The sequence below is a fragment of the Haliea salexigens DSM 19537 genome (genome assembly GCF_000423125.1).
Lineage (GTDB): Bacteria > Pseudomonadota > Gammaproteobacteria > Pseudomonadales > Halieaceae > Haliea > Haliea salexigens.
This window is the reverse complement of the sequence record NZ_AUHJ01000006.1, coordinates 1-57,671: the sequence shown is the minus strand read 5'-3', so window position 1 is coordinate 57,671 and position 57,671 is coordinate 1. Positions and strand designations below refer to the sequence as shown.

At 60.9% G+C, this 57,671-nt stretch carries 43 protein-coding genes (1 of these 43 running past the window's edge); 25 read left to right on the top strand and 18 right to left on the bottom strand.

Features of this window, described 5'->3' with window-relative positions:
- Positions 1–624 carry the final stretch of a KAP family P-loop NTPase fold protein gene (locus G533_RS0108410; RefSeq protein ID WP_158413403.1) on the top strand. Its footprint begins 723 nt before the window's first position, so 624 of the gene's 1,347 nt are visible here — the last part of the coding sequence; its start codon lies beyond the left edge, outside the window; its stop codon occupies positions 622–624.
- Positions 625–669: 45 nt separating this feature from the next.
- Complete coding sequence (locus G533_RS25335; RefSeq protein WP_027949576.1) at positions 670–1,524, top strand: DUF429 domain-containing protein; 855 nt, start codon at positions 670–672, stop codon at positions 1,522–1,524.
- 7 nt (positions 1,525–1,531) lie between these two features.
- Here the strand turns inward: G533_RS25335 and G533_RS25235 are convergent, their stop codons facing one another.
- Positions 1,532–1,660 carry a hypothetical protein gene (locus tag G533_RS25235; RefSeq protein WP_276202568.1) on the bottom strand — a complete coding sequence of 43 codons (129 nt, stop codon included), beginning with the start codon at positions 1,658–1,660 and terminating at the stop codon, positions 1,532–1,534.
- A gap of 359 nt (positions 1,661–2,019) precedes the next feature.
- A complete protein-coding gene (locus G533_RS0108395) occupies positions 2,020–4,623 on the bottom strand; it encodes a hypothetical protein (protein WP_027949575.1) in 2,604 nt (867 codons plus the stop codon).
- 396 nt (positions 4,624–5,019) lie between these two features.
- Between G533_RS0108395 and G533_RS0108390 the strand changes: the two genes are divergently transcribed.
- Positions 5,020–5,460 carry a nuclear transport factor 2 family protein gene (locus G533_RS0108390; protein WP_027949574.1) on the top strand — a complete coding sequence of 147 codons (441 nt, stop codon included), beginning with the start codon at positions 5,020–5,022 and terminating at the stop codon, positions 5,458–5,460.
- 103 nt (positions 5,461–5,563) lie between these two features.
- The gene (locus G533_RS0108385) at positions 5,564–6,097 is read left to right on the top strand and encodes a hypothetical protein (protein WP_051230122.1); all 534 of its coding nucleotides are present in this window, start codon (positions 5,564–5,566) and stop codon (positions 6,095–6,097) included.
- A 56-nt stretch (positions 6,098–6,153) separates the two neighbouring features.
- On the opposite strand, the gene G533_RS23440 is transcribed toward G533_RS0108385, so the two are convergent.
- A complete protein-coding gene (locus G533_RS23440; protein ID WP_051230121.1) occupies positions 6,154–7,272 on the bottom strand; it encodes a glucosaminidase domain-containing protein in 1,119 nt (372 codons plus the stop codon).
- Positions 7,273–7,423: 151 nt separating this feature from the next.
- Between G533_RS23440 and G533_RS0108375 the strand changes: the two genes are divergently transcribed.
- The 4 genes from G533_RS0108375 to G533_RS0108360 all read left to right on the top strand — a co-directional run bounded on the left by G533_RS0108375 (position 7,424) and on the right by G533_RS0108360 (position 10,995).
- On the top strand, positions 7,424–7,969 hold the full coding sequence (locus G533_RS0108375; RefSeq protein ID WP_035527229.1) for a retropepsin-like aspartic protease family protein: 546 nt from the start codon (positions 7,424–7,426) through the stop codon (positions 7,967–7,969).
- Between the two features lie 164 nt (positions 7,970–8,133).
- Positions 8,134–9,765: a DUF4267 domain-containing protein gene (locus G533_RS0108370; protein ID WP_027949571.1), complete on the top strand. Its 1,632-nt coding sequence runs from the start codon at positions 8,134–8,136 to the stop codon at positions 9,763–9,765.
- A 31-nt stretch (positions 9,766–9,796) separates the two neighbouring features.
- The gene (locus G533_RS0108365; protein ID WP_144079830.1) at positions 9,797–10,537 is read left to right on the top strand and encodes an ion transporter; all 741 of its coding nucleotides are present in this window, start codon (positions 9,797–9,799) and stop codon (positions 10,535–10,537) included.
- A gap of 86 nt (positions 10,538–10,623) precedes the next feature.
- Positions 10,624–10,995 (top strand): hypothetical protein, encoded by a 372-nt coding sequence (locus tag G533_RS0108360; RefSeq protein WP_027949569.1) that lies wholly within the window; start codon positions 10,624–10,626, stop codon positions 10,993–10,995.
- A 65-nt stretch (positions 10,996–11,060) separates the two neighbouring features.
- Here the strand turns inward: G533_RS0108360 and G533_RS23435 are convergent, their stop codons facing one another.
- The 3 genes from G533_RS23435 to G533_RS0108345 all read right to left on the bottom strand — a co-directional run bounded on the left by G533_RS23435 (position 11,061) and on the right by G533_RS0108345 (position 13,051).
- Positions 11,061–11,552 (bottom strand): DUF2165 family protein, encoded by a 492-nt coding sequence (locus tag G533_RS23435; RefSeq protein WP_051230120.1) that lies wholly within the window; start codon positions 11,550–11,552, stop codon positions 11,061–11,063.
- A 150-nt stretch (positions 11,553–11,702) separates the two neighbouring features.
- Positions 11,703–12,458: an SDR family NAD(P)-dependent oxidoreductase gene (locus tag G533_RS0108350; protein WP_027949568.1), complete on the bottom strand. Its 756-nt coding sequence runs from the start codon at positions 12,456–12,458 to the stop codon at positions 11,703–11,705.
- A 20-nt stretch (positions 12,459–12,478) separates the two neighbouring features.
- Positions 12,479–13,051: a lysophospholipid acyltransferase family protein gene (locus G533_RS0108345; RefSeq protein WP_027949567.1), complete on the bottom strand. Its 573-nt coding sequence runs from the start codon at positions 13,049–13,051 to the stop codon at positions 12,479–12,481.
- Between the two features lie 205 nt (positions 13,052–13,256).
- Here G533_RS0108345 and G533_RS0108340 point away from each other — a divergent pair, with 205 nt between their 5' ends.
- From G533_RS0108340 to G533_RS0108320, 5 genes are all read left to right on the top strand, one after another.
- Positions 13,257–15,572: a DUF6351 family protein gene (locus G533_RS0108340; RefSeq protein WP_051230119.1), complete on the top strand. Its 2,316-nt coding sequence runs from the start codon at positions 13,257–13,259 to the stop codon at positions 15,570–15,572.
- 168 nt (positions 15,573–15,740) lie between these two features.
- Positions 15,741–17,519, top strand: coding sequence for a cation:proton antiporter (locus tag G533_RS0108335; RefSeq protein WP_027949565.1), 1,779 nt, complete (start codon positions 15,741–15,743; stop codon positions 17,517–17,519).
- A 195-nt stretch (positions 17,520–17,714) separates the two neighbouring features.
- The gene (locus G533_RS0108330) at positions 17,715–20,057 is read left to right on the top strand and encodes a TonB-dependent receptor (RefSeq protein ID WP_027949564.1); all 2,343 of its coding nucleotides are present in this window, start codon (positions 17,715–17,717) and stop codon (positions 20,055–20,057) included.
- Positions 20,058–20,069: 12 nt separating this feature from the next.
- On the top strand, positions 20,070–20,750 hold the full coding sequence (locus tag G533_RS0108325; protein WP_027949563.1) for a Fe2+-dependent dioxygenase: 681 nt from the start codon (positions 20,070–20,072) through the stop codon (positions 20,748–20,750).
- An 18-nt stretch (positions 20,751–20,768) separates the two neighbouring features.
- A complete protein-coding gene (locus tag G533_RS0108320) occupies positions 20,769–21,626 on the top strand; it encodes an SDR family oxidoreductase (RefSeq protein ID WP_051230118.1) in 858 nt (285 codons plus the stop codon).
- Between the two features lie 103 nt (positions 21,627–21,729).
- On the opposite strand, the gene G533_RS0108315 is transcribed toward G533_RS0108320, so the two are convergent.
- Positions 21,730–23,787: a TonB-dependent receptor family protein gene (locus tag G533_RS0108315; protein WP_027949561.1), complete on the bottom strand. Its 2,058-nt coding sequence runs from the start codon at positions 23,785–23,787 to the stop codon at positions 21,730–21,732.
- Positions 23,788–23,803: 16 nt separating this feature from the next.
- Entirely contained in the window at positions 23,804–24,016 is a 213-nt protein-coding gene (locus tag G533_RS21150; protein WP_084638889.1) for a (2Fe-2S)-binding protein, read from the bottom strand.
- Between the two features lie 191 nt (positions 24,017–24,207).
- Here G533_RS21150 and bfr point away from each other — a divergent pair, with 191 nt between their 5' ends.
- The gene (gene bfr / locus G533_RS0108305; protein ID WP_027949560.1) at positions 24,208–24,672 is read left to right on the top strand and encodes a bacterioferritin; all 465 of its coding nucleotides are present in this window, start codon (positions 24,208–24,210) and stop codon (positions 24,670–24,672) included.
- 61 nt (positions 24,673–24,733) lie between these two features.
- On the opposite strand, the gene G533_RS0108300 is transcribed toward bfr, so the two are convergent.
- Together G533_RS0108300 and G533_RS0108295 are read right to left on the bottom strand one after the other, a co-directional pair.
- Positions 24,734–27,112: a parallel beta-helix domain-containing protein gene (locus tag G533_RS0108300; protein ID WP_027949559.1), complete on the bottom strand. Its 2,379-nt coding sequence runs from the start codon at positions 27,110–27,112 to the stop codon at positions 24,734–24,736.
- A 74-nt stretch (positions 27,113–27,186) separates the two neighbouring features.
- Positions 27,187–27,615 carry an FKBP-type peptidyl-prolyl cis-trans isomerase gene (locus G533_RS0108295; RefSeq protein WP_027949558.1) on the bottom strand — a complete coding sequence of 143 codons (429 nt, stop codon included), beginning with the start codon at positions 27,613–27,615 and terminating at the stop codon, positions 27,187–27,189.
- A gap of 249 nt (positions 27,616–27,864) precedes the next feature.
- On the opposite strand from G533_RS0108295, the gene G533_RS0108290 reads away from it, so the two are divergent.
- Positions 27,865–28,833, top strand: a complete 969-nt coding sequence (locus tag G533_RS0108290) for a calcium/sodium antiporter (protein ID WP_027949557.1) — start codon at positions 27,865–27,867, stop codon at positions 28,831–28,833.
- Here G533_RS0108290 and G533_RS21145 read toward each other — a convergent pair.
- Positions 28,816–32,121 carry a bifunctional diguanylate cyclase/phosphodiesterase gene (locus tag G533_RS21145; RefSeq protein WP_051230115.1) on the bottom strand — a complete coding sequence of 1,102 codons (3,306 nt, stop codon included), beginning with the start codon at positions 32,119–32,121 and terminating at the stop codon, positions 28,816–28,818. The genes G533_RS0108290 and G533_RS21145 overlap by 18 nt on opposite strands.
- 338 nt (positions 32,122–32,459) lie before the next feature.
- On the opposite strand from G533_RS21145, the gene G533_RS0108280 reads away from it, so the two are divergent.
- Complete coding sequence (locus G533_RS0108280) at positions 32,460–34,889, top strand: TonB-dependent receptor (RefSeq protein ID WP_084638887.1); 2,430 nt, start codon at positions 32,460–32,462, stop codon at positions 34,887–34,889.
- Between the two features lie 228 nt (positions 34,890–35,117).
- Complete coding sequence (locus G533_RS0108275) at positions 35,118–36,950, top strand: PhoX family protein (protein WP_027949555.1); 1,833 nt, start codon at positions 35,118–35,120, stop codon at positions 36,948–36,950.
- A 53-nt stretch (positions 36,951–37,003) separates the two neighbouring features.
- On the opposite strand, the gene G533_RS0108270 is transcribed toward G533_RS0108275, so the two are convergent.
- Positions 37,004–39,301: a M1 family metallopeptidase gene (locus G533_RS0108270; RefSeq protein WP_158413402.1), complete on the bottom strand. Its 2,298-nt coding sequence runs from the start codon at positions 39,299–39,301 to the stop codon at positions 37,004–37,006.
- Positions 39,302–39,469: 168 nt separating this feature from the next.
- Here G533_RS0108270 and G533_RS0108265 point away from each other — a divergent pair, with 168 nt between their 5' ends.
- Genes G533_RS0108265 through G533_RS0108250 form a run of 4 tightly spaced genes read left to right on the top strand, consistent with a single transcriptional unit; the run spans position 39,470 to position 45,636 of the window.
- Positions 39,470–41,641: an ABC transporter substrate-binding protein gene (locus G533_RS0108265; protein ID WP_027949553.1), complete on the top strand. Its 2,172-nt coding sequence runs from the start codon at positions 39,470–39,472 to the stop codon at positions 41,639–41,641.
- Positions 41,642–41,654: 13 nt separating this feature from the next.
- A complete protein-coding gene (locus G533_RS0108260; protein WP_027949552.1) occupies positions 41,655–42,632 on the top strand; it encodes an ABC transporter permease in 978 nt (325 codons plus the stop codon).
- A 14-nt stretch (positions 42,633–42,646) separates the two neighbouring features.
- Positions 42,647–44,017 (top strand): ABC transporter permease, encoded by a 1,371-nt coding sequence (locus tag G533_RS0108255; RefSeq protein ID WP_027949551.1) that lies wholly within the window; start codon positions 42,647–42,649, stop codon positions 44,015–44,017.
- A complete protein-coding gene (locus tag G533_RS0108250) occupies positions 44,014–45,636 on the top strand; it encodes an ABC transporter ATP-binding protein (RefSeq protein WP_051230114.1) in 1,623 nt (540 codons plus the stop codon). Before G533_RS0108255 ends, G533_RS0108250 begins: the two co-directional genes overlap by 4 nt.
- Before the next feature lie 26 nt (positions 45,637–45,662).
- Here G533_RS0108250 and gdhA read toward each other — a convergent pair whose 3' ends face one another.
- The 4 genes from gdhA to G533_RS0108230 are packed head-to-tail and all read right to left on the bottom strand — an operon-like array spanning position 45,663 to position 50,302.
- The gene (gene gdhA, locus G533_RS0108245) at positions 45,663–47,021 is read right to left on the bottom strand and encodes an NADP-specific glutamate dehydrogenase (RefSeq protein WP_027949549.1); all 1,359 of its coding nucleotides are present in this window, start codon (positions 47,019–47,021) and stop codon (positions 45,663–45,665) included.
- 36 nt (positions 47,022–47,057) lie between these two features.
- Complete coding sequence (locus tag G533_RS0108240) at positions 47,058–47,729, bottom strand: 2OG-Fe(II) oxygenase (RefSeq protein WP_027949548.1); 672 nt, start codon at positions 47,727–47,729, stop codon at positions 47,058–47,060.
- The gene (locus G533_RS0108235) at positions 47,726–49,180 is read right to left on the bottom strand and encodes a RimK family ATP-grasp domain-containing protein (RefSeq protein WP_027949547.1); all 1,455 of its coding nucleotides are present in this window, start codon (positions 49,178–49,180) and stop codon (positions 47,726–47,728) included. The genes G533_RS0108240 and G533_RS0108235 overlap by 4 nt, the downstream gene beginning before the upstream one ends.
- 12 nt (positions 49,181–49,192) lie before the next feature.
- Positions 49,193–50,302, bottom strand: coding sequence for an NADH:flavin oxidoreductase (locus G533_RS0108230; RefSeq protein ID WP_027949546.1), 1,110 nt, complete (start codon positions 50,300–50,302; stop codon positions 49,193–49,195).
- Positions 50,303–50,505: 203 nt separating this feature from the next.
- On the opposite strand from G533_RS0108230, the gene G533_RS0108225 reads away from it, so the two are divergent.
- Both G533_RS0108225 and G533_RS25330 read left to right on the top strand, forming a co-directional pair.
- Positions 50,506–51,840, top strand: coding sequence for a DASH family cryptochrome (locus tag G533_RS0108225; RefSeq protein WP_027949545.1), 1,335 nt, complete (start codon positions 50,506–50,508; stop codon positions 51,838–51,840).
- Positions 51,827–52,015: a DUF2256 domain-containing protein gene (locus tag G533_RS25330; protein WP_084638886.1), complete on the top strand. Its 189-nt coding sequence runs from the start codon at positions 51,827–51,829 to the stop codon at positions 52,013–52,015. The genes G533_RS0108225 and G533_RS25330 overlap by 14 nt, the downstream gene beginning before the upstream one ends.
- Here the strand turns inward: G533_RS25330 and G533_RS0108220 are convergent.
- Both G533_RS0108220 and G533_RS0108215 read right to left on the bottom strand, forming a co-directional pair.
- Positions 51,960–53,498, bottom strand: a complete 1,539-nt coding sequence (locus tag G533_RS0108220; protein ID WP_027949544.1) for a cryptochrome/photolyase family protein — start codon at positions 53,496–53,498, stop codon at positions 51,960–51,962. The genes G533_RS25330 and G533_RS0108220 overlap by 56 nt on opposite strands.
- 56 nt (positions 53,499–53,554) lie before the next feature.
- Positions 53,555–55,999, bottom strand: coding sequence for a penicillin acylase family protein (locus tag G533_RS0108215; RefSeq protein ID WP_084638885.1), 2,445 nt, complete (start codon positions 55,997–55,999; stop codon positions 53,555–53,557).
- 135 nt (positions 56,000–56,134) lie between these two features.
- On the opposite strand from G533_RS0108215, the gene nagA reads away from it, so the two are divergent.
- Both nagA and tnpA read left to right on the top strand, forming a co-directional pair.
- Positions 56,135–57,310, top strand: coding sequence for an N-acetylglucosamine-6-phosphate deacetylase (gene nagA / locus G533_RS0108210; RefSeq protein ID WP_035527224.1), 1,176 nt, complete (start codon positions 56,135–56,137; stop codon positions 57,308–57,310).
- 123 nt (positions 57,311–57,433) lie between these two features.
- Positions 57,434–57,671, top strand: a 238-nt coding sequence (gene tnpA, locus G533_RS0108205; protein WP_027949541.1) for an IS66 family insertion sequence element accessory protein TnpA, incomplete at its 3' end; no start/stop codon positions are given.

Here is a 57,671-nt window from a genome sequence, read left to right as displayed (position 1 = left end):
GAGTACTATCGAAAGTTTGTGCATCGCGAAGTGGAGCTGCCACCGATATCAGAAGCCAGCTACATAAGACTCGCGGAGCGATATGTAAACTTTTACTTGGAGAGAGAAGGTGCAAGATTTTGCTTTCTCGGGCTGGATCACCAGTCTGTCGGTTACATATCAGGACTCATAGGGGCTCTAAAACTGACACCCCGGCAGATCCAAGAAGTTTTCCGTACGCTAGGTCATCTATTTGATACCACCGAAGAAAATAGAGGACGTCTCTACTGGTGCCTAGGGGTTGGGTCAATCGCAATGGCAGTATTTAAAATTGGCGCCCCAGACAAATTTCATGCTCTGGGGGGCGAGCGACTGGATGCCGGGGAGGCACTGCAGTTTATAAAGAATTCTATCGGCCAAAGCTATCCAGAGTGGTGGTTTGCAATTTTTCTAACTGGTGGAGGCTTATATGCAAACGAAGGAGAGGTACCTGAAGATGTGATGAAGCGCGCAGGATTGACTGATGATCAAAGTCATTCCTCACACGGAGATCTGAGTCATTTCAGGAGCGGCTGGGGCCGGCGGAGCTCAGGTAGATTTAAGGAGATCTATGAAAAAATACAACAAGTGTCTCAATGGAGCTAGATAACGGTGCGATGAATAAAAAATTCTGGGTTGTGGGGATAGCGTATGGCTACGCTACTTGTTGGATTTGATTCCGCGTGGACGGTCCACAACACCGGTGCCTTAGTTGGGATCCTCCGCTCAGATGATGGAGAGATTCAGGAGTTAGGTTTACCGCTGGCGGTGAATTACCGTGAAGCTGAGCACGCGATCATCGAGTGGCAGGCACATCATGCACCCGCCAATACAATTGTGATGCTAGACCAGCCCACGATCGTGAGTAACGCTGCCGGTCAAAGGCCCGTTGAGAATTTAGTAGGATCACCGGTAGGTCGTCGGTACGGCGGCATGCAGCCGGCAAGCCGAGCGAGGAGGGACATGTTTGGGGCGGATGCACCCGTATGGTCATTTCTGGCACGGTTTGGCGGGCCAGCGAATCCCCTCGGATCTTTCACAGGGACGAGGGTTCTTGAGACCTACCCAGTCCTGACAATGATCGCTCTTGGCTGGACTCTGAATGACTCACGCCCTACAGGTCGACTGCCCAAGTACAATCCTAACCGGAGGAAGACGTTTTCTATCTCAGATTGGAGGAAGGTCTGCCAGCTTGTATCGGACGCCTTTAGAGAGCATGGAGTTCCTAGGCTCGTCGATTGGCTTGATGAGTGTGCTCTCAGCAGCACGGTACGGAAACCCGACCAGGACCGCCTAGATGCCTGTCTCTGCTTGCTTGTCGCTTTGCACCTTGTTGAAAATCAGGTGTGCCTGATGATAGGCGACCTGGATACGGGCTTTATAGTAGTGCCTTACGGGGACCATCTCTCCGAGGAGCTGAAGACGCGCTGCGAGCAAACGGGTCGCGAGCCATCGGAATGGTTGCGGTCATTTCGTCTTACGGCGGGCACAGGCCCAAACGCTTGAATTGCGCTTAGAAGGGCATGGTGACCCAGTGAGCCACCAAGAGCGCGACGAAGCACGTTGCGCCGGTCAACATGACCCTGTCGTAGCATTTGATAGCCAACTTCACTGGAGGGTGGCTCAGGATCTTGATCAACATGATTCGGCATCGCCTTTTTGGGTTGGGATGCCAGATACCATACCAAGCATGCTGAGCATTTTCTGAAGTGGTTATGTGATGGCAGACCCCCTTTGTCTGGCGAGCCACTGCTGATGCTGCTATCGTTGGTTCCAGCTGAGTGTGAGCATCTCAAAGGTCAATTGAACCCGAGCCAGAAAGACAAGTGACGGTATATTTGGCGGTACAAGGCGTGGGATAACCTATAATAAATTCTATTAAATCATGTTGTTATATTTAATATTCAACTCCCGCCGCCTCCACCAACTTCAAAGGGGTCGCCTGAAAAGGCCACCCCTTTTCTGATTTGTGCTGACGGAAAAGGCGAAGGGTACACCCCATTAGCGCTCAGCCCAGCCCCCGTTTTCTGCCATGAAGGCATCCATTTCCCCGACGAGAAAGTCGATCCGATCCGGTGGGTAGCCGTTGTCAATCAAACCCCGGATGTATTCGTCCCTGGTGGGACGCACCGGATCGCCTGACGAGGACGACTGCGTACCACTAACCGGGTGACTCTGCGCGGTGACACTCGCACCGAAGCGCTCGACAAGCTGATTGGCCTGTCCGCAGGCCAATATCTTCGGTTTGCACACCTTGAGACACGCGCGCGGCTGATTTCTGTCAATCCGGCATTCGCAGCTGCAGACGGGCAACTCGGTGATTTCACTGACGGGTAGCATTCCTACACTGTAGCCGCTGCCTGAGCCGCTGATCGTGGACGGATCGATACCGGTAAGCGCTTCGGTATCGAAATTCCGTGCCGCTGGAAAAACCTCGTAGAGATCCGCCATCGCATTGCCATCTCCGCCCCCCAACACCGAATACACTGTGACGCGCTTGTCGCCCTCCCAGGGCGCAGTTATCGCAAAGCGCCCTTGTATCTGGCGCTGCACCGGAAGCGCCTGGTCGTCACCAAATGCGGTAAAATCGACGCTCGATAGATCGGTGAGCTGACCGGAGAAACTGCCGCGCAACACAGATGGTGTGAACTCTTCGATCGTCACCGTGCCGGTGTGCGGGAAAAGGCGCCCGCGACCGGGCACGAGATCCGCTGGCCCTCGCGCCTCAAATTCACCACGGCCTTTTCCACCATTCACGCCAATTATTGCTTCCGTAAAGGTACCAGTGAATCCGTAGTCGATGGCCGGGATCCGGATATGCACATACGACCCCTCCATGTCGGCGGCCTCACCAAATGCGTCCCGCAACCCCCTGTCTGTCGCAAACGCGCCGTTGTCTGCCATGGCAATAAACTGCGACATCACCTGCGCAAGGCCACCCCCGGTTCCGGTCGTCTGGAATCCATCGGCAAATGCTCCAGGCATCAGCGTCAGGTGAATTGAAGTCGTCGGCCCACATCCGGATTCCGCGAAGGCCTGACCGACACAACCGCGCACCTCATAGTTGTGGGACACGCCAACACTGTTGGAGCTTCTGTTGCTCAGGGTATCCAGTCCCTCGGCAAACTCTTTAGCGGCCTGTTCCCGCGTTCGGTCGCGTGCGAGGGGCATCGCCGCCGGGGAGGCGGCGGAGCCGCCCCTGGCCGAAGCGACCTGCCGGGGCTGAGTCATATCGCTTTCCCAGAAATCAGATGACGCATTCAGCGAAAGCAGGACTTTGCGGGTCTTTGTGGGGTTGGCGGCCACGTTGGAAATAATAAACACGGCCGGTTCACCGGCCTCCACACTAAAGCGCCAATGCCCTAGGTAGCCGCCACCGGGTAACGGTGCCACCAGAACCGGGCTGCCAACTTTGGCACCACCAAGGGTGCCGATGCGCAAGGCCGCCAGGGCATCGGCATCGCCAGAGTGAATCTGCAGCGAGAGCCCGGCCTGACCCTCGCCCCAGACTTTCACCGTGAAGCAGCTTGCCGCGTTGGCATCGACGACCAGCTCGATATCGGCCGAGATCGACGTTGCTGTGAGATCAGCCGACCGCGCACACCCGCCAAACACGAAGTTGCGCCAGTTTATTTCGGCGTTGTCCGCACCGTGCTCGGGCTCCTTCGTCAGGCGAACAGGCACATAGGCCGCGAAAGTTGATACGAAATTGGCATAGACACGATCGAGGCCATAGCCCAGAACGTTCCGAAGGCCCTGATCGGCCCACAGCAGGTCTGCGTCCAGCGACGCGCTCGCCGGGTACGGGTGTTGGAACATGTCAACGAGATAGCGATAATCGGGCTCAATGGGCTCGATACCCGCCCGGCCATTCTTCTTCGACGCTGCGAAAACCTCCCCCACGTAGCGCCAGAACGAGGCTGTCAGATAATCGGCCTTCGGCACCCGGGTTGCAGCGATGTCCTGCAACGGGGTGTAGTAGGGACGAGCCCCCAATCGGTATCCATCCTGGCTACCCGCATAGGGGTCCTTGCGCAGGATTTTCTGGAGCATGTGCATCCCCATGGCCTGCGCCTGACCTTCAATTATCCAGTCGTTCTGAATGACGTTTGCGCTAGGTTGATAGGCGCGCTGCACAAGGTGGAAGAGCTCATGGGCCAGGTGTTCGTAGGTTCGATCCAGGGGAACACCGTCCTTCTGAAACGATCGCGACGCATCGATCTGCATTTCTGTTGTAGCGTCGGATTTGCGGCGTACGCGGAACGATGACGTATCATGATCGTCATAATCGAAAAAGTGAACTTTATAGGCCTCTCCCCCCGACACACCTTCCACCCGCTCAAGCTCCGGCGCACGAAAGCCCATGCCTTCGTAGCGCTCGGCGACTTCGGTGAGAAACACCTCCATGTCCGTCAGCGCTGTCTGCTCATCATCAGTCAGCTGATGGTGAGATTGCAGGCTGTCCGGCAGCATGCTGTAGGGATCTGACTGGACGATCAGGAATTCCTTCGTCGGCCACCCGGATGACTGCGCACGGGACGCTGAGGTCACGGCAAAGCAAAGCAGCAGCGCGACACTGAAATACAGCAACCTGTTGAAATACATCGTCCTTCCCCCCCGCCACCACTACGCACGCCGAATCAGCTCATCAGGCCAAGCCCTACAGCCTGTACCAGCGATCTAGCGGTCCCGGGGCGCAAACCCGCACAGGAAGTATAGACTGCGTTTTCTAGGCTCGCCGCGGTGGCTCAATGCCCTCTCAACTCAAACAAGAGCGTGCCGGCGGCCACAGCGGCAAGTGACTGACGTCAGCGAGAGCGGTATGGTGCGTGGGACGTTACGCCGGCCGGCCAGAGTCGTCGTAGTACGTATGGCCTTTCCCTCGCAAACAAAGAAAATTGAACTACCCGAGGGTATTATCTCATTCCTCCCGCCTGCCGCTTGCTTTAGACAAGTCAAGACGCCACCGTTCAAGAGACCATAATTCGAATAAGAAAACCCATGCCAAACAATCCCCAGGATGAGCGCGCAATACTCAATACCCTGAGTGAATTCCCACGGGTGGTCGACCGTAACGAGTGGCATCGTGTTGGCGAGGTTTTTGCCAAAGACGTGTGCTTCAATTACGGAGATGGCCGGGATCAACAGGGCATCGACGCTTTACTGCAACAATTCCGCAGCTTCCATGATCGCTGCAGCGCCATGCAGCACCTGATCGGTAGCGTCCAGTTAGAGCTCGACGGCGACAGCGCCGTGACCCGGGCCTATGTACAGGCCCGCCACCAAGGCAAGGGACATTACGCCCAGAGCTTCTACGATACCCACGGAGAATACACGGACCAGTGGGCTCGCAGGCCCGAGGGCTGGCGCATCGTACGGCGGGATGCCACCTGGATAATGTCCAGCGGCGAATCCAGGGTGCTGTTTGGTCCGGAAGCATAATCTGCGGTGCACCAAGAGTTTCAAAGGCAGCTACTACGACCATGCCTTTGTCGAAAGCGTCTTCCAGTCGCCCAGCGTATAGGCCAGTCCACAGGAAATTGTCATGCATAACAACAACACAACCGACCAGACCGAGACCACCAATCTCATGACTCCCGTCAAGGGACTGCTGGTGCTACTGGGCATCATCATTGTGGTCGCGGGATTCATCGCTCTCAATACGGCGCTCGGTATACACGAGTTCTGGGCCGGATTCTTGTTCCTGCTCTACTGGGCGGGAATCGAGCATTTCGCCTGGGACAAACTGGCCGCTTGTGTGGCGGGCGCCATTGTGGGATTACTGATGGCGTGCTTAGTGTTCGCTCTGCCCCGCTGGTTAGGTGATGCCGGCGGGTTGGTCGTTCTCGCTCTCATCCTGGTGTTGATCTACTGTCAGGTGATGGGCTGGCTGCCGGTGGCAATTAACCTGACCACCATGCTGTTCCTCACCGCCGGTACGATTCCGGCCGTGCAAGAAAGCGTCAACTTTGCAGATGCCTTCATCTCACTGGGGTTGGCCTTCATCTACTTCATCGGCCTGGTGTGGGTCGGCATGCGAGTGATGGCAATGAAGGCAGCAACACCGGCTAACCAATAGAGCGCCCGCGCCAGACCACCATCGTGGCCTGGCAGGTTCGAGAGTGTGTGCGTAACTCAATCCAACCGCATGCTCTCTACCAACTCCTGCAGTTTACCGTCAGCGCGCATCGTCTCAATTTCAGCCCGCAGTTTCTCCGCCGCCTCAGGGCTCTCGGCGCCCAACAGGAATCGGACCGGCTCGTCGCGCAGCACCGCGCCATCCGCACGGTCGAGCCTGTTGTGGCGGATCATGCCTTTAAGAGAGTCCACGTATTCCTGACCGCGCTCGGAGTAGTGCAGCAAGCCATCTGCCAGGGCCAGCGAAGACAGCGGTTCGCCGCGTGCGCGCATTTCGGCCCGCAGGTCCCTGAAGTCCTCATAGGCGGGGTGGGACATCAGGTTGATGAAGTAACCGCGCACGCTGTCGAACGGCCAATCGAAAGCCTTGATTGCGTAATCGCCCTTGTAGGCGCGGTGCTCTTTGGCCTTGATGCCATCGCCCTGGTAAGTCCATTGACCAAAGAGGGAGTTGCCCTGCACCGCGAAGCGGGAGGTGCCATAGCCACTTTCGTAGGCCGCCTGCCCCAGCGCAAGACCGGCAGGTACGGTATCGACACGATACAGCAGACCGTCGATCATGCCTTTTAGCTCCGGGGTATTCTGTTGCAGTGCCGCCAGGTGCTCCTCAGTCTCGCCAGGGAGCAACAATGCCAGCCGCCGCAGCAGCGCCAGGCTCTGCTCCGACACCCGATCATCGCTGGCCAATTCCTCCTGCGCTTTTTCCAGCCCGGTGCGGAATTCCATGACCATGTGGTTGGCATGCGTTACCAGCGGCAGCATCAGGCGATAGAACAGCGCCTTTTTCTGTTGCACAGGAATATTCTTCGACGCCTCTTGCCAGTTCGGCTTGATCGCAGTGATCAGCAGGTGCGGCACTGCCAGCGGCTCGTCGGTTTTGGGTTCGCCCCACCAATCCTCCCGCTCAAGCAACGCAACCATGTCTTGTACCGAAGAGGCAACGAGCACCTCACTGGTGTTTATCACAGGTGCATCTGCGTGGGCCGGAGTCGCTGCTGGCGTCGACACCTGAGCGGCTGATTTGGAGGCTGGTGTGGAGGCCTCTACGGGTTCATCACCGCCACAACCGGCGAGCAGTGCGAGGCTGGTCAGCAAGAGCATCACGCGAACAGGCATATAGGTTCTCTCATGGCGGTAGACGAGTAAAGATTATGCGCGCCACAGGGCCTCGGAAGTCAACCCCGGCCGCACGGCTCAATGAACTACCCAGAAATGCATTATTATAGGCGTGTATACCCAACCGGACATTAAGCACCTCATCAACCCAATGAGCGACGACGACGAAATTCAGGGACAGAAACGCATGGGGCTTGGCATGCAGGCTCTGGCATGGGTGGTTCTGCTGGGACTGGGTGTTCTGTATTTCAGCGACGTGCTGGAACGGCAACTCAACCCGAACCAGCGCCCCGAGACCCTTTACGCTGAGGACGGCGTCCGCGAGGTGACATTGCAGCGCAACCGGTACGGGCACTATGTCACCAGCGGTGAGATCAACGGGCAGCCGGTCACCTTCCTGCTGGACACCGGAGCCACCGGGGTGGCGATTCCGGAGGGGCTGGCCAAGCGTCTCGGGCTACAGCGAGGTCGAGCCTACCGCACGCAAACCGCTAACGGTACGGCAAAAAGCTACGCCACCGTGTTGGACGAGGTGGCCGTCGCGGACATACGGCTCCCCGATGTTCGCGCCGGCATTGTGCCGGGTTTGCAGACCGATGAGGTCCTGCTCGGCATGAGTTTCCTCAAACACCTGGAATTCACACAGCGCGGGGACAGCCTGACACTGCGCCAGTACCCGGCCCTACCCTCCCGTTAAAACGCTCCAGGATAAGCCGGGTGGTCTTCGACGGCCGGCCGGAGCCACCCATGCTGCGTAACCCGCCCCCAACCGGTCTCTGGCGCTTGCCCCTAAACCGATAGCTCAAATGGCCGAACGGAGACGCACCGTGTAGTATTGAGAAAAAACAATGGCCATCGCCTATGCCTGTTCTCCAGTCCTTCACCAATCGCGCCGTTTTCCAGAGTCTGCGCAGCACCACCCTCACCATCACTGGCTCGGCTTGCACAATAGGCGGGCTCGTCGCCGACGTTCTGCAACCCATTGCCCCTTTTGCATCCTATTTGTTCGGCTTGTCCGCGCTTGGGTTTGTGCTGTTGTTTATTCTCTATCGCCGCGGGAACGAGGAGCTTCTGGGCGCCGTGGCCTTTACCGGTATAGCCGCCGGCGTATTTGGCCTGATTGTGCTCTTGCAGTCCGGGGAGGACGCGGAAGAAACCGGGTTTATCGCGGCAGCCGTCCCCGGCATCGCCGAATTACAGTCACGCCTCGGCATCATTGATGCGAAGCTCGACGGGATTGCCGAGGACACGCAGAGCCTGCGCGAAAGTACTGCGCGCCTTGAGGGTAGTTCCGCACAGGTGCTCCGAACCCTGGAAGAAATGCGGGATAACTTCGCCAGCGGCGGCGTGATCGACAACCCCCGTTCGCCGGAGGACCACTACCACAACGCGCGCCTGCAGGAACTCGGCGGCGATTACGCCGCCGCGCGACGCTCCTATATCAACTACTTCCGCAGTGATTTGCCACTTCTTGATCCACACCTCCGGTTTCTCGCCTTTTTGAAGGTACAGGAAGGTACTGCCGGTGCACGCGAGACCTACACTACACTGATGGCCGGCAAGGAGGACGGCATGCCCGCCTACGTACGCCTGCTGTTACTCGAAGCACCGCAGCGCGTGCTCGCGCTCGAAAAGCATGCCGGGCAGCACCCGGATTTCGCACCGGTCTATTATCATCTCAGTGAGGACGCGTCCGCGCGCCGCCTGGGCTTTCAGACGCTCGCTGATAAACGTGCAGAGCAACGCTACCTGCAGCAATTCCAGGCAGCCGATGAAGCCGGCGGTCTGCTTAAATACATGATCGATCAGGCGCTGGTTGAGCAATGGCGCAATGACGCCAGTGCGCGCCTGCAAGCGCTACACGCGTTGGGTGATGGCACCCTGGAGAACCCAGTATCCCTCTCCTTCGCCGTGAACAACGCCGGCTACACCGCCCAGGTGACTATCGCCGAGCCTGCTCTGGAGGTGCTCTGGAATCTGCAGGGCGGCCCTGAACCTCGCAGTACCGGAGACAGTGGCGTGATCAATCCGCAAACGGGCAAACCCATGCCCAACCTGTTCTTCAACCTGCCCGCCAGTCAACCCGACAGTACAATTGCAGTTCGCTACCGCGACCTCAGGGGCAGCTTGCAAGGACCCTACAGCTTCGAGTTCAAGGGAAAAAAACAGAGCGAAGATGCAAACCAGCGTGTGCTTGAGGCAACGACCACCAGTTGGGTCAGCTTCAGAGACTACGACGGCAAGCGTCTCCTGTATTTCACGCACCTGATGAGCTATCGCGGTAGCATCGAGAAGATTCAGTACGGATTGAACGCTGCCCAGCCGAACAAAAACTTTCGCTTTCCGCCCTGGCGCAAGCCCGGTCTGGCACCCATTGACGCCAAAACACCAGCGTATATTACGGTGCCCCGCAGCACGCGTTACGTCACCGTGCAACTGACTTACAAAAATGGCGAGAAATCCACCGTACAGCGCTTTGACTATCCCGGTTGATGCACCAGCCTGAGCCACAGGGGGAGCGAGTTTGACTGCAGAGGCACCCGGCCTGCGAACGCGGCTACAGACGGTTTTTGCCGGCAATAGAACGCTGCTCGGGCGTGCCTGCCAGGCCTTTATTCAAGCGTTGATCGTGCTGTCCATTGTGGCGTTTACCGTTGAAACGCTGCCCGATCTACCGCCAGAAGTACGCAGCAACCTGCACCGGTTCGAAGTGTTCGTGATTATCGTCTTTACCATCGAATACCTGCTGCGCCTGTGGCTTAGCGAGAGACGCCTCGCCTTCATGTTCAGTTTTCATGGCATCATCGATTTGCTGGTTATTCTGCCGTTCTATCTGCAGCTCGGACTGGACCTGCGCAGTTTGCGCATCCTCTGGCTGTTTCGACTTTTCCGCCTGTTCAAGCTGGTACGCTATGTGGACGCGGCCAGACGCATTGGCGATGCCTTTCGCCTGGTGCGAGTGGACCTCGCCGTGTTCGGCATTGGCGCGCTATTCGTGTTTTACCTCGCCGCGGTCGGAATCTACTTTTTTGAGCGCGACGCGCAACCCGACACCTTCGCCTCGGTGTTTCATTCTTTTTGGTGGGCACTGGCGACACTCACGACCGTGGGTTACGGGGATGTGTACCCCGTGACCGTGGGGGGCAAGATATTCACTTTTTTTACCCTCATGATTGGGCTTGGCGTGTTTGCCGTACCCACGGGACTGATCACCATGGCTATCGTCAGCACACGCGAGGCAACACTCAAGGATGATGCCAGCTGACGAAGCGTAGCGTATCAATATTGGAAAAACACCTGCCGCAGCCGGGCTTTGACACACCCTGCGACCCACAACACGGAGCTTTCACGATGAAATACCTCATTACCGCTTTCTTGCTGTGCGCCAGCACTGCCTCACTCGGGAACAACCTGGAGGCGCTGGTCGATGAGCTACAGAGCCGTGAACTTTCGCTGGAAACCATTGCGGCACTGGTACAGCTCGACAATCCCCGCTTGAAGGTTGGCTACGGCCTCTGTGAAGCTGCTGGGCAGCCTCTTTGCAAACCCGATGGCTCACTTGGCTATGGTTTATGTGAAGTGGCAGACGGCACCCTGTGCAAGAAAAACGGCAGCCTGGGTTACGGCCTTTGCATGCTGGCAGGCAGCAAGAACTGCCGCGAGAAAGGCAGCCTGGGCTACGGGTTGTGCGTTATGGCGGGCGAGAAGAACTGCAAGCCGTGAAGGTAGGGGGCGCAACGCGCGGCATGTAATTGGCCCATCTCCGGCGTGTCGACCCGAGCTATCGACTACCGGTCGGTGTCGGGCGCCAGTAACAAGAACAACATAAAAAACCCACAAACCGTACCGTAGCGCATGGCGCCGGCTATCGGCCCGGCACCTGCCTGACTTTGCCAGAGCATGAAATAGCCCTCGCCAATGACGATGAACAGTCCAAACCAGACCAGCATGCCCACGACACACGCGGCCACCGCCGGACGTGTTGCACCGGCAAAAACGTCAGGCGCGGCCAAGCGGCTTTTCAGCATCCTGTACACCCCGGCCGATGCGAGCACCGCAACAGCCGCCTCACCCGCAAGAATCATAGCCAGCACAGCAACGTGGAGAGCGTTTGAGGAAATCGGGGGACCATAAGGCGCGTAGTAAGGCTGATCCGCAGCGGAGGTGACCACGGCGACAAATCCCATAGCGGCCTGCAAATTCGCCAGGTTGCCAAACACATGCAACACGCCGAGCAGGGCCACAAACACGGCCGTCACAATCTTGAGTGTACGAAGCATTTTCTGTCTCCGGGATGCTCTATTGACAATGAAAGCCTAGACGCCGCTTCGCAGATCAGCCAGCCTGAATCGTGCCTGGGCCGTTAAGGCCCTGTGCGTGTGCACTGCAGCGTCTCGGCTGGCGATGCGCGACTTCGAGATGTAGGCCGCTCAAATCGCAGTCTGCCCACCATCAATAACCAGCGCCGAGCCGGTCACAAACCTCGCCTCGTCCGATGCGAGGTAAGCAACCGAGCCCGCAATTTCCTCCGCCTGGGCAAAGTAACTTGTCAAAGGCGACATACGACCGTACAGGGCAATGTCAGCACCTTCGGGTATTTGCAGGCCCTTGATCAACGGTGTATCCACCGCGCCGGGGCAAACCGCATTGACTCTCACACCCCGGCCCGCAAACTCTACCGCCAGTGACTTTGACAGCAAAAGCACCGCGCCCTTGCTGGCACAGTAAGCGCTGTTATAAGGCAGACCCTGCAGGCCAGCCGCTGATGAAATATTGACGATATTCCCGCCGGCCTCCAGCAAGTACGGCATGGCGGCCTGGCACAGCACAAACACCGAGCGTGTGTTCACCGTCATGACTCGATCCCATTCGGCCACACTGACGTCCGCAAAGTTCTTGGTGAGTACCATACCGGCAATATTGCACAGCACATCCAGCTTGCCGAACTCTGCCACGCACTGCTCAACTGCGGCGCGGCAGTCAGCTTCATCGGTAACGTCCAGCGCGCGGCTGTGGATATCCACGCCCTCTTCGCTGAGCTTCGCCACCTCCTCCGCCAGTTGCCCGGCATTGATATCGGCGGCGAAGATTTTTGCACCCTCGCGACCCAGTCGGGTCATGGTTGCCAGGCCAATGCCTGACGCTGCACCCGTCACGAATGCGACTTTGCCATCAAAACGTTGCATCTTTCACTCCTCTTATTGGTCTACTGTTGATCCGCTTCTTCCCGCAGGCGTATCGGCCCCACATTGGCAGGAAACTTGCCGGCCATACCCGCATAAAACTCACGAAAATACTGCATATCTGCCACCACACTTCCCGTGGTCACCAAAGCAGGCCCGAAGCCACCGCGCTTGCGGGAAAAGTCCAGAAACGAGGGGACTATGGGCACACTGGCCTGACGCGCGATGTGATAGAAACCGGATTTCCAGTACTCGGCTCGATCGCGTGTGCCTTCAGTGGGCACCACCAGCACAAGGCGCTCGCTCTGCTTGAACACGTCGACGAGTGATGCCACCAGATTACCACTGCGATGCCGAACAATGGGCAGCCCCCCCAACTTGCGCATGAACCAGCCCGCTGGCCACACGAACAGGCTGTGCTTGCCCATCCACCGCACCTGAATATCAAACGCTGCGGCGTACAACAGCATCAGCGGAAAATCCCAGTTCGAGGTGTGTGGCGCCGCAATGAGCACATAGCGCGCGTGCGCTGGCCGAACACCCTCAAGGCTCCAACCAGCCCTGCGCAGCAGCCAGCGGGCGATTTTCTGCTTCATGTCACTGGCACTCCCGGAGTGTATGCGGGTTGCGGCCCGACCGATTCGCGCCACATGGCAGCAGAAAAATTTCGTGCCTACGATTCTAGCAGACTCGCGCCATTTCCAAAGGCACTGGCCAGATAATTGCACTACCTGAGTGGCGCCCCGCGTCAGGGCATCTAGTATTGGAGTACTGCACACCCGAAACAATAAGGAGAAAAGGATGCAGACGTTTGGTTCAGCGACCCGTCGTGGCGGGTCACTTCTTGGCAGGGTATTGGTATTGACCGTCCTGCTCGCAGCTTGTAGCGATGGCACCGACCGCACTGACACGGGCGGGGAGCCCGACCTGCTGGGCGCGTTCGCCGTGTCAGTGCTTTCCAGTGCACCCGAGATGGTTAGCGGGGGTGAGGCACGGGTCGGCATTGAAGTGCCCGAGGCACTGCCACTGGCAGATGTGGTGGTCATGCTGGAGGGCGAGGATGTCAGCACGCAGTTTACTGCCCGCACTGTAGGCCATGGCCTGGAAGGCCGCGTTGGCGGCCTCATGGAGGGTGACAACGTCCTCGATGTGACCAGCGCCGAGGGGAACGTGACCGCCGCCAGTGTCACTCTGGTCAATCACCCCGCCAGCGGCCCGATTTTTTCGGGGCCCCAACAGGAACCGTTTTTCTGCGCCACCGATGGCCACCTGGAAGACCTTGAGCTGGGCCCGGTCATTGATGAGAACTGCAGCGTGGAGACAGTGGTCAGCTACAAGTACTTGAGCGAAACAGGCGGCTGGATGGACTACCCGGAAAGCGGAGACCGGCCTGCCGATGTCGCGACGACCACCACACTGGATGGCGAGGAGGTCGACTTCATCGTGCGCTGGGAACGGGGAACCCTGAACCGCTTCCTCTATTCCATTGCCATGCTGTCGCCGGCACCGGATGAAGCCGGCAACGCCGACTTGAGCGCCTGGAACAAGCGCCTGATCTATTACTTCCAGGGCGGCGTGGCCATCGGCCACTACCAGGGCGGCCCCAGCCGTAGCCGCGCACTGTATACCGACGGCCTCGCCGCCGGGTATGCCGTGGCCTATTCTACCGGCACGAAAACGGGCACCCACTACAACCTGGAGCTGGGCGGTGAAACCGCCCTCATGGTGAAGGACCGCTTCATCTCTGCCTACGGGGTACCTGACTACACGGTGGGTGTGGGCGGGTCCGGTGGCGGCATTCAGCAGTACGTCTACGCCCAGAACCACCCCGGCCTGATTGATGCCGGCGTACCGCAGTACTCCTATTCCGATATGGTGACACAGACCATTCACATCGGTGACTGTGAGCTCATAGAGCGCTGGATAGACCTGCAGCTGCGCGATGACCCTGGCGGCAAATGGGCCGACTGGAACAACCGCAGCTGGTTGATCGGCCTGAATGCCAACAACGAGGTGCCCAATGATGTGGTGAGTTTCGGGCTCACACCCTGGGTGCCACAGGGGTCCAGCGAATGCACCGCCTCCTGGCGCGGCCTTTCACCCCTGGCGCTTAACCCGCACTTTGGCGAGGCACCCGGGATCACACCCGAGCAACAGACCGAGGTCGAGTGGACGCACTTCGCCGATGTGATCAACATTTACGGACGCGCCGAAGACGGCTTCGCCGCCACCACCTGGGACAACGTGGGTGTGCAATACGGCTTGCAGGCGCTGCTCGATGGCAACATCAGCCCCGCCGAGTTCATCGACCTCAACTGGAACGTCGGCAGCTGGAAGAATGAACCGGAGATGGTACAGGAGGGGTGCCCCTTCATTATCGATTTGTGTTTCGCGCTGGACGACAGCGAGCCGCTCTACCCGAACCAGATCGACCCGTGGAGTTGGCGCAACGCCACCACGGCGACGGAGGATGAACCCGCCGCGCGCAAACGTGCCGACCCGGGCGCCATCCAGGCCGCTTTCGATTCCGGCATGGTGCAACGGGGCGAGGCCGAAATACCGTTCATCGACCTGCGTCATTACCTGGAAGACGAGCTGGATATGCACAACACGATTCAGTCCTTCGTCACGCGCCAGCGCCTGCTCAATCACGACGGTGACGCCTCCAACCAGGTTATCTGGTTTATCGACCGCAATCCGGACGGCAGCGACTACGACAACACCATGCAGGCGTTTGCCGTACTGGATGAATGGATGGCCAACATCCAGGCCAATCCGGACCGTTCCGTAGCGGCCAACCGCCCCGCGAGCGCCGTGGACAGCTGCTTTGACAGCGCTGGCGAACTGATTGCCAGTGGCGATACCGTGTGGGATGGCATACTCGACGATAAACCCGCGGGCAGCTGCACCGAACGCTTCCCCACCTACAGCACCTCCCGCATTGTGGCGGGCGCGCCGATCACGGGCGATGTCTTCCGCTGCTCCCTGCAGCCGCTGGATGACGCGATCGACGCCGGCGTGTACGGCGACTGGATGCCGTCAGCCGACGAGTACGCACAGTTGCAGGCCATCTTCCCGGGCGGCGTCTGCGACTACAGCGTTCTCATGCTCGACTAACCCCCCACCACTGGAGCCGCTGCACCCACCGGGCGCGGCTCCCACCATTTCCTTCCCGCCGCCTCACACTGTGGCCGCTAACGGCCCCTGAGAACTGTCGCGGCGCGCACCGCGATTTGCGGTATGCTGGCCCCTGCATTGCACACCACACTGACAGGAGTCTCGCGAGTGGATCAGAATCTGCTGTATATCATCGCCGCCATACTGGTACTGGGCGTGGGCGCCCAATGGCTGTCATGGCGGCTCAAGCAGCCCTCCATCCTCGCGCTGCTGGTCCTGGGCATTGTCGCAGGGCCCGTCACCGGGTTGCTACGCCCCGACGAACAGTTCGGCGACCTGCTGTTCCCCATGGTGTCTCTTGGCGTGGCCCTGGTGTTGTTTGAAGGCGGCATGACGTTGAAGTTTCGCGACCTGAAAGGTCACGGGCGCGTAGTCACCAACCTGGTCAGCTGGGGCGCGCTGCTCAACTGGTTGCTGATGGCCGCAGGCTGCTGGCTGCTGGCTGGCTTTTCCCTGCCAATTGCCCTGCTGTTTGCAGCACTCGTGGTTGTGACGGGCCCCACTGTCATCAATCCCCTGCTGCGGACCATGCGCGCCAAGCCGGAAGTCAGCCAGGTACTGCGTTGGGAGGGTATTCTGATTGACCCGGTGGGTGCCCTGCTGGCCGTGCTGGTGTTTCAGTATATTCTCTCGGGTGCCGAGTCCTGGGTGGTGTTTGCGAAGAGCATTGGCGTGGGCTTGATAGCGGGACTCGTCGGCGCTGTCAGCCTCGGCTTCGTGTTGCGCAAGCACTGGGTGCCTGAATACCTGATCAACGTCGTCACCCTTGCCTGGGTGGTCATGATGTTTGCCGGCAGTGATTATATCGCCCATGAGTCCGGCCTTTTGACCGTCACCGTCATGGGTATCTGGCTGGGCAACATGAAGGAGGTCGGGGTCAGCGAAATTCTCAGCTTCAAAGAGAGCCTCTCCGTTCTGATCATCTCGGTGCTGTTCATCGTGCTGGGCGCACGCGTTGACCCCATGGACATCGTCGCCACCGGCTGGAGCGGCGTAATGGTCCTGCTTGTCGTGCTGCTGGCGCGGCCTGTGGTGGTGTGGGCATCAGCGCTAGGGGGCAACTACAGCTGGCGCCAGAAGGCGCTGTTGAGCTGGGTGGCACCGCGCGGCATCGTAGCCGCCGCGGTCTCCTCACTGTTCGCGCTGCGGCTGGAAGATGTGGGCTATCCCGGCGCATCGGATCTGGTGGCGTACACATTCCTCGTGATCATCGCCACCGTGGTGCTACAAAGCCTCACGGCCGGAGCCGCAACCCGCGCCCTCGGTCTTGCCGAGGCGGAGCCCAATGGCGTCCTGATAGTGGGTGCGAACGGCGTGGCTCGGGCAATAGCGCAAGCTCTGGTGAAGCAGGGATTCCGTGTCAAGCTCGCCGATACGTCCTATGAGGAAATTCGCAGCGCCCGCATGGCCGGGCTGGAAACCTACTATGGCGACCCGATTTCCTCGCACGCCGACCAGTATCTGGAACTGGTGGGTATCGGCCGCCTGTTCGCCATGTCACGGCGCGCACGCTGGAATACCCTCGCCTGCGTGAAATACCGTGGCGAATTCGGTCCCAAGCGGGTTTTCAGCCTGCGCAACGCGGAAGAGCGCGACGTGAGCGACCGCGAGCGCCCGGCTGACGAGTTCCGCGCACCGCGCCTGTTCGGCAACGACATCACCTACCAGAAGCTGGCCAGCCTGCTGGCCCGCGGCGCCGAAATCCGCGCCATCAACCTCAACGAGGAATTCGACCTCGCCGCCTACAAGGAGAAGAACGGCAGCAGCATCCTGCCCATGTTCACCCTCACCGCAGACGGCAAACTGCGCGTCATCAATGACGATGCCCCCGTCGAGGAGATGTCCGAGGGCAAGCTGCTGGCGCTGGTCTGGTCCGTGGAGGGCTGAAGCCACGGAACCGGGCCACTGGCAGAGAGGCCCCGCTGCATGCTGACATTGCAGGGCGTTGCCGGCTCGCCGCGGCGCCGAAAGCGGCTTTAGGTACAAATAATAATACGAATAGTTCTCACTTGTATTTACAGGGCATTCGTCTCGCACTACTATGCTGACTCGATTTTGTCTAACTCAAAGGGAGTACTTTTCGTGTCAGCCTCAAAAACAGAACAACCAAGCCGTTCGCGATTACTCGGCTCAAGCGCCCTGATGATGGCCCTGTCGCTGTCCGCACAGGCGCAAACGCAGCCTGGTGAAACCTGCACCGACGCCAGCGGCAAGTCGCAACCCTGCCCCCTGGCGAGCAGCGTTGCAGAAGCCAGCAAGGAAATCGAAGTGGTCGAGGTTTTTGGTGTATCCGGCACCCGCTACCTCGCAGAGCGCTCCGGTGACCAGCGCCGCGCGGCGGACCTCGCCGGCACACCGGCCACACTCAACATCCTCACCCAGTCGCAAATCCTCGATTCGGGCAAAACGGACCTGAAGGAAATCCTCAGCAGCCAGGCGGGTGTGACCCTGGGCACCGGGGAGAACGGCAATGCCTTCGGTGACCGCTACATCATTCGCGGCCACGAGGCACGCAGCGATGTGTTTGTTGACGGGCTGCGCGACCCGGGCATGACCACGCGTGAAAGCTTTGCCACTGAACAAGTGGAAATTGCCAAGGGCCCCAGCGCGACGTTCGCCGGACGCGGCACCTCCGGTGGTGCCGTGAACAGCATCACCAAGGGTGCGTTGCTCGGCGAATCATTCAACATTCTCGATGCGGGTGTGGGTACCGATGATCACTACCGCCTAACCTTCGACAGTAACCTGAACCTCACCGCGGACACAGCGCTTCGCCTCAACCTCCTCACCGGCTCGGAAACAGTGCCTGATCGCGATGGCGCCGAGCGGGATCGCCAGGGCGCGTTGCTGGCCATCAATCATGCACCCAGCGAGCGCTGGAGTCTGGCGGCAGATGTGTACTATCTCGATGCAGAAGATGTACCGGACCTGGGCAGCTATTTTGACCGCGACGCCCGCGAACCCGTGGAAGATATTCCGGTGTATGCGCAGGCGGAGGATTTTCTCGACAGTGAGGCACTGTCGTTAACGCTGCGCGGCGAATACACCTTCAATGAAGACACCAGTATGTACGCCGCCGTGCGCACCGGCGACACCGAAAACGGCTACCTCGCGACCGGGGCCCGCGGCACCACCCGTGACCCCAGCGACCCGGAGGCACCGGGCGCCGACACCATTTCTCTCAGCACCCACCAGGGCTGGCAGGATGTCGAGTACAGCGCCGCCCAGTTCAACCTGATCCACAGCATCGACAACGGCGGCATTCGCCAGCGCTGGGTATTTGGTGTCGATTATATTGATGAGCAAGTCGACAACGGCGTCTACGATGTTGAAACCCTGGGCAACCCCAATTGCCGGGTATCCGGCCGGGGTGGCGTGAGCGACGGATACTGTGTGCTCGACGGCAATGGCGCGCTATACAGCAACGCCAACACCCTGCTGCAGAGAAGCTATAAACGCGGCGAGAGTGACGCTGCCATGGACATCCAGACGATTTCCGCCTACGCCATGAACACGCTCACATTCAACGAGCACTGGGAGCTGTTCCTGGGCCTGCGGCAAGACTGGTTCGACTACAGCAATGCGGTGACAAGCCGCGGTGAAGCGTCCACCTACGACTACTCTGATACCCTGACCAACGGCCACGTCGGTCTGGTATACAACATCACCGAATACGGCAATGTGTATGCCACCTACAGCACCGCGAGCAACATCAACGGTGGCGAGTCCGACCTCGGCGCGAACTGCGGTTACGGCGGGCTTTGCGGTTCTCCTGAGCAGGTCGCGCAATCCGATCCGGAGCACGTGGAGAATATAGAGGTGGGCACCAAGTGGCAGTTCTTTGACGAGAAACTGCTGGCCACGGCGGCCCTGTTCCAGATCACCAAGAGTGACGTACACGAGAGTGTGGGCGATGCCTACTCCAACCTCGGCACGCTGAATACCGGCGAAAACGAGGTTCGTGGCGTCGAATTCTCGCTGTCTGGCTCCATTACCGAAGCACTCAGCGTGCAACTCAGTGCCGCGCTGATGGACTCGGAAGTCACCGGCTCCTTCGATCCGGCCAACGTTGGCCTGGCGCTGTCCAACTTTGCCGACGACAGCCTGTTCCTGCAGCTGCGGTATCAACCCAACGACTCCGTGGCTTTCGGTGCCAGCTACACCTACAAAAGCGAAATGTACGGTGGCCAACCCGATTCGGCGGCGGGCTACGACGCAGAAAACGGTCAGTACAGCATCGTGGTGCCCTCCTATGGCGTGGTTGACCTCTTTGCCAACTGGTTCGTCACCGACGACCTGAACCTCAGGCTGAATGTGGGCAATGTGACCGACGAAGCCTACTGGACCGCCGCATACCGCTCAGGCTCTTTCATGTATATTGGTGACGCGCGCACAGTGCGCGCTTCAGTGGTGTACGAATTCTGACAGGAGAGCGGTATGCTCATCATCCCCGGACTACTCTCCAGGGAAGAAGTCCTTCATTTCAGGGCACGGTTGCAAACCGTGCCCTGGCTGGATGGCCGCAGCACGGCGCTGGGCATGTCGGCAGACGTCAAACGCAACCAACAGGCCGATGCGGCGAACGCCACGGTGCGCACGCTCGCCAACACGCTGCTGGCACGCTACGGCGAGACGCCGACACTGGTTTCCGCAGCCCTGCCCCAGCGTATCTTTCCCCCCTGTTTCAACCGCTACGGCATCGGTGAGACCTACGGTCTGCACGTTGACGGTGCCATCATGCGTATTCCTGACACCAGTGACGTCATGCGCAGCGACGTTTCCATGACGCTCGCCCTGTCTGACGCCGAGGAATTTGACGGTGGCGAACTCGTCATCGCAACCGACTTCGGTGAGCAGCGTGTGCGCCCCCGCGCCGGTGATGCCGTGGTCTACCCCTCGAGCAGCCTGCACCGGGTGACCCCCGTCACCCGCGGTGAAAGGTTGGCCGCCATATGCTGGATACAAAGCCTGGTGGCAGATACGCAGCTGCGCCAGACCCTGTTTTCCCTCGATCAGTCGATTCAGGGCCTGATTGATGTCGAGGGGGTGCCACGGGAGCGGTTGGATGCCCTGCACCATGTTTACCATAACCTGATCAGGCAATTTGCACTGGTCTGACTTCGCGAGGCAGAGATCATGGATATGCAAGGCAAACACGTCGTCATTACCGGCCCCACAGCCGGCATCGGACGCAGCGCAGCACTCAAGCTCGCTGGGCAGGGAGCGGTACTCACCTTGCTCTGTCGCAATCCCCAGAAGGCGGAAGCATTAAAGAAGGAAGTGGTCGCAGCCGGGGGTAAGGATGTGAATGTCGTCGCGCTGGATATGACCAGTCTTGCCAGCGTGCGCCTGGCGGCACACAACTGCCTTGAGCTGGGCAGGCCCATCGACGTGCTCCTCAACAACGCGGGCCTAATGAATACCCGCCGGCGCGTATCAGCTGATGGCTACGAGGAGACGTTGGCAGTCAACCATTTCGCGCCCTTCCTGCTCACCGGTCTGCTTCTGCCCGCGCTGCAGCAAGCGCCGCGGGCGCGTATCGTGAATGTGGCCTCCGCCGCACATGCGTTTGTACGCGGCATGAACTTCGATGACATGCAGGCGGAAAAGAACTACAAGGCCTTTCGCGAATACGGACGCTCCAAGCTGGCAAATATCCTGTTTACGCGCAGCCTGGCACAGCGACTGGCGGGTCAGCCGATCACAGTGAACGCACTACACCCCGGTGCCGTGGCCACGTCTCTGGGGCAGCAGAACGAGGGCTTCCTGAAATCTATCGCGCCCGCCATCATGAAGATTTTCTTTCGCTCGCCCGACCAGGGCGCGGAAACGTCTCTCTACCTGTGTACCAGTGACGATGTCGCCGACGTCAGCGGTGATTATTTCGCCAACTGTAAAAAGGTGCGCCCGCGTGCCTGGGCACGTGACGATGCCGCGGCCGCCCGGCTCTGGACTTACACAGAAGAGTGTACGGGTTTCACCTATCCGCTGTGATACGCGAAGAATATTCGACATCGATCGTGCACAACGTACACCGGCAGGAGCAGCAAAGACCATGCGGCCCAGCTGCCCCTGCCGAGAGGGGAGATGAGTGGTGCTAGAGCCGGAAGCGCGCGCCCACTTCGAACGACCGCTCGGGACCGACGTAGATGCCCTGGCGCAGGCCCGTGATATAGCGTTCATCGGTGAGGTTCTTTACGGCACCGAACAGCGTCAGTGAGTTGCTGATTTCGTACTGCGCCATGAAGTCGAGCAATGTATACGAGGGCATCTTGCCGCCCCAGATACCGCCCGCCGCGTCGCTCGGGATCTCCACCTGGTTGCTGGCATCGCCAAACTGCGAGCCGCGGTAGTGGGCCGTCAATGCGGCCTGCAGCTTGTTACCGCTGTAGTTCAGCGCAAGGTTGGCCAGGTGCTCGGGGGCGTACGGCAAGCGGTTGCCGGCAAACTCCCCGGTTTCGAACTCGGATTCAGGCACCCAGGTTGCGTTGGCATCAACACTGAAACCGCCACCGAGCTCGTAGCCGAGCACCAGCTCCATACCCTGGTGGGTGGTTTCACCAGCATTTGACTGGGAAAGATTCGGGTCGCTGTTGCCGGTCACCACCTGGTTGTCGAAATCCATGTAGAAAGCGGCGACTTCATAGCTCAGCTTGCCCTGCAGGCCACGTATGCCGGCCTCGTAGTTGTTGGAACGTTCTCCATCGAGGTTCTGGTCGGCAAGGCCATCCAGGGCCACACCGTTGGCAGCCGGCGAAAACGCGCGATACACGCCACCGTAGAGTTGCGCCGTGGGGGTCAATTCGAAAGTAGCGCCAACACCGGGCAGAACCTCGGTATTGGAGGTTTTGGCCGAGGCGTTATTGTCCGTCAGGACGCGGCGCTTCTGCTCATAGGATTCCACCCGCAACCCCGGCGTTAGTGCCAATCTTTCACTGAGCACCATGCGGTTCTGGGCGTGTACGGCGATACTGTCGGCGCTGTCGACACGATGGCGGTCATTGAGGCCGGTGCGATCGGTGGTGCGGGTGGCGCGAATGCGTGTGTCGTCCGACTCCTCGCGCATGATCCTGAAACCAAATTCCGCCTCGTTCTCCAGGCCGAACAGTTGGTGGTCAAGCTGCAGTCTCGTATCCAGGCCAACGCGCTCAAAACTGCGGTTGTTGCCTGTGAGGGTGTCGGTATATACCCAGCGACCCGCCTCGTTGGAGGCATCGGTGTCGACATCGTAGCGCCAGTAATCACGCGACACCTCGCTCCAGTAGGCGACTGTTTGCAGGTGCGCCTGATCGTTCAGACGCCAGGCGTGGTTCAGGTCGAAAGCAATGCGGTCCGTCAGGAAATAATCGTCGGGCGCCGGATTGTAGGTGCTGCCGGCATCGTAGTCGCCCAGCAGCAAGCCGCGGTAGGAGATATTCGCGTCATTTTCGTACCAGGAGAACTTCACCCCCACTTCCTGAGTATCGCTCAGCGCCATGCCGGACTTGACCAGGATATCGGTCATTTCGTAGTCCTTGTCCATGAAGCCGTCGCTCTCGGCGCGGGTCGCCACCAGTCCTGCAAAGGCGTCACCTGACGCGCTGCGCCCGCCAGCCTCTATCGAAGCCTCGCGGGTATCGAAGGAGCCGAGCCGACCCGAAAGCAGCACGCCGTCATCAGGGGTCTTGGTCTGGTAGTTCACTACACCGCCAATGGTAGACGGGCCGTAGCGCAGAGAAGCCGACCCCTTGAGCACCTCGATGCGCTCAATGCGCTGGATGCGCGGGTTGAAATAGCGTTCGTTACCGATGAACAGACCCGGCGCGACAGGTACGCCGTCCTCCAGGATGAGCGATTTGGACTCACTCGCCGAGAGTCCGCGGATACCCAGGTTGGCCACGATCGCGGTTTCGTCCTCGGTTGCCGTGTTGATGCCGGCGACCCGGCGCAGGGCATCGTCTGTGGAGAGTGGTTGAATCAGTTCCAGCGCCTCACGGTCGATCAGCACCACGGAGCCCGTTTGCCGCGACACGGCATCCTCGCTCTTGCCAATAACCTCGATAACCGGCATGGGGAACTCTCCTCCCTCCTGTGCAGACAGGGCGGAGGGCAGGAAAACAGCGGCGACAGCCAGGGGCAGCACACGTTTTGACGGGCGCAGAGAAGCGGATTTCATGGTGTATTACTCCAGGTCAGGCCCAGGCGGCGTCTGCGGCGGGCTTGAGTTCGAAAAACAGTGACTCGGCAATGCTTTCGGCGATGACTTCTTCGGCACTCTCTTTGCAGGTACCGCAGCACATGCCCACGTCCAGCCGCGCCTGAATGTCCTCATAACGGACTGCACCCTGGCGCACCTCGGCGCGAATTTCGGAGTCGGTCACTCCCCGGCAAAGACAAATGAACATGTAATCACCTCCTGATTACGACCCAGTTTAATAGAATGCGAATCATTGTCAATTGCGTGTGGTATTAATTGTCAGTCTCGTATCGGAAATTCACTCGTCCGGCGCAACCTCGCTTGTGCTGCGCAATCCATGGCCTCAGCGCAGCAAGTTGACTACACTGCAGGAGAACACCACCACACAAGGAGCAGATCGTGAAAGGTGACAAACAGGTCATCGCCTACCTCAATCAGGCGCTGAAGAACGAGCTCACGGCCATCAACCAATACTTCCTGCACGCCAGAATGTTCGAGAACTGGGGTCTCAACAAGCTCAACGAGAAGGAGTACGAAGAGTCCATCGACGAGATGAAACATGCCGATATGCTGATCCGTCGCATCCTGTTCCTGGAGGGGCTGCCCAACCTGCAAGACCTGGGCAAGCTGTTTATCGGTGAAAACGTGGCGGAAATCCTGCAATGCGACATGAAGCAGGAAGAACTGGCCATCCCCATGCTGCGCGAAGCGATTGTGCACTGCGAGTCGGTATCCGATTTCGGCACGCGCGACCTGTTCTCGGAAATACTCAGAAGTGAAGAAGAGCATGTTGACTGGCTGGAAACCCAGCTCGAACTGATCGAGCGCATCGGCAACCAGAATTACCAGCAATCCATGATGTAGAAGCGACAAGGCCCGCCCTGCAAAACAGGGCGGGCCTTGGTATTACGCGGCCGCGCCGCGGTCAGTCACACCCACCGCTCAAGCTGTTCAACCAATTACGCACCAGCTCCACCGCTTCGTCGTGAATGATGCTGCGGCCGATTTCCGGCATGCGCACATTAGGTTCACTGGAGTTCATGCGGAATACAGCGATGGAGGCGTCTGCGTTCCCCGGCACCAGGCCGTACTGCAAGCCACCCGAACCCGCGCCCGCCGCGACCGGAGGTTTGCACACACCGTAGGTAGCATTCACTTCACGCCAGAACTCGGTGAACATGCCGGAGTTGCTGGCGAAGCCACCTGGGCTGTGGCAGTGCGCACAGTTGATATCCAGGTAAGCCTTCACCCGTGATTCCAGCGGCTTGGACACATCCTCCCAATCAGGCGCCGTGTCGATTGCCGCGAGATCCGCGGGGAGGCCCACTAGAATGCCTTCGTCCGCCATGTGCGCCAGCTGGTTCTTTGTAGCGTCGCCATACTGCCGGTCGCGATTGAGGAAACGCGCCTTGGGGCCAATGGGCAGATTCACGGTTTCCGTGTTGACACCGCTGCCGGTTTCGGCCCGTGTCACACCGTGGCAGGTTTTACAGCTGTTGGCATCGGGGATCACATACTCCGTGCTGCGCGTACTGCCGTCGCTGTGTATCCACTCCAGCGAGCGGCGGCCACCGGCGACCGTCAGGTCCGCGCCGCTGCCATCTTCACGCCAGATGTAAGGCAGTGTGGCCCAGCCATCCCGACGGTGAATCATCAGGCGGGTTTCGATAATCACCTCGCCCGAGGCCGCATTGAGGAAGTCATTGGGCATGGTAAAGGTCTTGGCGATGATGGTGCCCACCGGGAAATCGAACACATTCTGCTCGTTGTAGGCCGCCTGCAGACCCTCGGGTACAAAGATGAAGCGGTATTTGCTGGCGTAATCGGTGAACAGCGCACTGGTCAATTCATAGCCCACCCCGGCATTCGCCGCGGCACGTGGCTCCAGGGCATCCGCAAAAAGATTGTAACCAGCGAGCTCCCGGCAACTCACCTCGGTTGCATCGAAGTTGGGGCCGGCACCCTCGGGCGTGCACAAGGCGGCTATTTCGTCGTCCGTGAGGGGGCGTTCACCCTGGGCAATTTCTTCTGGTGTGTCCAATTCAACCGCGGTCAACGAGGCATGGGCACAATTGAAGAAGGCCGGGTCTATGCTCGCACCACCACCACCGGGCTGGAACACAACGCCCAGACGCACGGAATCCTTTTCCGCCACACAGATGCGATCCGCATCCGCGAACGCACCCTCGGCTTCGCCCAAACCGTCGTACACCACCTCGGGCAGGCCATCAAGCCCGGCAAACAGGCCGGCGACATCCAGCGCCAGGTCTGCAGGTGCATACGCGTTGTTGCTATAAAGGTTGTCGTGTACGTGAATGCGCCTGGGGTCGGGGTCATAAGTGGCGTCATTGGTCGTGAGGCCACTGATGTCGTAGCTGACGATGGCGACCGCCATGGACTGGTTATTCTCGATGCGGTTGCCGAAAATCTCCACGTCATCAAACGCCATGGCCAGAATGCCGGTACCCGCCGGTACCACACCGACAATGTTACCGGCCGGGGCAAAGTTGGGCGTGTTGTTGTCGCGAATGGTGTTGTCGAAAATGCGTGCGCGCGCTCCATCCACCGACAGGTTGGGCAAATCAAACACAAGTATGCCGCCCGTGTTGTTCTCGGCGAGGTTGTCGTACACGTCGGAGTCAGTGGAGTTTTCGATTTCGATACCGGCCACGTTCAGCGACACCCTGTTCCGGCGCACAATGATCTTGTCCGACTGCCCCACGTAGATACCGGCGTCACTGGCACCGATAACCTCACAGTCCTCGATCAGCACATTCTTGGTCTGCACGGGATACAGCCCGTAGGCCCCGTTCTCCTCGCAGGCACCGCAGGTCCACTCCACCCTCATCGAACGCAAGGTCACGCCGTTGGAAAACTTGAACTTGATGCCATCCGACGGAGCGTCAATGACGGCAAAATCCTCCAGCACCACATTGTTGCTGGTTACGAGGATGCTTTCGCCGCCAGACACCTGGGTACCGAAGTCGAGCAGGGTTTCACCCTGGCCCTGGCCGCGCACGGTGACGTTATCGACATCCAGAGAGAGCTGCGCGTCCAGTGCGTATTCACCCGCGGGCAGCTCGATGGTCTGCCCGGGTTCAACATTGATAAAGGCTTCTATCAGGCGACGCTGAAAGTCTTCTCCGGGCTCAACAATCACCAGGTTCGGGTCCGGCACTTCCTCTGGCGTGACCTCCGGCGGCGCTACCGGGGCGGGGTCACTGCCGTCGGAGCAACCGACAAGTGCAGCGAGGCCCAGGACGAGAACAGCGGAGAGAGCAGGTAGTCTGGCAAGTATCTTCATCGTGCTTCCGTTTTATTATCTTTTATAGGGAACCCTGCCTGTTTACCACAGGCAGGGCAAAACACAAAGCGGCTTTAACCGATCGCAACCAGCTCGATATCGAAGGTGAGATCCTTGCCCGCCAGCGGGTGGTTGGCATCCAGTACCACCACGTCGTCGCCGACTTCGGCGACACGTACCGGAATCGCCTGGCCATCGGGGGTTTGCATTTGCAGCTGCAGACCCGGCTCCAGCGGAATGTTTTCCGGTATCTGGGAGCGGGCGACCTCCTGCCGCGCTTCGTCGGCAGGCTGGCCGTAAGCGTCGTCGGCAGCCACGTTCACCTGCTTCTTGTCGCCCACCGTCATGCCCTCAATGGCACGATCGAGGCCGGGGATGATTTGCCCGGACCCCACCTCGAACTGCAGGGGGTCGCGGCCATCGCTGCTGTCGAATACGGTGCCGTCGTCGAGGGTGCCGGTGTAATGAATGCTGACGCTATCGCCTGCTTTAGCTGCGCTCATAGTGTGCTCCTGATGCGTAGGGAAAGGGGAAACTACGCAGTGCAGCGCGCAGTAACTCGCGAGCACCCCAGTGTAACGGCTGGGCTGGCGATGTAAACCGGAGAGGCGGAAAACCTGCGGCCGCGCCGCACTGGAACCCGAAACGGTAATATTGATGCGGTGCCGCGCTGGCTACAGCATCCGATGGTCAGTATCTTGCGGGCAACCGCCGGGTGTTACCCGGCACAAACCCGTGTCAGGAGCAGAGTCATGATTGCGTTGGCGGCCGTTCTCATCGGCCTCGTTGTACTGGTCTGGAGTGCAGACCGCTTTGTCTCAGGGGCGGCGGCAACCGCCTGGCACTTCAACGTTCCCCCCCTCCTCATCGGCATGGTGATCATTGGTTTCGGCACCTCCGCACCGGAGATGGTGGTCTCGGCCATCGCCTCCAGCCAGGGCAACCCCGGCCTGGCGCTGGGCAACGCCTACGGATCCAACATCACCAACATTGCGCTGATTCTCGGTGTGACCGCCCTGCTCAGCCCACTTGCCGTGCATTCACAGATCCTGCGCAAGGAACTGCCTGTTCTGCTGGCGGTAACGGCACTGGCGGCGTGGCAGGTGGCCGATGGGGTCATTACCCACGTTGAGGCTTTTGTCCTGCTGGGGGTGTTTGTCCTGCTCATGAGCTGGACCATCTATCAGGGACTGCGCGGCCCCGCCGACACCCTCGCCACAGAGGTCCGCGCTGAACACGAGAGCGCGGAGAACATGGCTCTCGGGCGCGCGCTGTTCTGGCTGTTCTTTGGCCTGGTGTTGCTGGTTGCGGCCTCGAGGCTGCTGGTGTGGGGCGCTGTACTGATTGCGCAGAGCCTGGGTGTCAGCGATCTCGTCATCGGCCTCACCATCGTCGCCGTCGGCACCTCCCTGCCCGAGCTGGCATCGTCGGTGATTGCCGCGCGCAAAGGCGAGAGCGATATAGCGCTGGGCAACGTGATCGGGTCCAACCTGTTCAACACACTCGCCGTGGTGGGCATTGCCGGTGGTATTGCCGAAATCACCGTGCCACCCGAAGTGCTGGGACGCGACGTGCTCAGCATGGGCGCGCTGGCTCTCCTGCTCTGCGTGATGGGTTATCGACGGCGCGGCCAGGGGCGCATCAACCGCGTGGAGGGCGCCCTGCTGATTCTGTGCTTCGTGGCTTACACGTGCTGGGTACTGTTAACCAGCGCTGCCTGAGGTGACTTGACGCAGCAGTGCCTCGAACTCGCTGGCGGGGAGCGGCTTGCTGAAGTAGTAGCCCTGGAACTCGTCGCAGCCGTGGTCCTTGAGGAACTGCCACTGCTCCCGGGTTTCCACACCCTCGGCGATCGTGCGAAAGCCCAGCCCCCGTGCCACACCGATAATGGCCAGCGCGATCGCCTGATCCTCGGCATCTTCCGCCACACCGTCGACAAAACTCTTGTCGATCTTCAGTTTCTGTACCGGATACCGCTTCAGGTAGCTCAGGGACGAGTAGCCGGTGCCGAAATCGTCAATCGAGAGCACGACGCCCCGGCGGTGCAGATCGGCGAGTGTTGCCAGGGTCTTGCCGGAACTTTCCATGGCGATACGCTCAGTCAGCTCCAGATCGAGAAGTGCCGCAGGGACCCCCGCGTCGGCCAGCATCTGGCTCACCATGTCGGCAAAGTCGTCGCGGTAGATCTGCACCGCGGAAAGGTTCACGGCCACAGGCCCCACGGGCAGCCCCGCCGCCTGCCACAGCGCTTGCTGCGCAATGGCAGTACGCAGTACCCAGCTACCGATGTCGAGTATAAGCCCGCTCTCTTCCGCAATCGGGATAAACCGCGAGGGCGGCACGAAGCCCAGCGTTGGGTGCTGCCAGCGAATAAGCGCCTCTACCCCGGTAATCTCGCCGGTGGTCAGGCTGACCTGCGGCTGGTAGTGCAGGCTGAGGTCACCGTCGGCCAGGGCTTCCCTGAGCTGGTTCTCGATCTGCAGGGTTTCATTCGCGTGCACGCGCATCTCGTCCTCAAAAACACAGAACGCGTTGCGCCCCGCGAGCTTGGCCCGGGAAAGGGCGGCGTCGGCTGACTGCGTGAGCTGATCCAGGTCCCTGCCATGTTCAGGGAAACAGGCGATGCCGATACTGGCCGTCACGCTGAGACGGTGCGAATCGAGTTCGAGCGGCTCGGCAATCAGCCGCAGCAGCCGCACAGCCATATCGGCCGCCTCGGCCTGTCCTGAGCCAGGCAACAGCAGGAAGAACTCATCGCCCCCCATGCGACACAGTGTGGCCTCCAGGTTCAACTCGGCTGTGAGCCGGTTGGACAGCGACTTGAGTACGCCATCACCCACTGCAAGGCCCAGTGATTCATTGATCAACTGGAAACGGTCGAGGTCTATATACAGCAGGGACAGCGGCGCCGAGCTGGCCGCAGCCGCGTTCACCGCAAACCGGGTTCTCTCATGCAGTAATTCACGGTTGGGTAAGCCTGTCAGGGGGTCGTAGTTGCTCAGGAAAAGGATGCGATCGCGGTTGTCCCGGTGCTCGGTGATATCTGTGGATATTCCGCACAGCGCATAGACCTTGCCGTCCGCATCACGCAGGGGAATCTTCACCGACCAGAACACGCGACTCTTGCCCGTGCTCCTCACGGTATCGACTTCCTCACGTTCCTGTAATATTCCTGAAGTCAGCACCTTCCGGTCGCTCTCGCGGATGCGCGCGACACTTTCGGCTTCGAGCAGCTCCTCGTCGCCGCGCCCGATCAATTGCTCACGCTCGATGCCCCAGGTCGCAACTACCTGTTGATTGACAAACAGGTATTTACCGTCAAGGTCCTTCAGGTATATGCAGGCCCCCACATTTTCCAGGATGGTCGACAGCAGCGATTCGCTATCTCGAATCGCCTTCTCAAAGTTCGCGCGCTGCTCCTCGCGGTCAAAGTTGTTCAGCGCGAAGCTGATATCGGCGCTCATCTCGTGCAGCAGGTCCATCGCTTCATCGTCGAATACATTGCGGTGGGCGTGGTAGACGCTGAGCACGGCGAAGGGCTTGCCCCCGCGCGGGATGGGAAACGCCGCCGACGAGCGCCAGCCGAATTCCCGCGCGCGGTCATGCCACGGTTCGGTCAGGGAGGAGTCGAGATAGTCATTGATGACCACCGGCCGGTTCTCGCGTGCGGCGGTGGCCATGGAGCCGCCCCCACCGGGGTGATCGGCGTGGACCGACAGGGACTTGCTGTCGAAATACTCGCTCCCCTCGCCCGTACCCGCCACACCGATAATGTCACCGGTCTCCGGGTCAATGCGACCTACCCACGCCAGCGTGAAGCCACCATAGCGAACGGCCACATTGCACACCAGCGGCATGAGGTCTGCCTCGCTGTCCATGCGCACAATGGCCTGATTCACCTCGCTCAGTGCGTGATAGAGGTTCGCGAGCCGCTGAGCACGTCGGTCGCTGCGGTCCCGCCCACGAGCGATCACCAGCACCAGCAGGGCGAGCGCCAGGCTGGCGGCACCGCCCGCCATGAACATCATCGATGCACGGCCTGACGCCAGCACCGCGGTACGGAAGGCGGGCGTAGAGCTCACGTAAAAGGTCCAGCGGCGAGTACCCACAGTCAGGCTGCGCTCTATCTGCGCCTCGCCGCGCGCACCACGCTCCGCGTGGGAAACCGCGTCAGACAGATAAAGAACGTTGTCGGGGTCGGCGGGGTCGCCATCGAAAATATCGAAATCCAGCCCGGCATTGATCTCCCTCGCCATACCGCCGATCAAGTCCCGGACGCGAAAGGGTACATCGACGTAGCCGGTAATCCGCTCGCGACGAGCTGCGAGGGTGCCCGGAACCTCAGATGCACCATAAATGGGCATGTACATGACAAAAGAGGGTGACCCCGGTTGCACCTGTTGCTGGAAATCGTCACCCGTTTGATCCTGAACCAACTGCAGGGGCCGGGTAATGACGATCTCGCCGAGGTCACGGGCCTTTTCGGCCGCAGCACGTGCCACCGGAATCTGATAGATGTCCAGACCAATGGCGCGGAGGTTGGCGCCGGCCATCGGCTCGATATAAGCAATAGGCGCGAGCCAGTCGGCCGCGCCCTCGGGCCGGATATCGTAGGCCACAGGCAGCTGCGCCCTCATCGTTTCGAGATGCTTTTCGAGGCCGCTGCGCGGCACCAATTGCACCCAGGCGACGCCCTGCAGCCCGGCGAGCTCCGAGGTGGCATTGAGGGCCCGCGTGTATGCCAGAAACTCCGGGTATTCGACGCTCTCCGAACCCTGGAAATAGCCCTGCAGGCCGCGCATCACCACGGAGTAGGCGTGCAGCTGCTTCTCAGCCACCGCCACCAGGCGCTCGGCCTCGGCACTGAACGCGGAGTGCAGCAACACCTGTTCTCGCCGGTGGTTATGCTGCCACATAGCGATGGTGAGAGCCGTGCCCAGAAACAGCACAAAAACCGACAACAGGGCCGGGGCGAGGCTGGCTGAGCCGCTTTTCTTGACTACGTTCATGGCAATTGCCGCGGCACGGCATCGCCCTCCCTATCGGCGCTCATTGCATCGCATGTAAGCACGGGTGAAAAAACCCCGCAATCACTGTTGCTGGTATTCGTCACTTTCACCCTCGCAAGCGCACCACTTTGGCTCACTTGCCCACCCGGCAGGGCTATCGCTGCTCGGGCGTAAATTTTTACACCTCTGGTACTTGACGCCACCGGCACAAGCAAAGTTAAACTGCGGTTGCAGGTTTTCGATAACACACAATAACTGCACATGCCAACACACCGTGTTGGCGAGGGTACCCAGGCGTCCCTCCGGGACGCTCATAATAACGATTACGGAGCCTTACCATGCCGAGATACATGCACACCCCCATTGCGGCCGCATTGATTGCCGCTACATCGTTTCCGTTCATCTCCCTGGCTCAGGCGCAGAATCTGGCACTGGAAGAAGTCGTGGTCACCGCACAGCGCCGGGAAACGCTGTTGCAGGAAACGCCTATTGCCGTTACGGCATTCAACGCCGAGCAGATCGCCGACCTCGGCATTTACAACGTGACCGACCTCAACGGGTTTGTACCGAACACCAACGTGCAGAAGCAACCGTCTTCCAACTCGAACATGTCCATCTACATTCGCGGCGTGGGCAGTGGCGAAACCTCACTGATGACAGACCCGAAGACCAGCTTCTACCTCGACGGCGTGTACATGAGCAAAACGGTCGGCGCAATTTTCGATATCGTCGACCTGCAGTCCATCGAAGTGCTGCGCGGCCCCCAGGGAACACTGTTCGGGCGCAATAGCACCGGGGGCGCGGTCAACGTGACCACGCGCAAGCCCACCGGCGAATTCGGGGGCCGGCTTGAGGCGAGCGTGGGCAACGACGGCTATCGCCGCCTTACCGGCTCTGTCGACTTGCCGCAAATGGCGGACATGCTGTCGGTGAAAATCTCCGGTAGCAAAATGGAATACGACGGCTGGGCCACCAACGACTTCCCCGGCGTCAACCCGGACCTGGCGAGTGAAGACAACTCTTCCTACCGTCTGGCGCTGCGTTTCGAACCCACCGATGGACTGACCATCGACTACGCCTACGATGACACCGACAACACCGGGGTGCCAACGCCCTATCAGGTGACCAAGGTCAAGGATTCCATCTACAACGGATTTACCACAACGCCGTTCCCCTACACGTTCCTGGGTGGGGAGATTTTCCAGCAGATGGCGGCAACCGTGGGTGACCCCACCAAGCGCCGCGAACAGTTCACCCTGGAAGGGTCCAGCGAAGAGTGGCTGGAAGTTCAGGGCCACAACCTGACCGTGGCCTGGGAGCTGGAACCGTTCACACTGAAATACATCTACGCCAACCGCGACACCGACTCCGGGTACGACTCCACCGACCTCGACGGCGGCGCGTACACCATGCGGGACCTGTTCTACGGCGGTGGCGCGGAAATCCCCACCCAGGGCTTCCAGGCCGGCATTCCCGAAGGCTGGATTGAAATGGAGAGCCATGAATTCCAGATCATCGGCGATGCATTTAATGACCGCCTGCAGTACACCGTGGGCGTATTCCTGTTCGAAGAGGAAGTCTATCAGGACAACCCGCAAAGCTTCGTACTGCCGATCAACTTCCTGGTAGACAGTGCAGTTGGCGGAGCCTTCATCGGCGCCGGCTTCTGTGACGACTTTGGGACCGGCCCGGTCTGCCAGGGCAGCCAGCGGCTACCGCTGCCCTTCCCGTTCCCGGGTGCCGATCCAAACCTCAACGGCTTCCAGGACTTCATCTATGGCCAGACCTCCGAGTCCACGGCAGTATATGGCCAGGCGACCTACTCCCTGACCGACCAGCTGGATATCACCGCCGGCTTGCGTTACACCGAGGATGATCGTGAAGCCTTCCTGTTCAATGAAGGCCTCAACCATGTCAGCTTCGACGACCGCTTCACCAACGAGGACACCTGGGACAACATCAGCTACCTGCTGACCGCCAACTACTCGATCAGCCCGGACATGAACGTCTATGCCACGTACTCCACGGGCTATAACGGCGGTGGCTTCAACAGCCGGGCATCCAGTGCCACGGCCTGGGAGGAGCCCTACGAGGAGGAAACACTGGACTCCTACGAGCTGGGCATGAAATCCGACTGGCTGGACCGTCGCCTGCGCGTAAACGGTGCGGTGTTCTACAACAACTACAAGGACATGCAGATCGCTGTGTTTGAAGCCGGCAGTGGCGGCGCCTCCAGCCGTATCACCAACGCCGGGGAAGCGACCTACATGGGCCTTGAGCTGGAAGTGATCGCACTGCTCACCGAAACCGTGTCCGTGGACATGAATTACGGCTATCTCGACGCAGAATTCGACGAGTACAACGCCCGTAACCCGGTGACCAACCAGATCGAGAACATCAAGGATGTGGTTACCGTAACCCGCGCACCCGAGAATACCGCGTCGCTGGGCCTGCAGTACTCCACCGCCAACACCGGGATGGGGCGCCTGAGTGCGCGACTGGATGTCGCCTACACGGACAGCATGGTTTTCCACCCCTTCCAGAACCAGTTTGACGCCTCCGAGGCACGCACCCTGCTCAACGCACGCATCACGCTGGACGAGCTGAGCATGGGTGAAAACGGTAATCTGCGCCTGTCAGCCTGGGTACGCAATCTGACGGACAAAGAGTACCGCGAGTGGGGTATCGACTTCGGTACGCTGGGCTGGGCCGGCAACACCTGGGGCCAGCCGCGCACCTTCGGCTTCGATGCGGTGTACACCTTCTAGCGTTATCCACGCAAACTGCAAGGGCCGGCAGCGCACGCTCCCGGCCCTTTTTCTTGCGCCATAAAAAGTTCTTGGATGTGACACCAAAGCGCCACATCACTGCAACACTCCCCTCGTAACCTGATTCGTGACTGGCCGGTGCCCGCGCACCGATGCCCGCCCAGAACCCGGCTGCATCCGCTACCCAGCGGGTCACCCATCATCCCATCAGCGCAGGTAGACCAAACCATGGAACACGATGAAGGCATCAGTAACCCGTCAAACAATCGCCCCTTTGAAGACGTACTCAACGAATACGCATCGCGCCGGCAATTACTCCGTGGCGGCCTGACCCTGGCGGCAGGCAGTTTTCTGGCTGGGCCGCTTTCTGCTACTGCCGCTGTGCCAGCACCCGGACGCAAGATCGGCAGCAGGCTGATCGACTTCCAGCCTGTGACTCTGGCCGAAGGCAACGGCCCCGTGCCCGCCATTTCGCCGGACTATGACTACCAGGTACTGATCCCCTGGGGCACATCCCTGACCAACAACGTGACTGATTACAGCGGTGATCCTCTTGTTCGTCCCACAGCCGAAGAACAGGCGCAGCAGGTTGGCATCGGCCACGATGGCATGTGGTTCTTCCCCTTCCGTCGCAGCAGTAACCGCGGGCTGCTCGCCATCAACCATGAATATGGCACCAACGGCACCGTACTGGGCAAGGCCGACCCGGAGACCCTGGCGGATGTCATGACATCGCAACACGCGCACGGTATTTCGGTACTGGAAATACGCAAGACCGGCCGTGGCTGGGAGCTGGTGAAAGACAGCATGTACAACCGCCGTGTACACGGCCGCACACCCGTGGAATTCAGCGGGCCGGTGGCCGGCAGCGAGCTCATCGGGCCCGAAGCGGGCGCCATGGGAACACTGAACAACTGCGCGAACGGCTACACGCCCTGGGGCACGTACCTCACCTGCGAGGAGAACTTCAACGGCTATTTCGGCACCAGCGACAGCAGCTGGACACCCAGCGACGAGCAGGCCCGCTACGGCTTGAGTGCGGGCGGTTTCGGTTATAGCTGGCACGTTTTCGACGAGCGCTTCGACCTGGCCAGTGACAGCCACCCCAATGAAGAAAACCGTTTCGGCTGGATCGTCGAGGTCGACCCCTTCAACCCGGAGGCAATGCCCCTCAAGCGCACCGCGATGGGACGCTTCAAGCACGAGGGTGTAGCCCTGGTGGAAGGCCGTGGTGGCCGCGTCGTCGGCTACATGGGTGACGATGAGCGCTTCGACTACATCTACAAGTTTGTCTCCGCCGGCAACTGGCGCTTCATGCGCGCTCAGGGCGTGAGCCCGCTGGACAATGGCACGCTGTACGCCGCCAAGTTCAATGATGACGGCACCGGTGAATGGCTGGAACTGAGCCTGCGCAACCCGGCTATCGCCGCGCGCTTCAGCTCCGAGGCGGAAATGCTGACCTACACCCGTATCGCCGCGGACCTCGCCGGTGCAACACCCATGGACCGCCCAGAGTGGACATCGGTAGGGGCTGACGGCACGGTGTACTGCACACTGACCAACAACAGCCGCCGTGAAGAGGCGGACGCCGCAAACCCGCAGGCACCCAACCCCGACGGACACATCATCCGCTGGCGCGACAGCAATCGCCATATCGGCCGCAGCTTCACCTGGGAGATTTTCCTGCTCTCATCTGACACCCACGGCACCGAGCGCAGCGTGGCCTCGCCCGATGGCATCTGGGTCGACCCCGACAACCGGGTGTTCATCCAGACCGACGGCGCCCAGAAGGATGGCCTGAACGATCAGTTGTTGATCGCCAACGGCAACCAGTCGGGTGATGACATTGAGATCAGCCGTCTGTTTACCGGTGTAACTGGCTGCGAAGTCACCGGCATTGCAGTCACGCCGAACCGGCGCACCCTGTTCGTCAACCTGCAGCACCCGGGCAATGGCGACCCCAGCGTAACGAACTTCCCGGCCGCGCAGGGCAGCGGTACGATTCCCCGCGACTGCACGGTCGTCATCACCCGCAAGGATGGTGGGGTGGTTGGTTCCTGACCACCACCGTAGCGCGAAATCGAGGCCGCCGGGGGAACCCCCGGCGGCTTTTTTCATTGCCGCAGGCGCATGGCCCTCTGAGGCATATCCAGCGCCTGCAGAATCTTCATCCGCAATTGCGCGTTGTAACCCGGACGCTCCTGCAAAAAGCGCAGCACGGTGCCAACCGCCCGCGGCGAATGATGATATTGCAGCGTGGCCTGCAGCCAGGCGGAAGGGAAGAAGATGTCTCCGGTTACCTGAATCTCCTGCAGCCACTCCAGGCTGGGTTCAATGTAACGCTCCGCATGGGCGATCCGCAGGGGATGATGGAGATAGCCCACGGCATCCACAACCCAGTTTTCCGTGGCGCGCTGTGCAGGGTCGGCGAGGCTGGCAAAAAACGCATCACGTACTGCAACATCAGCCGACAGTGCGGGAGCCAGGAAGGCCAGGCGACGTCGGTTGTCAGGGTTCTGGATCTGCGCCAGCTGCTGGGTAATGATCGCATCCGCTTGCTCGGGCAACGCCACGGCCAGCCGTTCCGCGAGACGAATGCGGTCGCGCTCTGCCAACGTGAGGCCCGCCAGCGACGACTCACCCCTCCACACCGCATAGAGGCGCTGCAGGCTGGCCGGTTGCCGCGCCAGTCGCGTCAAACTCTCGAACACCAGGCGCGTTCGTCCCGCATCTGCAGAAGTCTCGATCGCCTGCCAGAGCACCGCCTCCAGTTCTGGCTGCAGGCGCGCGAGGGCGACATCCGGCAGCAGCGTTTGCTGCAACCAACCCAGCTGTTCCAGCAGCGTTTGCAGGAGCAGCTGATTCTGTTCCGTTGCCACCAACGGCAACAACTCAGCCGCGTAGGCCTGCGGAGATACCCCACCTGCGAGCACCGCTTCAAACAGGTTGAGCAACAGGCGACCACGCGCCACGGGCGGCAGCTGCGCCCACTGCCCCACCTGCGCGAGCTCGACAGCTTGTGGCCCATAGAACAGGGCGGGGTCCTCTGCCTGCTGTGCTGCGTCCGGGAAGCCGGCGCTGTGCACCCAGCTGTCACTCCAGGCCGCAAGGTCCAGGCGCGTGCGCTGGTCCAGAATGCCCACCAGCGCGGGCCAGGTGGCGTTGTCGTAGGCAAAGCGCTGCAGGTATTCGGCCAGGCCCGCGCGAAACGCTTCGGCCCCCAGCAGCGACTCCAGCTGGCGCATCATGATGGGCGCCTTGTTGTAGATGATGGGACCGTACATCTGTCCCGCTTCGTTCAGGTTAGCCAGTTGCTGGCGAATGGGATTGGCGCCGTCTGAACGGTCCACCGCATAGGCCGGCGGATAATGCCGCAACAGGAAATTCAGCTCGTGATCAATCTCTGGAAAAACCGGGTTCACCATCTTTGCGGCCATGAAATTGGCAAACACTTCCTTGGTCCATACATCGTTGAACCAGCGCATCGTTACCAGGTTACCGAACCACATGTGCGCCACCTCGTGGGCAATCAGGCTCGCCCGGCGCAGGCGATCATCATCGGTCGGATTCTCGTCGAGCAACAACAGTTCGGCGCGGTACTGAATAGCGCCAACGTGTTCCATGCCGCCGTACTGGAAGGCAGGAATAAGGGCGAAATCGAGCTTCTCGAAGGGAAAGGGTACGCCGGTGTAATCCTCCAGCCAGGCGACCGCTTCGCGGTGTTGGCGAAAGATGTCATCCAGGTTGCGGGCGAGCTTGTCGCTATCGGTTTCCCGGTGCAGCAACGTCATTTCCTGCCCGCGCCATTCCCGGGTTACGGCCTGGAAGCGGCCCGCAACAAAACCGAATAAATAGGAGCTGATCGGTTCACTCGCGGCAAAGCGGTGCAGGCGCCGCTCGCCGGCATCGACAACGGCCAACCGCGGGCCGTTGGCGATAGCCTCCCAGCTGGCGGGCAAGTCGAGGCTCAGGGTCCAACGAGCTTTCAGGTCCGGCTGGTCGAAGAGCGGTAGCGCTGTGCGCGCCCGATCGGGGACAAACAGGGTGTAGAGATAATCCGGCTTGCGGTTCAGGGCGCTATCACCCGCCGTGAACTCCAGCACCACGCGGTTCTCACCACGTTGCAGCGCACTGGCGGGAAGCACAACATGCTCGGTGTCTATAACCGCCGGGAGCGTTGCGCCATTCACCTCAACGGTGTGCAGCGCCGTGCTTTCGGCCCGAAAATCCAGTGCCAGCGACTGTTTGGCGTCCGCGAGGTGGAAACGGATATCGGTGCGCCCGGCAATGGGCTCCGCAGCGGCCTCCGGCACGTTCAGGTGCACACGGTAGTGAATGTCGGTCACACGCTGAGCGCGCGCCTCGGCCAGCGCCAGCGACACCCCCGGCTGCAATGACTCGGGCGGCGGCACAACCGGATTCCGGCTACAACCTGACATCAGTACACCCAACACAAGGACTAAACAAAAGTTTCGCATGGCGCCTCCAGAGAAGCATTCTACCTCGCCTGCTGAGCGATGGTTAACCGGCGGTGTGTTTACTGCTAACATGAGCGCTGCCTGTCATTCGGATTCACCGGTATGCTCTCCAGATTCGTTGCGCTCTGCACGCGCGCCACACTGCTGCTTGGCGCCGCGCTTCTGCCGGGGTGCAGCGATGGCCCCTGGAACAACCCCAACCCCGAAAGCCCTCCCGGCATGGTGACCTACCAGTCGGTGATGTCACCCCTGCCGCCCAAGCATCTGGACCCGGCGCTGTCCTACGCCGCCGATGAATCGCTGTTCCTGATGCAGATCTACGAGCCGCCCATGGGTTACCACTACCTGAAACGGCCCTACGAACTGCTGCCGCTGGGCGTGGAAGACTTTCCGCTGATCAGCTACACCAACGCCGCGGGCGAGCTCGTTGACCCCGATGCAGGAGAGGTCGCCTTCTCGGTGTATGAGATGACCGTGCGCGCCGATGCCCGCTACCAGCCTCATCCCGCCTTCGCGCTCGATGACACGGGCAATCCTCGCTACCTGTTTACCGATCCCGCCGCGGGACGGCAATATCGGCAGATCAGCGATTTTCCCGAGTTGGGTTCACGGCCCGTCGCCGCCAACGATTATGTCTATGCCATCAAACGGCTGGCCGACCCGTTCAATGCCTCACCCATGCTCGGTTTCATGGCGCAGTACATTGTGGGGATGGAGGCTTTCTCCGAGCGTCTCAAGGACATCTCCCGCGATGGCTGGGTGAACCTCGACCAGTACAACATGGACGGCCTGGAGGTGGTGGATGAGCGCACCTTCCGCATTACCATCAAGGGCCGCTATCCGCAATTCAGTTACTGGCTGGCCATGCACTTCTTTTCGCCCATCGCCCCCGAGGTGGATCGCTTCTTCCACAACCCCGGCTTTCTTGACCGCAACCTCACACTGGACTGGTGGCCGGTGGGCAGCGGCCCCTTCATGATGGTGAAGAACGACCCGAACAGCGAGATTGTGCTGGAGCGCAACCCCCACTTCCGCGAAGACTATTTCCCCACCGAGGGGGCACCGGGCGACGCCGAACAGGGCCGACTGGCTGATGCGGGCAAGCGCCTGCCGCTGATCGACCGCGCCGTGTTCAGGCTGGAAAAGGAGGTGCTGTCGCTGTGGACCAAGTTCCTGCAGGGCTACTACGACCGCTCGGGTGAAAGCCACGGCAACACCAATCGCGTGTTCGACCAGGCCTTCGTGGTGGGCCCCGACGGCGTTGAGCTGGGGGCAGAGCTCGCGGAGCACGGCATCACGGTAGCCCCCGATGTGAAACCCGCCATCTATTACTACGGCTTCAATATGCGCGACCCGGTGCTCGGCGGCTACAGCGAGGAACGCCGCAAATTGCGCCGCGCGCTGCAGATCGCCTTCGATACCGAGGAATACCTCAACATCTTCTACAAGGGCAACGGCATCCCCGCCCAGTCGCCCATTCCACCGGGCATACCCGGGTTTGTGGACGGCGAAGCCGGCATCAATCCCTACGTCTACGATTGGGTAGACGGCGCACCACAGCGCAAGTCGATCGCGCATGCGAAGCAGCTGCTGGCCGAAGCAGGTTACCCCAATGGTCGCGATGCACGCACCGGTGAGCCCCTGAAAATCTTCATTGATGTGCAGAGCCAGGCGATATCCAGCACCAGCATGAACTGGATGGACCGGGCCTTCGGCCGTATTGGCGTGCAGGTGGAATACCGCCCGGCGGACTGGAACCGCACGCGAGAGAAGCTGCTGACCGGCAACACGCAGATTTTCTCCCACGGCTGGCTGGCGGACTACCCGGACCCGGAAAATTTCCTGTTCCTGCTTTACGGCCCCGAAAGCCCGCTGATCTGCCAGTGCGATGGCGCCAACAATGCCAGTTACGAGCGCCCGGAATATGACGAGTTGTTCCGCCAGATGCGCGTTCTGCCGCCCGGCGCGGAACGGGATGCACTGGTGGCCCGCATGGTCGAACTCTACCGCGAGGACGCCGTCTGGCTGTTCGGCTACTACCCGAAAGACATCTACCTGAACAACCCCTGGGTGCACAACAACAAGCGCCACGGCATTTCCAAGAACACGCTGAAGTACGTGCGCATTGACGACGAGCTGCGCGAGCGCAAGCGCGAGGAATGGAACCAGCCCGTCATCTGGCCACTGTACGCCATGAGCGCTTTGCTGATTGCACTGCTGCTACCCGGCGTTATCGCCTACCGCCGCCGCCTGCGTGCGACGGCCCGCCAATAACAGGAGCGACCACATGTTTGCCTATATCGTGCGCCGCCTGATCTATGCCATTCCGATCCTGGTCGGCGTCAACCTGCTCACCTTCACCCTGTTTTTCGTGGTCAATTCACCCGATGACATGGCGGCCTCCCAGCTCGGCGACAAGTACGTCACCCCGGAGGCGATTGAAAACTGGAAGCAGAAAAACGGCTACGACAAGCCCCTGTTTCTCAACCCACAGGCGGCTGGCGTAGGGCAGGTCACCGACACCATTTTCTTCGACAAGTCCGTGCGCCTGTTCGCCTTCGACTTCGGGCGTTCGGAGAGTGGCCGGGACATCACCACCGATGTCGCCACCCGCATGTGGCCCAGCCTCGCGGTAGCCCTGCCCACCTTCCTGGTGGGTATTGGCGTCAACATTTGTGTCGCACTGATGGTCGTCATGTTTCGCGGTACCCGGCTGGACCGTGGCGCGGTATTCGTGTTTGTGGCGTTGATGTCCATTTCCTACCTGTTCTACATCATTGGCGGGCAGTTCCTGGTGGCCAAGACATGGCGCCTTGTGCCCATATCCGGTTTTCATACCGAAGGGCAGGTGTGGAAATTCCTTATCCTTCCCGTGTTGGTAGGTGTGGTCGCCGGCATCGGCGCCGGCGCGCGTTGGTACCGCACCTTGTTCCTCGAGGAAGCGAACCAGGACTACGTGCGCACGGCGCGCGCCAAGGGCTGCAGCGAACTGTCCATCCTGTTCCGGCATATCCTGCCCAACGCGCTCATTCCCATACTCACCGGCGTGGTGGTACTGATCCCCTCGCTGTTCATGGGCAGCCTGCTGATCGAGTCGTTTTTCGGCATACCCGGGCTCGGCAGCTACATGCTCGATGCCATCAATTCACAGGACTTTGCCATTGTGCGCAGCATGGTGTTCATCGGCTCCATCCTCTACATCGTCGGGCTGTTGCTGACCGATATCTCCTACACCTGGGCTGACCCCCGGGTCCGGCTGTCCTGAGGGGTCTGGCAACGATGAAACCCGTTCTGCTCTGGTCCGATGCACTGATTTTCCTGCTGGTGATTTCCCTCGCGCTTTTTTTCTGGCGATTGCGCCGGGACCCACAGACCCGCGAACGCTGGGCCGACGTGTTCAGCTCGCGGCTGGGCATGGTGGCGTTCACCGTCATTGCCGCCTATATCCTGGTCGCCCTGCTCGACTCGCTGCATTTCCGGCGCGCACTGGAGAACCCGGAGAGCCTGGCAACGCAGGAGGTGTTCTACGACAACAAGGTCAGCAGTGTGTTCGATGTACTCACTGGCGGCATGGGTGATCGCTTCGAGCGCACCTACTCGGCCCCCTTTGCGCTGTTGTCTTTTGAGAAAGAAAACATCAAGGATGCCAGCGGCCGCGACATTCGCGACTTCCCGCCCCTGCGCCACGCCGGGCAACACCTGGCGCACCCCGATGAGCGTGCGGCGGACATCCTCGCAAAGAGTGCCAAGGCCCTGTTCTGGGGCCTGTTGCTGTGTGCGCTGGTCATCGCGCCCCAGTGGCTTGTGTTGCGTGGCAGCCCCTTTCCCTGGGCCGCCTCCTGGATAACCCAGGGCGTGATCCTGAGTGCGGGCGTGTGGATGGTGGGTATCAGCCACCATTACCATATTCTGGGCACGGACCAGGGCGGTGCTGATGTGCTGTATCAGTCTCTCAAGGGTATTCGAACCGGCGTGTTGCTGGGCACCCTCGCCACGCTGGTGATGCTGCCCATCGCCGTCACACTCGGCGTGATGGCCGGCTACTTCAAGGGCTGGGTGGACGATGTGGTGCAGTATCTATACACCACCCTGAGCTCCATTCCGGGCATTCTGCTCATTGCCGCGTCCGTGCTGCTGTTCCAGGTATACATCGACCTGAACCCCGACTTCTTTGCCGTTGGCATGGAAAAGGCTGACGCCAAGTTCATCGCGCTCTGCTTCATTCTGGGCGTCACCAGCTGGTCGACCCTGTGCCGCCTGATACGCGCGGAAACCCTGAAAATCAGCCAGCTGGGCTACGTGCAGGCGGCACACGCGTTTGGCGTCAGCCACAGCCGTATCCTCGGCCGGCACGTGTTGCCTAACGTGGTACACATTATCCTCATCACCTTCGTTCTCGACTTCAGCGCGCTGGTACTGGCGGAGGCCGTACTGTCCTACATCGGCGTGGGTGTGGACCCGTCCATGGGCAGCTGGGGCAATATGATCAACGGCGCCCGCTCCGAGCTATCACGGGAACCCACGATCTGGTGGACACTCACCGGGGCATTCTTCTTCATGTTCATTCTCGTGCTTGCCGCCAACCTGTTTTCCGACCTGGTGCGCGATGCCTTCGACCCCCGCACCAGCCTGCGGAGGGCAGACGCATGAGCGAGGCACAGCACAGCCGACCCGCGCCGGGCACCCTGTGCCTGCAGGTGCGTGACCTGACCGTGACGCTGGCGGACACGGGTACGGCCATCGTCAAGGGCGTCAGCTTCGAATTGCAGGCCGGCAAGGTATTTGCCTTGGTCGGCGAATCCGGCAGCGGCAAATCGGTGACTTCTCTGGCCGCCATGCGCCTGCTCCCGGATGCCCTGCGTATCAGCGGGGGCAGCGTGGAAGTGGCAGGGCAGGACCTTTTCGGCCTGTCCGAGGCCCGCATGCAGGAGGTGCGCGGGCGCCGGGTCGCGATGATCTTCCAGAACGCCATGAGTGCACTGAACCCGGTACAGACCGTGGGCAGGCAGGTCGCCGAGACCCTACTGCTGCATACCCGGCTGCGCGGCGCGGCACTGCGTGACCGCGTGGTGACCTTGTTTCACGAGGTGGGCATTCCGGACCCGGAGCAGCGCTTCGACTTCTTCCCCCACCAGCTCTCCGGCGGGCAGCAGCAGCGGGTGATGATCGCCATGGCCCTGGCCTGCGAACCGGATGTATTGATTGCCGATGAGCCCACCACCGCTCTGGACGTTACCATTCAGCTGCAGGTACTGAACCTGATACGCGAGCTCACCCGCTCCCGGCAACTGGCAGTGCTGCTGATTACCCACGACATGGGGGTAGTCAAGAATACGGCTGACGAGGTGGCCGTGATGTACCGTGGTGAGCTGATTGAGCGCGCCAGTGTGGATGATTTCTTCCAGCACCCCAAGCAGGCCTATAGCCAACGCCTGATTGATGCCCTGCCCGACCTGACACACTTCCGGGAAGCCGCGACGGAAGCGCCATTGCTGGAATTGCAGGAGGTGAAAGTGCACTTCCCTATCCGCCGCGGCCTGCTGCAACGAGTGGTGGACTACACCCGCGCAGTGGATGGGGTATCACTGACTATCGGTCGCGGAGAGACCTACGCACTGGTGGGCGAATCCGGCAGCGGTAAATCCACCCTGGGCCGTGCCGTACTCAACCTGGAGGCGATAGCCGGCGGCCAGATACGCTTCCGGGGTGATGCCATTGAGGGGCTGGGGCGTAACGCGATGCTGCCTTACCGCAAGCAGATACAGGTGATTTTCCAGAATCCGTTTTCTTCCATGAACCCGCGCATGACCGTGGGTGACATCATTGCCGAGGGCATGATCAGCCTGGGCCTGGGACTTTCCGAGGAGGCGCGCCGCGCACGTATTCAGGCCCTGCTACAACGGGTGCAATTGGGCGCGGAGCACGCCAACCGCTTTCCGCACGAGTTCTCCGGCGGGCAGCTGCAACGCATCGCCATTGCGCGTGCACTGGCGGTAGACCCTGAACTGATTATCTGCGACGAGCCGACGAGTGCGCTGGACGTCTCCATTCGTGCGGAGGTACTGGAGCTACTGGCTGAGTTGCAACGCGAGTTCGGTGTGTCCTACCTGTTCATCACGCACGATTTGTCGATTGTGCCCGGCCTCGCCCACAAGGTGGGTGTTATGCAGCGCGGTAAACTGGTGGAACAGGGCACGGCAGAACAGATACTCACCGCACCCGCTCACCCCTACACGCAGGAGCTGCTGGCGGCCGTGCCCAGGCTCTGATCCCGGGGCGGGCACATCGGTGGGGCCTACATCACCCCATAGGCGATCATGGCGGCCGCCACCTTGTTGAATCCGGCGATGTTGGCACCCTTGAAGTAGTCCACGTGGCCGTCTGCGGCGGTACCGAACTCCACGCACTGGTCGTGAATGCCGCGAATGATGCTGCGCAGGTGCTGATCGACTTCAGCGCGACTCCACTGCAGACGCAGGCTGTTCTGGCTCATCTCCAGGCCGGACACCGCCACTCCGCCCGCGTTCGCGGCCTTGCCCGGTGCGTGCAACACATCCTTTGCCGATTGTATGAGCCGGATGGCCTTGGTGGTCGCAGGCATGTTGGCGCCTTCCGAGATACCCCGGCAGCCGTTCTCGATCAGATGCCCGGCGTCATCCGCGTCGATTTCGTTCTGCGTGGCACAGGGAAAGGCCAGGTCGCAGGGTACCTGCCAGGGGCGTTCACCCTCGTGGTAAGTCACATCACTGAACTCCCGCGCATACTCCTCAATGCGCCCGCGGCGGCGGTTCTTGAGGTCCATGATCCACTGCAGCTTTTCCATCGTCAGCCCCTCGGGGTCGTGCACAAAACCCCCGGAATCCGACATGGTCACCACCTTGCCACCCATGCCAATCAGCTTCTCCGCACAATACGTGGCCACATTTCCCGCGCCGGACACCACACAGGTTTTGCCCTCGATGCTTTCCTTATGGTGCGACAGCATTTCCTCCATCATGTACACCGCGCCGTAACCAGTGGCTTCCGCGCGAATACGGCTGCCGCCAAATTCCAGCGACTTGCCCGTGAGAACGCCTTCGAAGCGATTCACAACACGTTTGTACTGACCAAACATGTAGCCCACTTCGCGTCCGCCCACGCCGATATCACCCGCAGGGACGTCCGTATTCGGGCCGATGTGTTTGTAAAGCTCAGTCATGAAAGCCTGGCAGAAGCGCATAATTTCGCGCTCACTCTTGCCCTTGGGGTCGAAATCGGCACCGCCCTTACCGCCGCCCATGGGCAAACCGGTCAGGCTGTTCTTGAACACCTGCTCGAAGGCGAGGAACTTCAGCACCGACTGGTTGACCGAGGGATGGAAGCGAATACCGCCCTTGTAGGGGCCAATCGCATTGTTCTGCTGTACACGGAAGCCCCGGTTGACGCAGACCTCGCCGTGGTCGTTTTCCCAAACCACCCGGAAGGTCACGATACGGTCCGGTTCGGCCATACGCTCCAGAATTTTCAGCTCCTGATAGACCGGCTTGTCCGCAATGTAAGGCACGATATCCATCGCCACTTCATGCACCGCCTGCGCGAACTCGGGTTCCCCCGGGTTGCGGCGCTCAATTTCGTCCATGAAAGTGGAGAGGGCGTCGGCGTGCTGTGCGTTCACTGTCGTGACTCCTGCAGGTTGCGAATACGTTGGGGGTTAGCGAGGTGGGTCTACCCGGGCTGCGGTGGAACCATTCACCCGATACCAACCGGCGATAGAGTAGCGGTCGCGGCTGGCGGGCAACACTTCATGCGGGAACTCCTCGCTGAGAAACACCACAACAGTACCATGCAGGGGCTGCACCGATAACAGTGCACTGTTTTCCGTGCCTGTATACAGGCGCAGTTCCCCGCCATCGCCCGTCTGCCAGCCCGGGTTCAGGTAAGCCACCACTGACAGCACCCGGTTGGCCTCGCCACGAAATGCATCGACGTGCTTGCGGTAGAAGTCGCCGGGGCGGTAATGGGCAAAGTGGCTTTCGAAGGAAAACAGCCCAAGCAGCAACTCGCGATTCAAGTGCTGCTGCAACGCAGTAGTCCAGGCCAGCCAGTCACGCCCGGCTGCGGACTCCCCATTGATCCAGCAAATCTCATCCGTGCGCACAAAAGTGTTCAGGGTATGGTCGTTCTCGCGGCCTACCCCCGCCGGGGTAAAACGGGCTTCGCTCATGCTGTGCAGGTGGGCAAGCAAACCGCCCGCCAGGGCGCCGGGCAGGGCGCCGGGGCAGACGCTGTAACCGCGATCACGCAAGTCACAGGCCATACGCGAAAACAGCCCACTGTCGGCAAACAGTGGGGGTTCGACAACGCTGGTGGGTAGCGCGCTCAACGGCCACGCTGCTCCAGGCGTTGCTGAAACTCGGCCATGATCAGCATGTACAGCTCCTTGCCCAGGTACGCGTCCTCGACATCGTGCTCAATGCTCGGGTTGTCGTTGACTTCCATGACATAGACCTGCTGGCCCTTCTGCTTGATGTCGACGCCATAGAGGCCCTTACCCACCACACGGGACGCCTTCAGTGCCGCATCCAGCACCACCTTGGGCACTTCAAAAGTGGGCAGGGTCTCGTAACCGCCGGAGGAAAAGCGCTTGGCCCCGTGGTTGTAGATTTGCCAGTGGTCCCGTGCCATGTGGTAGCGGCAGGCGTAGATGGCACGGCCTGCGAGTACTCCCACCCGCCAGTCGAAGTCGGTGTACATGTATTCCTGCACCAGCACCAGAGCGGTGTTGCTGAGCAATTCGCGCAAACGCTGGGCGAGCTCGTCCCGGTTCGCAACCTTGTAAATCCCCTTGGAAAACGCACCCTCCGGCAGTTTGAGAATGCAGGGGTAGCTGAACTGGGCTTCGATCTCGTCCAGCTCCGCATCCGACGTACCAATGACCGTGCGCGTCTTCAGCGAGGGCACCCGGTGGTAACTGAAGGCATCGTGCAGAAAGACCTTGTTGCAGCAACGCAGAATGGATGCAGAGTCGTCGATCACCACCAGGCCTTCACGTTCCGCCTTGCGCGCCAAACGGTAGGTGTGGTGGTCGATAGCCGTGGTTTCACGAATGAACAGGGCATCGTACTGGGCGATCTGGCCGGCCTGCTGCGCGGTAATGGTTTCCGCGTGCATGCCCAGCTTCGCGGCCGCCTTGATGAAGCGCTTTATGGCCTCGGCATCGCTCGGTGGAATGGCCTCATCCGGGTTCACCAGAATCGCGAGATCCCAGCGCAGCGGCTTGCGGTTTCCCGAGGTGCGCCATACTTGTTCGGTGAAGGTTTTCAGCCGCTGCTGAAACAGCCCCCGCTCGGCTTCCGAGAGGTGCGTGTAGCCGTGGCGGCGAATCGTCAGGCAAGGGCGACCGTCTTCGAGAGCCAGGCGAAACCGGAGTATCGGCGCCGGGTAGCGCTCGAACAGGTTGCGCACCGGCTTGCGCCAGCGTTCGTCTTCGGTCCAGCCGAAATAGGCGAGGAATTCGCGTGTTTCGCCCGCCTGCAGGGAACCCGCGTCAAACGCCGCCAGGTTTACCTCGTCATCCGGGCCGAGCGTGAGGTCACGCAGATCATTGATCGCACTGACGCTGGGCAACACCTTGTGTTGGCGCGCCTCGGCCAACAGAGAACAGTAATAGCCCCGGCTCAGGTAATACTCGGTATCGCAAAGATTGATGAGCCGGGTCTTGGGCTCATTGCGTTTGGGGAAATCGACCAGATAGCGCTCGAACGAGACAACCTCAAGGTCATCTGTGGACAGCGCGAAATCGTCTTCGTCAACAACGACAATGGTTTTGTACATAGGGAAGCTCCCTCACGCGAGGTTGGCAAGGTCTTCTTTGCGGAAAGCGCGCACCCGGGCCAGGTCGTCCTCAGCCACACGCTGCACCCAGTCGGGGTTGGCTATCAGCGCACGCCCCACAGCCACCAGGTCGAACTCCTGCGCCTCCAGGCGGCGCCGCAACTCATCCAGGCTGGCGGGCTCCGCTTCGCGAAACGTGGTTTCACCGGGCTTGGGGATAAAGTCAGCGTTGAGCCCGACACTGCCTACCGTGATGGTGGGCTTGCCTGTGAGCTCCCGGGTCCAGCCCGCCAGATTCAGCGCAGAGCCTTCGAACTCGGGCTCCCAGAAGCGGCGGGTGGAGCAGTGAAAAATATCCACGCCGGCCGCGCTCAGGGGCGCGAGGAATTCTCCGAGTTCGGCGGGGGTGTGCACCAGGCGCGCACTGAAGTCCTGCTGTTTCCACTGCGAGAAACGGAAGATAATGGGGAAATCTGCGCCGACAGCGGCGCGCACCGCCTCGATGACTTCCACGGCAAAACGGCTGCGTTTGGCCAGGCTGCCGCCGTAGGCATCCTCGCGCTGATTCGTTCCTTCCCAGAAAAACTGGTCGATCAGGTAGCCGTGGGCACCGTGCAACTCGACCGCGTCAAACCCACAGGCTTTGGCGTCAGCCGCCGCGCGGGCAAACGCGGCCACCACGTCGTTGATATCCTGCTGAGTCATCACATGACGGTTCACCTTTCCGGGCACATTCATACCCGACGGTGTATGACCCGGCACATCCCCTTCGGGCATAACGCCGGCACTGCGCATGCCGCCCACGTGCCAGAGCTGCGGTGCAATCTTGCCGCCCTCGGCGTGTACCGCATCCGCGACACGACACCAGCCGGCGAGGCGCTCCTCACCGTGGAAATACGGCACGTCCGGGTAGCCGTTCGCCGCAATGTGGCCGACGCAGGTGCCCTCGGTGATAATCAGGCCGGTACCGCCTTCCGCCCGGCGCCGGTAGTACTCGACCACGGCGTCGCCAGGCACATTGCCGGGTGAAAAATTGCGCGTCATCGGCGCCATCACCACCCGGTTGCGCAGCGCGAGGCTTCCCAGGGTTATCGGTTGTAAAAGGGCGTTGCTGGTGGTCATGCGGAGCTCCAGAAGGGGCAGGTATCTGCGCGGCAGCGTATACCAGCCATCTCGGCAACACCAGCCGCGAAAGAGCAACTATGACGGCAAACCGCGGCGCGCCCCGGGGGCTTTGCGGACACTCCACGCACGCTCCAATTGCTACCGACAATCTACCCCCGGCTGACTTGCGTAAACCCATTACATCCCCGACAGTCGGAATCATGCGCGAACTTTACTGGTTACAGAACGACCTGCGCCTGCAGGACAACCCCGGGTTGCTAGCCCACACCGCAGCCTCGGCGCTGCTGCTGGTCTACATCTGGCAGGAACCGAGGCCCTGGTGCAATCTGCGAGGCATAGGCAAACAGCGCCAGCGGGTGATACTGGAGCATTTACAGGACCTGCGTGAGCAGCTCGCAGCGCTCGGCCAGGACCTGCTGTTCCTCGCGGGCCAGCCGGAAACGCTGCTGCCCGAACTCGTTCGCCAGTACCGTATAGACCGGGTAGGTACCAGCCGCTGTCCCGGCGTTTATGAGGCACAGCAGCTGGAGCGTGTGCGCGAACGCCTGCCCGTTCCCGTGCAGGTGCACGGCGGCAACACCCTCTTCAGCCGCCAGCAACTGCCCTTCGCACTTGAAGACCTGCCACGGCAATTCACACCCTTTCGCCGGGCAGTCGAGGCGCTGCCAGTTGACGCACCGGCCAGCGCGCCCACGCAGCTACCGCCCCCACCCGGGGGCCTGGCCTTTCCGGCTTTGCCAGGCTCCCCCGTGGCGCCGCACACTGCACTACCGTTACGCGGCGGCAGCGCCGCCGGGCAGCGCAGGCTGGCGCAATTCACGTTCGGCGAGCAGGCGATCAGCCACTACAAGCTCACCCGCAACGACCTGGACCCTCTGGCGGGGTCCAGCACCCTCTCCCCCTGGCTTGCCGGCGGCGCGCTTTCGGCAAGGGAAGTGGCTCACACCGTGTACCGCTTCGAGCAAACGCACGCCGCCAATGAGTCCACACACTGGCTCATTTTCGAACTGCTGTGGCGAGAGTTTTTCCACTGGCGGGCATTGCATGACCGTCACCTGTTATTCCGTTTTGACGGCCTTGGCACTGGCCGCAACAACCGGTTCTGCACCTTCGATCCGCGGGCCTTCGCGCGCTGGTGCCAGGGGGATACCGATTTCCCGCTGGTCAATGCACTGCAGCGGCAACTCCTCGCCACGGGCTGGATGAGCAACCGTGGGCGGCAAATCAGCGCGAGTTGCCTGATACATGAGCTCGGCCTGGACTGGCGCTACGGGGCGGCCTTTTTCGAGAAACACCTGATCGATTACGATGTGGGCAGCAACTACGGCAACTGGCAGTACATCGCCGGTGTGGGCTGCGACCCGCGTGGCGGACGTCGTTTCCATCAGGAAAAACAGGCCGCCGAGCACGACCCCGAGGGCCTGTTCACCACCAAGTGGGGCGGACACCGACCCAAACAGCCGCTGTATGTGACCGACGCCGCTGACTGGCCGCTGCCGCCCGACCCCGCGGAAGACCGCCATGAGCCGGGCTGAGCGGGCCGGCAAGCTGTGCCCGGTGTGTGAAAGGCCCTTCCAGTGGCGCGCGCGCTGGCGTCTCAACTGGGAGCAGGTGCGCTACTGCTCACGCCGCTGCGCCAGCAACCGGCACAAGATCAAGTCGCAGGTTCCAGCAGCTGCTGCAGCGCCTGATCACCCCAGGCGACGATAGCCTCGCGCTCGGACGCTTTCCGCTTCCGCCAGTTGGCGGTGATCAGGCCCATGCGCGGATTCTGCGACAGGGCATCCATGTGCCGATCGATAAAGCGCCAGTACAGGGCGTTGTAGGGGCAGGCCCCTTCCCCGGTCATGCGTGAGGGTGAATAGCGACAGTCCTTGCAGTGATTCCCTTGCCGCTGGATGTATTTGCCGCTGGCCGCGTAGGGCTTGCTTGCCATCACGCCACCATCTGCGTGCAGGGCCATACCGAGGGTATTCGGGAGTTCAACCCACTCAAAGGCATCCGCGTACACCGCCAGATACCACTCGCACACCGCCTTCACATCCAGGCCCGCCAGCAGGGCGAAGTTGCCGATCACCATGAGCCTCTGGATATGATGCGCGTAGCCGAGCTCCAGGCTCTGGCCCAGCGCGCGCTGCAGGCACCTGAGGTCGGTTTGCGCGGTCCAGAAAAAGCCTGGCAGCGGGTTGTGGGCGTCGAGGCTGTTGCCCTCGGCATACTCGGGCATCAACAGCCAGTACACACCGCGCACATACTCGCGCCAGCCCAGTATCTGGCGGATGAAGCCCTCTGCGGCAGCCAGGCTGCAGCGCTCGTCGCGCCACGCCTGCTCCACGTCGCTGCACAGCTCCAGCGGCTCCAGCAGGCCGATATTGAGGTACATGGAGATCTTGCCGTGAAACACCCAGGGAGACTCTTCCACCAGCCCATCCTGGTAACGACCGAAATCCGCCAGAGCATACTCGAGAAACCAGTCGAATTCCGCGCGGGCCTCCGCGGCCGTGCAGGCGTAGTTGAACTGGGCGAGGTCACCCGGGTTGTCCGGGAATGCCTTGGCGACTTCGGCGAGTACTTCCCGCGTGACAGCGGACTGCTTCAGCGCACGACGCGGCGGGACATCCCGCTGGCCGCGCCAGCCAACCCGGTTCTCCTGATCGTAGTTCCAGCGCCCGCCGGCGGGTTGCCCATCCGGTTCCAGCAGCACCCCGTAGTGCTGGCGCATGGCGCGGTAAAAGTACTCCATGCGCAGCTGCTTGCGCCCCGCCGCCCAGTCGCGAAAGGTCTGGTGGCTGGCGAGGAAACGGGTGTCCTCAAGCATTTCAAGAGACACGTCCAGGGCCTGCTCCCAACCCGCCATCGCCTCGCGCAGGCGGTATTCACCCGGCTCACAGACACGCACCACAGTGCAGGGGTGGCTTTCGAGCACGCGCGCGAGCGCCGCCTGTAAACTCGGCACACCCTCTGCAAACCGAATGTAATGCACCTGAAAGCCGCGCTCGCGCAGGGCGTTGCCAAAATGGCGCATGGCGGAAAAAATCAGCGCAATCTTGTGCCGGTTGTGCGGCACGTACTGGGCTTCCTCCGCCACTTCCGCCAGCAGCACCTGATCCTCGGCAGGATCGGCGCTGGCAATGGCGGGATTGGCGAAGGACAGCTGGTCACCCAGCACCAGAATGAGTCGTGAAGTAGACATGCGCTTGCTACGCGCCCCGCCAGCGGCCAGACCACTCACGGAGCACGGGCCGGCAACTACTCCTGCAGCAGCAGTGTCTCGCCAATCTGGCGCGCTGCGATATCCGCCTCACAGTAGGGGAAGCGCACCCATTGCTTGTTCGCATAGAGCTCGGTTTGGTCGGAAAAATGCGGCGAGGTAGGGTTGGTGGACTGTGAGGGCACCAGAATCACATCGGCTATGGGGCACTCAGAATCATCCCAGGTAACAGCCTGAATGTAGGAATTACCACTGCGGGGGTTCACATAACCCGACTCCACCAGGTTCGCGCTGATCGCGCCATAAACCCCCATGGTGCCGGAGCCTCCGTGAATCGGCACACGCACACCGTTGCGTTCCAACACCTGCACCTCGCCCCAGGGCGCGCCCAGCGGCACACCTGCGGCGGCGAGTCGCTCACTGGCTGTCGTCAGTGCACTAAGTACACGGGTCGAGTTCGCCGCTACGGCGAGGTCGATGCCGGCCGGGGTATGCAGCGGATCTTCCGGATCGAAATCCCGTGCCCAGAACTCATCGCTCTGCACCACATTCTGGAAGCTGTTGCCAAGCTGGTCAGTGATAACTTTCCAGAACTCGGTGAAAATCTGGGCACCACGGCTGTCCGCATTCACCCGCCGGTCCCAGCTCGCGAGCACATTGCAGGCCTGCAGCACGGGCGTTGCCGCCTCGGTTGCGCACACCGCCAGCACGTCATCCAGCACCACCTCGGCACCGTACACGCGGTTGGCGTACATCAGGCCCTTGAGGCTCGCCAGGTCGAACAGGGGTTCCAGGTCCAGGCCGTCCGTTGCCTGCTTGCGCTCCTCTACCATGATATGCCCGATGCGGGTGCGCAGGAACTGTTGCTGCCCCTCGTGGCCCACAGGCCCCATGATCACCGGGAAACCCTGCAGCGGATTATTGGCATCGGACAGCCAGTAGCTATTGTTACTGTTGCCGACGTAGTCTGTGGTTAACAGTTGGGGCAGACTGGACCCGCCATAGAGATTGCTACCTGCGGGGGCCTCTGGGTCCGTACCCCACTCACAGGCCGGATCCGAGCCATCCAGCGATAGAATGACGTTAGTGGTTGCCGCCGCCAGCAAGGGCCCCACCACACCGTTAATGCAGCGGTCTAGCTGGGTCTGTGTGACGAACGGTACTGCCGAGAGCTCGCCATAGAATGCCTGCCCGGCTCGATCAGCCGCCAGCTCATGGAACACCGGGTTACCGATACTCTGCAACGCCTCCACATATTCCGCGATGGAACTGGCCTGCCCCTTGTTGATCCACTGCTCTATGCCGCGGATACCGGTGAGAATATTGGCATCGCGGAAGGCAAGTACCGAACCGTTGAACATCGGCCAGCCATCCAACAACGGTGTCACGCCCTTGAGATTGACCACCGGCCCGTAGTGGGAGACATAGAACACCTGCTCCCGGTCCTGCAGGCTGCCGTCCGGCTGGCGCACCTGAATGGTCACCGTTTGCGGATCGATATCCCGCCACTCGCCGTCATAGTCATACTGTAGGGGGTTGTCGGGGTTGAGCTTCAACTCGTACAGGCTGAAGCGGTTGGCTAGCGATACGGTATGCGTCCAGGCCACATCCTGGTTGAAGCCGATGCCGATGAAGGGGAAACCGTGCAGCGCCGCGCCGGCCACATCGTAAACACCAGGCAGAGTCAGGTGTGCCTGGTACCAGGCGCCACTGCCGAACCAGGGCTGGTGGGGGTTACCCAACAGCATACCCTTGCCGCTGCGCGTGGCATCGCGGCCCAGCGCCAGGCCGTTGCTGCCACGATCAATGTCGCGCAGTTCAGCGGCCGCGGCTTCCAGCGCTCGCACAGCCTCATCCAGCGCATCGGGTGCCGGGGCAGCGCCCTCATCGGGGCCCGTCGTGGCCAGGATGGCGCGGCGGAACAGACCCTGTTCCGAGCTGCCACGCAGGGCTTCCCGGCGCAGGAAGAGGAAGAGGTCGACGCTATCGATGGGATAGACCCAATCCGCGTTGCGACAGCCATATTCCCCCTCGGGCAGGTTATCCAGCCCCGTTTCTTCAAGGTACCGGTTCATGCCGCGGCTGTACCCGGCGGCAAGGTCACGCGCAAACTGCGGCAACGCCGACACGAACTCGTCGGCAAAGGCATCTTTATCGCCGTTGAGAAAGCGGAACAGGAAGTCCGACTCGATATTGCCCATGTCCTCGCCCATAAGTTCCGCTGAGCGGCCCGCGGCAAACACGATTTCACGCATGGCGACACAGTAATTATCCTGCGCATAAGCGTAGCCAAAACCATAACCGAGACTGCCCCAGTCCTCGGCGCGGATATGCGGAATGCCGAACTCGGTACGACGAATCTCAGCGGAGTAGGTGAGCTCCGGTTCGGGAGGGGGCGGCGGGGGCGCCACCCGGTCGTTGCCATCGGTGCAGGCAGCCAACACGCAACACAGGGAAAGTCCTAACAGGGCACGTGAGCGCATGCATAACCTCTTTTGTTATTGGCGGTTGCACCGAAATGGTCACCTATATTTGGTGAAAGCATAACACTAATGTACGCTGGTTTACTCGCGCCCAACCTCCACTAGCGGGGCGCAATTCGGACAGGACACTGGGCCATGGGCACCGCAACAGCTGACCGCGCGATTAGCGCACCGCGCCTGTTCGACGGCGAAAAATGGCATGACGACAGCGCGCTGTTGCTTGCTGGCGAGCATGTTGCCGGAGTGCTGCCCCGCGCCAGCCTGCCTTCCACCCTGCCCTGCGAAACGCTGCGTAAGGGCACCCTGGCGCCCGGGTTTGTTGACCTGCAGGCCAATGGCGGTGGCGGCCTGCTGTTCAATAACGCGCCTACCGTGGAAACCGTGCTGCACATGACTTCCAGCCACCGGCGCTGCGGCACGACGGCGCTGCTGCCCACGCTGCTCAGCGATACCGCCAGCGTCATGCGCGCCGGCGCAGACGCGGTGCGCGCCGCGCAGGCCTGCGGTGAAGCCGCCGCGGCCGGCGTGCTCGGATTGCACATCGAGGGGCCATTTTTCGCCCCCAGCCGTCGCGGTACACACCGCGGCGACCGCTTGCGCAGCTGCAGTGCAGAGGACATCGCGTGGCTGAGTAGCCTGTCCGACCTGCATTGCCTGCTGACTGTCGCCCCGGAGGTCATGGCGCCGGGGCAGATCCGCCAACTCTGCACCGCGGGGCTCACGGTGTTTGCCGGCCACAGCGATGCCTCCTACGAGGCGGTGCAGGCCGCGCGCGGCGAGGGACTCAACGGCTTCACGCACCTGTTCAATGCCATGAGCCCGCTGTCGGCGCGGGAACCCGGTGTGACCGGCGCGGCACTGGATGGCACACCGGACTGGCTCGGCATCATTGCCGATGGCCACCACGTACACCCGGCAAGCATTCGTATTGCACAGCGCTGTGCCAGCCCCGGACGCCTGTTTCTGGTCAGCGACGCCATGGCCACCGTGGGCGGGGGCCAGCACTGGTTCACGCTGTACGGGGAGCGGATCGTGCAACGCAACGGCCGCTTGATCAATGCCGAAGGCGCCCTTGCAGGCAGCGCCATCGGTCTCGTGGACGCTGTACGCTACTGCCATGACGTGGTGGGCCTGGCGCTTGATGAGTGCCTGCGGATGGCCTCGCGTTACCCGGCGAGGGTGGTCGGCGATAAGACACGGGGCCACCTGCAGCCCGGCGCCCGTGCCGACATGGTACTGCTGGGCACAACGCTGGAGGTTGCGGCAACCTGGCTGGGCGGCGTGCGCCAGGACCACGCCACACTGCGCTAGGGGGTGCGGATATGCGCCGCCATAAGTGTCGCCACATCGTAACCGTTCATTCCAGGACGTTCTGCCACCGCGCTGAATTTCTCCCTACAGTAACCTCACATCCACCCACATGAGGTTACCTCCATGAGCAAACATCGTACGGCAGCGCAGTGGCAGGCCTTAGTTGACCAGCAGCATGATAGCGGCTTGTCAACTCTGAAATTTTGTCAGCAGCATGGCATCGGCTATGCCAGCTTTCGCAAGTGGCGCACGCATCTGTCCGGTACGTCGCTGCAGCAGAGATCCGAAGCGTCGAGTGCCAGTGATCCCGGCTTTCTGGACCTGTCTTCATTATTGATGGACGCGCCGAACGCTTCTGGTC

Excerpts from the sequence above, each read along its gene's own strand:
- G533_RS25335 (WP_027949576.1), top strand. The coding sequence starts at position 670 with ATGGCTACGCTACTTGTTGGATTTGATTCCGCGTGGACGGTCCACAAC.
- G533_RS25235 (WP_276202568.1), bottom strand. The coding sequence starts at position 1,660 with ATGTTGATCAAGATCCTGAGCCACCCTCCAGTGAAGTTGGCTATCAAA.
- G533_RS0108395 (WP_027949575.1), bottom strand. The coding sequence starts at position 4,623 with ATGTATTTCAACAGGTTGCTGTATTTCAGTGTCGCGCTGCTGCTTTGC.
- G533_RS0108390 (WP_027949574.1), top strand. The coding sequence starts at position 5,020 with ATGCCAAACAATCCCCAGGATGAGCGCGCAATACTCAATACCCTGAGT.
- G533_RS0108385 (WP_051230122.1), top strand. The coding sequence starts at position 5,564 with ATGCATAACAACAACACAACCGACCAGACCGAGACCACCAATCTCATG.
- G533_RS23440 (WP_051230121.1), bottom strand. The coding sequence starts at position 7,272 with ATGCCTGTTCGCGTGATGCTCTTGCTGACCAGCCTCGCACTGCTCGCC.
- G533_RS0108375 (WP_035527229.1), top strand. The coding sequence starts at position 7,424 with ATGAGCGACGACGACGAAATTCAGGGACAGAAACGCATGGGGCTTGGC.
- G533_RS0108370 (WP_027949571.1), top strand. The coding sequence starts at position 8,134 with ATGCCTGTTCTCCAGTCCTTCACCAATCGCGCCGTTTTCCAGAGTCTG.
- G533_RS0108360 (WP_027949569.1), top strand. The coding sequence starts at position 10,624 with ATGAAATACCTCATTACCGCTTTCTTGCTGTGCGCCAGCACTGCCTCA.
- G533_RS23435 (WP_051230120.1), bottom strand. The coding sequence starts at position 11,552 with ATGCTTCGTACACTCAAGATTGTGACGGCCGTGTTTGTGGCCCTGCTC.
- G533_RS0108350 (WP_027949568.1), bottom strand. The coding sequence starts at position 12,458 with ATGCAACGTTTTGATGGCAAAGTCGCATTCGTGACGGGTGCAGCGTCA.
- G533_RS0108345 (WP_027949567.1), bottom strand. The coding sequence starts at position 13,051 with ATGAAGCAGAAAATCGCCCGCTGGCTGCTGCGCAGGGCTGGTTGGAGC.
- G533_RS0108340 (WP_051230119.1), top strand. The coding sequence starts at position 13,257 with ATGCAGACGTTTGGTTCAGCGACCCGTCGTGGCGGGTCACTTCTTGGC.
- G533_RS0108325 (WP_027949563.1), top strand. The coding sequence starts at position 20,070 with ATGCTCATCATCCCCGGACTACTCTCCAGGGAAGAAGTCCTTCATTTC.
- G533_RS0108320 (WP_051230118.1), top strand. The coding sequence starts at position 20,769 with ATGGATATGCAAGGCAAACACGTCGTCATTACCGGCCCCACAGCCGGC.
- G533_RS0108315 (WP_027949561.1), bottom strand. The coding sequence starts at position 23,787 with ATGAAATCCGCTTCTCTGCGCCCGTCAAAACGTGTGCTGCCCCTGGCT.
- G533_RS21150 (WP_084638889.1), bottom strand. The coding sequence starts at position 24,016 with ATGTTCATTTGTCTTTGCCGGGGAGTGACCGACTCCGAAATTCGCGCC.
- G533_RS0108300 (WP_027949559.1), bottom strand. The coding sequence starts at position 27,112 with ATGAAGATACTTGCCAGACTACCTGCTCTCTCCGCTGTTCTCGTCCTG.
- G533_RS0108295 (WP_027949558.1), bottom strand. The coding sequence starts at position 27,615 with ATGAGCGCAGCTAAAGCAGGCGATAGCGTCAGCATTCATTACACCGGC.
- G533_RS0108290 (WP_027949557.1), top strand. The coding sequence starts at position 27,865 with ATGATTGCGTTGGCGGCCGTTCTCATCGGCCTCGTTGTACTGGTCTGG.
- G533_RS21145 (WP_051230115.1), bottom strand. The coding sequence starts at position 32,121 with ATGAACGTAGTCAAGAAAAGCGGCTCAGCCAGCCTCGCCCCGGCCCTG.
- G533_RS0108280 (WP_084638887.1), top strand. The coding sequence starts at position 32,460 with ATGCCGAGATACATGCACACCCCCATTGCGGCCGCATTGATTGCCGCT.
- G533_RS0108275 (WP_027949555.1), top strand. The coding sequence starts at position 35,118 with ATGGAACACGATGAAGGCATCAGTAACCCGTCAAACAATCGCCCCTTT.
- G533_RS0108265 (WP_027949553.1), top strand. The coding sequence starts at position 39,470 with ATGCTCTCCAGATTCGTTGCGCTCTGCACGCGCGCCACACTGCTGCTT.
- G533_RS0108260 (WP_027949552.1), top strand. The coding sequence starts at position 41,655 with ATGTTTGCCTATATCGTGCGCCGCCTGATCTATGCCATTCCGATCCTG.
- G533_RS0108255 (WP_027949551.1), top strand. The coding sequence starts at position 42,647 with ATGAAACCCGTTCTGCTCTGGTCCGATGCACTGATTTTCCTGCTGGTG.
- G533_RS0108250 (WP_051230114.1), top strand. The coding sequence starts at position 44,014 with ATGAGCGAGGCACAGCACAGCCGACCCGCGCCGGGCACCCTGTGCCTG.
- G533_RS0108235 (WP_027949547.1), bottom strand. The coding sequence starts at position 49,180 with ATGTACAAAACCATTGTCGTTGTTGACGAAGACGATTTCGCGCTGTCC.
- G533_RS0108230 (WP_027949546.1), bottom strand. The coding sequence starts at position 50,302 with ATGACCACCAGCAACGCCCTTTTACAACCGATAACCCTGGGAAGCCTC.
- G533_RS0108225 (WP_027949545.1), top strand. The coding sequence starts at position 50,506 with ATGCGCGAACTTTACTGGTTACAGAACGACCTGCGCCTGCAGGACAAC.
- G533_RS25330 (WP_084638886.1), top strand. The coding sequence starts at position 51,827 with ATGAGCCGGGCTGAGCGGGCCGGCAAGCTGTGCCCGGTGTGTGAAAGG.
- G533_RS0108220 (WP_027949544.1), bottom strand. The coding sequence starts at position 53,498 with ATGTCTACTTCACGACTCATTCTGGTGCTGGGTGACCAGCTGTCCTTC.
- G533_RS0108215 (WP_084638885.1), bottom strand. The coding sequence starts at position 55,999 with ATGCGCTCACGTGCCCTGTTAGGACTTTCCCTGTGTTGCGTGTTGGCT.
- nagA (WP_035527224.1), top strand. The coding sequence starts at position 56,135 with ATGGGCACCGCAACAGCTGACCGCGCGATTAGCGCACCGCGCCTGTTC.